The 56708-nt window shown below is 67.0% G+C and carries 52 protein-coding genes, 1 tRNA gene, 1 other RNA gene and 1 riboswitch (1 of these 55 cut by a window edge); of the genes, 26 read left to right on the top strand and 28 right to left on the bottom strand.

The genetic code is table 11. The features are described 5' to 3' along the window. Positions 1 to 3269 carry the 5' portion of an ELWxxDGT repeat protein gene (locus NGK70_RS09670; RefSeq protein WP_251973031.1) on the bottom strand. The gene continues 1687 nt to the left of window position 1, outside the view, so the window shows 3269 of its 4956 coding nt (coding positions 1-3269); its start codon is at positions 3267 to 3269; its stop codon lies off the left edge, out of view. Between the two features lie 756 nt (positions 3270 to 4025). Between NGK70_RS09670 and NGK70_RS09665 the strand changes: the two genes are divergently transcribed. The 15 genes from NGK70_RS09665 (at position 4026) to NGK70_RS09595 (ending at position 18637) form a co-directional block, all read left to right on the top strand. Then, the gene (locus NGK70_RS09665) at positions 4026 to 4529 is read left to right on the top strand and encodes an FxDxF family PEP-CTERM protein (RefSeq protein ID WP_251973030.1); all 504 of its coding nucleotides are present in this window, start codon (positions 4026 to 4028) and stop codon (positions 4527 to 4529) included. A gap of 370 nt (positions 4530 to 4899) precedes the next feature. Next, a complete protein-coding gene (gene xrtB, locus NGK70_RS09660) occupies positions 4900 to 5844 on the top strand; it encodes an exosortase B (RefSeq protein WP_251973029.1) in 945 nt (314 codons plus the stop codon). Continuing rightward, a complete protein-coding gene (epsI, locus tag NGK70_RS09655) occupies positions 5841 to 6590 on the top strand; it encodes an exosortase-associated protein EpsI, B-type (protein WP_251973028.1) in 750 nt (249 codons plus the stop codon). Before xrtB ends, epsI begins: the two co-directional genes overlap by 4 nt. Before the next feature lie 85 nt (positions 6591 to 6675). Next, positions 6676 to 7656 (top strand): GDP-L-fucose synthase family protein, encoded by a 981-nt coding sequence (locus NGK70_RS09650; protein ID WP_251973027.1) that lies wholly within the window; start codon positions 6676 to 6678, stop codon positions 7654 to 7656. A 29-nt stretch (positions 7657 to 7685) separates the two neighbouring features. Then, entirely contained in the window at positions 7686 to 8825 is a 1140-nt protein-coding gene (gmd, locus tag NGK70_RS09645) for a GDP-mannose 4,6-dehydratase (RefSeq protein ID WP_251973026.1), read from the top strand. A 26-nt stretch (positions 8826 to 8851) separates the two neighbouring features. Beyond that, positions 8852 to 10267, top strand: a complete 1416-nt coding sequence (locus NGK70_RS09640; RefSeq protein WP_251973025.1) for an O-antigen ligase family protein — start codon at positions 8852 to 8854, stop codon at positions 10265 to 10267. Then, entirely contained in the window at positions 10264 to 11004 is a 741-nt protein-coding gene (locus tag NGK70_RS09635; RefSeq protein ID WP_251973024.1) for a glycosyltransferase family 2 protein, read from the top strand. The genes NGK70_RS09640 and NGK70_RS09635 overlap by 4 nt, the downstream gene beginning before the upstream one ends. Further along, on the top strand, positions 11001 to 12161 hold the full coding sequence (locus NGK70_RS09630) for a glycosyltransferase (RefSeq protein ID WP_251973023.1): 1161 nt from the start codon (positions 11001 to 11003) through the stop codon (positions 12159 to 12161). The genes NGK70_RS09635 and NGK70_RS09630 overlap by 4 nt, the downstream gene beginning before the upstream one ends. Continuing rightward, positions 12158 to 13042, top strand: coding sequence for a glycosyltransferase family 2 protein (locus tag NGK70_RS09625; protein WP_251973022.1), 885 nt, complete (start codon positions 12158 to 12160; stop codon positions 13040 to 13042). Before NGK70_RS09630 ends, NGK70_RS09625 begins: the two co-directional genes overlap by 4 nt. A gap of 17 nt (positions 13043 to 13059) precedes the next feature. Beyond that, entirely contained in the window at positions 13060 to 14067 is a 1008-nt protein-coding gene (locus tag NGK70_RS09620; RefSeq protein WP_251973021.1) for a glycoside hydrolase family 5 protein, read from the top strand. An 85-nt stretch (positions 14068 to 14152) separates the two neighbouring features. Beyond that, entirely contained in the window at positions 14153 to 14914 is a 762-nt protein-coding gene (locus tag NGK70_RS09615; RefSeq protein ID WP_251973020.1) for a WecB/TagA/CpsF family glycosyltransferase, read from the top strand. Then, positions 14914 to 15681, top strand: a complete 768-nt coding sequence (locus NGK70_RS09610) for a glycosyltransferase family 2 protein (protein WP_251973019.1) — start codon at positions 14914 to 14916, stop codon at positions 15679 to 15681. Before NGK70_RS09615 ends, NGK70_RS09610 begins: the two co-directional genes overlap by 1 nt. 65 nt (positions 15682 to 15746) lie before the next feature. Then, the gene (locus tag NGK70_RS09605; RefSeq protein WP_251973018.1) at positions 15747 to 16397 is read left to right on the top strand and encodes a CatB-related O-acetyltransferase; all 651 of its coding nucleotides are present in this window, start codon (positions 15747 to 15749) and stop codon (positions 16395 to 16397) included. Next, entirely contained in the window at positions 16394 to 17296 is a 903-nt protein-coding gene (locus tag NGK70_RS09600) for a glycosyltransferase (RefSeq protein WP_251973017.1), read from the top strand. The genes NGK70_RS09605 and NGK70_RS09600 overlap by 4 nt, the downstream gene beginning before the upstream one ends. Positions 17297 to 17380: 84 nt before the next feature. Continuing rightward, the gene (locus NGK70_RS09595) at positions 17381 to 18637 is read left to right on the top strand and encodes a lipopolysaccharide biosynthesis protein (protein ID WP_251973016.1); all 1257 of its coding nucleotides are present in this window, start codon (positions 17381 to 17383) and stop codon (positions 18635 to 18637) included. 155 nt (positions 18638 to 18792) lie between these two features. On the opposite strand, the gene NGK70_RS09590 is transcribed toward NGK70_RS09595, so the two are convergent. From NGK70_RS09590 to NGK70_RS09555, 8 genes are all read right to left on the bottom strand, one after another. Further along, positions 18793 to 19851, bottom strand: a complete 1059-nt coding sequence (locus tag NGK70_RS09590; RefSeq protein ID WP_251973015.1) for an acyltransferase family protein — start codon at positions 19849 to 19851, stop codon at positions 18793 to 18795. A 15-nt stretch (positions 19852 to 19866) separates the two neighbouring features. Further along, positions 19867 to 20895 carry an acyltransferase family protein gene (locus tag NGK70_RS09585; protein WP_251973014.1) on the bottom strand — a complete coding sequence of 343 codons (1029 nt, stop codon included), beginning with the start codon at positions 20893 to 20895 and terminating at the stop codon, positions 19867 to 19869. 128 nt (positions 20896 to 21023) lie between these two features. Next, a complete protein-coding gene (locus NGK70_RS09580) occupies positions 21024 to 21953 on the bottom strand; it encodes a polysaccharide biosynthesis tyrosine autokinase (RefSeq protein ID WP_251973013.1) in 930 nt (309 codons plus the stop codon). A 47-nt stretch (positions 21954 to 22000) separates the two neighbouring features. Further along, positions 22001 to 23422, bottom strand: a complete 1422-nt coding sequence (gene epsF, locus NGK70_RS09575) for a chain length determinant protein EpsF (protein ID WP_251973012.1) — start codon at positions 23420 to 23422, stop codon at positions 22001 to 22003. Positions 23423 to 23437: 15 nt separating this feature from the next. Next, on the bottom strand, positions 23438 to 24280 hold the full coding sequence (gene epsE / locus NGK70_RS09570; RefSeq protein WP_251973011.1) for a polysaccharide export protein EpsE: 843 nt from the start codon (positions 24278 to 24280) through the stop codon (positions 23438 to 23440). Positions 24281 to 24362: 82 nt separating this feature from the next. Further along, on the bottom strand, positions 24363 to 25244 hold the full coding sequence (locus NGK70_RS09565) for an EpsD family peptidyl-prolyl cis-trans isomerase (protein ID WP_251973010.1): 882 nt from the start codon (positions 25242 to 25244) through the stop codon (positions 24363 to 24365). A 636-nt stretch (positions 25245 to 25880) separates the two neighbouring features. Next, positions 25881 to 25970 (bottom strand) — tRNA-Ser (locus NGK70_RS09560). Positions 25971 to 26057: 87 nt separating this feature from the next. Further along, complete coding sequence (locus NGK70_RS09555) at positions 26058 to 26879, bottom strand: symmetrical bis(5'-nucleosyl)-tetraphosphatase (protein ID WP_251973009.1); 822 nt, start codon at positions 26877 to 26879, stop codon at positions 26058 to 26060. Positions 26880 to 26944: 65 nt separating this feature from the next. Between NGK70_RS09555 and NGK70_RS09550 the strand changes: the two genes are divergently transcribed. After that, positions 26945 to 28249: a hemolysin family protein gene (locus NGK70_RS09550; protein WP_251973008.1), complete on the top strand. Its 1305-nt coding sequence runs from the start codon at positions 26945 to 26947 to the stop codon at positions 28247 to 28249. Beyond that, positions 28246 to 29046: a SapC family protein gene (locus tag NGK70_RS09545; RefSeq protein WP_251973007.1), complete on the top strand. Its 801-nt coding sequence runs from the start codon at positions 28246 to 28248 to the stop codon at positions 29044 to 29046. The genes NGK70_RS09550 and NGK70_RS09545 overlap by 4 nt, the downstream gene beginning before the upstream one ends. 91 nt (positions 29047 to 29137) lie before the next feature. Here NGK70_RS09545 and NGK70_RS09540 read toward each other — a convergent pair whose 3' ends face one another. After that, positions 29138 to 30343: an ammonium transporter gene (locus tag NGK70_RS09540; RefSeq protein WP_251973006.1), complete on the bottom strand. Its 1206-nt coding sequence runs from the start codon at positions 30341 to 30343 to the stop codon at positions 29138 to 29140. Between the two features lie 723 nt (positions 30344 to 31066). Next, entirely contained in the window at positions 31067 to 32293 is a 1227-nt protein-coding gene (locus NGK70_RS09535) for an IS110 family RNA-guided transposase (protein WP_251969229.1), read from the bottom strand. A 532-nt stretch (positions 32294 to 32825) separates the two neighbouring features. On the opposite strand from NGK70_RS09535, the gene NGK70_RS09530 reads away from it, so the two are divergent. Further along, a complete protein-coding gene (locus tag NGK70_RS09530; protein ID WP_251973005.1) occupies positions 32826 to 34379 on the top strand; it encodes a DEAD/DEAH box helicase in 1554 nt (517 codons plus the stop codon). On the opposite strand, the gene NGK70_RS09525 is transcribed toward NGK70_RS09530, so the two are convergent. Next, positions 34345 to 35037 (bottom strand): GNAT family N-acetyltransferase, encoded by a 693-nt coding sequence (locus NGK70_RS09525; RefSeq protein WP_251973004.1) that lies wholly within the window; start codon positions 35035 to 35037, stop codon positions 34345 to 34347. The genes NGK70_RS09530 and NGK70_RS09525 overlap by 35 nt on opposite strands. A 351-nt stretch (positions 35038 to 35388) precedes the next feature. Between NGK70_RS09525 and NGK70_RS09520 the strand changes: the two genes are divergently transcribed. After that, the gene (locus NGK70_RS09520) at positions 35389 to 36777 is read left to right on the top strand and encodes an MBL fold metallo-hydrolase RNA specificity domain-containing protein (protein ID WP_251973003.1); all 1389 of its coding nucleotides are present in this window, start codon (positions 35389 to 35391) and stop codon (positions 36775 to 36777) included. A gap of 12 nt (positions 36778 to 36789) precedes the next feature. Here NGK70_RS09520 and NGK70_RS09515 read toward each other — a convergent pair whose 3' ends face one another. From NGK70_RS09515 to yaaA, 3 genes are all read right to left on the bottom strand, one after another. Then, positions 36790 to 37464, bottom strand: coding sequence for a hypothetical protein (locus NGK70_RS09515; protein WP_251973002.1), 675 nt, complete (start codon positions 37462 to 37464; stop codon positions 36790 to 36792). A 92-nt stretch (positions 37465 to 37556) separates the two neighbouring features. Then, entirely contained in the window at positions 37557 to 38480 is a 924-nt protein-coding gene (locus NGK70_RS09510; RefSeq protein WP_251973001.1) for a 2OG-Fe(II) oxygenase, read from the bottom strand. 128 nt (positions 38481 to 38608) lie between these two features. Continuing rightward, a complete protein-coding gene (gene yaaA / locus NGK70_RS09505) occupies positions 38609 to 39388 on the bottom strand; it encodes a peroxide stress protein YaaA (RefSeq protein ID WP_251973000.1) in 780 nt (259 codons plus the stop codon). Positions 39389 to 39460: 72 nt separating this feature from the next. Between yaaA and NGK70_RS09500 the strand changes: the two genes are divergently transcribed. Beyond that, complete coding sequence (locus tag NGK70_RS09500) at positions 39461 to 39889, top strand: YchJ family protein (protein WP_251972999.1); 429 nt, start codon at positions 39461 to 39463, stop codon at positions 39887 to 39889. On the opposite strand, the gene NGK70_RS09495 is transcribed toward NGK70_RS09500, so the two are convergent. Beyond that, entirely contained in the window at positions 39819 to 40394 is a 576-nt protein-coding gene (locus NGK70_RS09495) for a hypothetical protein (RefSeq protein ID WP_251972998.1), read from the bottom strand. The genes NGK70_RS09500 and NGK70_RS09495 overlap by 71 nt on opposite strands. A gap of 233 nt (positions 40395 to 40627) precedes the next feature. Between NGK70_RS09495 and nth the strand changes: the two genes are divergently transcribed. Then, positions 40628 to 41266 carry an endonuclease III gene (gene nth / locus NGK70_RS09490; RefSeq protein ID WP_251972997.1) on the top strand — a complete coding sequence of 213 codons (639 nt, stop codon included), beginning with the start codon at positions 40628 to 40630 and terminating at the stop codon, positions 41264 to 41266. A 21-nt stretch (positions 41267 to 41287) separates the two neighbouring features. On the opposite strand, the gene NGK70_RS09485 is transcribed toward nth, so the two are convergent. The 10 genes from NGK70_RS09485 to NGK70_RS09440 all read right to left on the bottom strand — a co-directional run bounded on the left by NGK70_RS09485 (position 41288) and on the right by NGK70_RS09440 (position 51481). Next, positions 41288 to 42091 (bottom strand): cobalamin-binding protein, encoded by an 804-nt coding sequence (locus NGK70_RS09485; RefSeq protein ID WP_251972996.1) that lies wholly within the window; start codon positions 42089 to 42091, stop codon positions 41288 to 41290. Positions 42092 to 42094: 3 nt separating this feature from the next. Continuing rightward, positions 42095 to 42673: a histidine phosphatase family protein gene (locus NGK70_RS09480; protein WP_251972995.1), complete on the bottom strand. Its 579-nt coding sequence runs from the start codon at positions 42671 to 42673 to the stop codon at positions 42095 to 42097. Beyond that, positions 42666 to 43493, bottom strand: coding sequence for an adenosylcobinamide-GDP ribazoletransferase (cobS, locus tag NGK70_RS09475; RefSeq protein WP_251972994.1), 828 nt, complete (start codon positions 43491 to 43493; stop codon positions 42666 to 42668). The genes NGK70_RS09480 and cobS overlap by 8 nt, the downstream gene beginning before the upstream one ends. A gap of 13 nt (positions 43494 to 43506) precedes the next feature. Continuing rightward, positions 43507 to 44595, bottom strand: coding sequence for a nicotinate-nucleotide--dimethylbenzimidazole phosphoribosyltransferase (cobT, locus tag NGK70_RS09470; protein ID WP_251972993.1), 1089 nt, complete (start codon positions 44593 to 44595; stop codon positions 43507 to 43509). Positions 44596 to 44625: 30 nt separating this feature from the next. Next, positions 44626 to 46122, bottom strand: coding sequence for a cobyric acid synthase (locus NGK70_RS09465; protein WP_251972992.1), 1497 nt, complete (start codon positions 46120 to 46122; stop codon positions 44626 to 44628). A 25-nt stretch (positions 46123 to 46147) separates the two neighbouring features. Beyond that, entirely contained in the window at positions 46148 to 46933 is a 786-nt protein-coding gene (locus tag NGK70_RS09460; protein ID WP_251973728.1) for an ABC transporter ATP-binding protein, read from the bottom strand. 115 nt (positions 46934 to 47048) lie between these two features. Continuing rightward, on the bottom strand, positions 47049 to 48122 hold the full coding sequence (locus NGK70_RS09455; RefSeq protein ID WP_251972991.1) for a FecCD family ABC transporter permease: 1074 nt from the start codon (positions 48120 to 48122) through the stop codon (positions 47049 to 47051). Beyond that, on the bottom strand, positions 48122 to 49000 hold the full coding sequence (locus NGK70_RS09450) for an ABC transporter substrate-binding protein (protein WP_251972990.1): 879 nt from the start codon (positions 48998 to 49000) through the stop codon (positions 48122 to 48124). The genes NGK70_RS09455 and NGK70_RS09450 overlap by 1 nt, the downstream gene beginning before the upstream one ends. Next, positions 48997 to 49560, bottom strand: coding sequence for a bifunctional adenosylcobinamide kinase/adenosylcobinamide-phosphate guanylyltransferase (locus tag NGK70_RS09445; RefSeq protein ID WP_251972989.1), 564 nt, complete (start codon positions 49558 to 49560; stop codon positions 48997 to 48999). Before NGK70_RS09445 ends, NGK70_RS09450 begins: the two co-directional genes overlap by 4 nt. 49 nt (positions 49561 to 49609) lie before the next feature. Beyond that, the gene (locus NGK70_RS09440; RefSeq protein ID WP_251972988.1) at positions 49610 to 51481 is read right to left on the bottom strand and encodes a TonB-dependent receptor; all 1872 of its coding nucleotides are present in this window, start codon (positions 51479 to 51481) and stop codon (positions 49610 to 49612) included. 160 nt (positions 51482 to 51641) lie between these two features. Further along, positions 51642 to 51877, bottom strand: a riboswitch (cobalamin riboswitch). A gap of 73 nt (positions 51878 to 51950) precedes the next feature. On the opposite strand from NGK70_RS09440, the gene NGK70_RS09435 reads away from it, so the two are divergent. From NGK70_RS09435 to NGK70_RS09420, 5 genes are all read left to right on the top strand, one after another. Then, entirely contained in the window at positions 51951 to 52187 is a 237-nt protein-coding gene (locus NGK70_RS09435) for a cell division protein ZapB (protein WP_251972987.1), read from the top strand. Then, positions 52184 to 52507, top strand: a complete 324-nt coding sequence (locus tag NGK70_RS09430; RefSeq protein ID WP_251972986.1) for a cell division protein ZapA — start codon at positions 52184 to 52186, stop codon at positions 52505 to 52507. Before NGK70_RS09435 ends, NGK70_RS09430 begins: the two co-directional genes overlap by 4 nt. Before the next feature lie 27 nt (positions 52508 to 52534). After that, positions 52535 to 52712: non-coding RNA, 6S RNA (ssrS, locus tag NGK70_RS26620), on the top strand. 108 nt (positions 52713 to 52820) lie between these two features. Beyond that, positions 52821 to 53279 carry an EVE domain-containing protein gene (locus NGK70_RS09425; RefSeq protein ID WP_251973727.1) on the top strand — a complete coding sequence of 153 codons (459 nt, stop codon included), beginning with the start codon at positions 52821 to 52823 and terminating at the stop codon, positions 53277 to 53279. After that, a complete protein-coding gene (locus NGK70_RS09420; protein ID WP_251972985.1) occupies positions 53276 to 54091 on the top strand; it encodes a sulfite exporter TauE/SafE family protein in 816 nt (271 codons plus the stop codon). Before NGK70_RS09425 ends, NGK70_RS09420 begins: the two co-directional genes overlap by 4 nt. A 31-nt stretch (positions 54092 to 54122) precedes the next feature. Here NGK70_RS09420 and NGK70_RS09415 read toward each other — a convergent pair whose 3' ends face one another. Continuing rightward, entirely contained in the window at positions 54123 to 55130 is a 1008-nt protein-coding gene (locus NGK70_RS09415; RefSeq protein WP_251972984.1) for a GGDEF domain-containing protein, read from the bottom strand. A gap of 225 nt (positions 55131 to 55355) precedes the next feature. Then, positions 55356 to 56615, bottom strand: a complete 1260-nt coding sequence (locus NGK70_RS09410) for a type IV pili methyl-accepting chemotaxis transducer N-terminal domain-containing protein (RefSeq protein WP_251972983.1) — start codon at positions 56613 to 56615, stop codon at positions 55356 to 55358. Between the last annotated feature and the right edge of the window lie 93 nt (positions 56616 to 56708).

Below are 56708 nucleotides of genomic sequence, written 5' to 3'. Positions count from 1 at the left end.
TCGGACAACCCGTCGGAAACACGGAAGGCCATCGTGTCCAGTGCCAGCCCATGCATGTTCTCGGCAGGCCGATAGGTCAGGCGCCCTGCATCGATGGCGTCGGCTGCGACGCGCTGGCCCGCCTGCACCGGCACCGCGTCGAGCAGTACAACGCCGTGCGTGGGGAGCGTTTCCAGCAGGACGGACTGCAGCTGATCGTCAGCATCGGGATCCGAAAACCCGAAGTCAACCGCCGTAAACGCCCGTGGCACATCCTCGTCCAGAACGACTTGGCCGTCGGCGCCTTCAGGCGACTCGTTGGTCACCGCCACCAGGATGTTGGTGAGCATGCCCGGCGAAGACCCCAGGCCCAGCGCGTTGATGTCCGCAACGCGCTGCGTTCCGGCGGGGCTGCCATCCGTGATCCACAGCTCGGCACCGTGGGTGGCGTCAGACGCGACAAACACGGCCCGCCCATCGCCCAGCGCCGTGATGGAGGCGGGAGCCGAACTCGCATCGCCGGCCTCGACGTCCGCAAGGAGGGTGGTGCCACCGGGCGTGCCGTCGGTTACCCAGAGCTCCGTGCCATGCTGTGCATCGTAGGCGGTGAACAGCACCAACCCACTGGCCAACACCGTCAGCGAACTGGCCCAGGACGAGCCGCTGCCCACGTGGAGGTCGGCCAGCATGGCGGTTCCACCACTCGTGCCGTCCGATACCCACAGTTCATTGCCGTGTGTACCGTCGTCGGCGGTAAAGAGAAACCTTCCCCCCCCGATTGGCGTGACGTCCCCCGCCCAGGAACCGTCGGCACCAGCGCGAAGGTCCATCAGCTGGCGCGTGCCCGCCGCAGTTCCGTCGGTGACCCAGACCTCATTGCCGGACACCTCGTCATTGGCCGTGAACACGGCCCACCCATCTGCGAGGCGCGTGAAAGCGGATGGAAAGGAGGACCCGACGCCGACCGCCAGATCGGACAGCAGCCGGGTGCCAACGCCGGTGCCATCCGTGGCCCACAGCTCCCAGCCGTTCGCTGAATCGAAGGCTCGGAACAGGACCTCGCCATTGCCCAGGGCGAACAGGTTGTCCGGGTAGGCACTCGCATCCCCGGTTTCGATGTCCTTCAACAGCACAGTCCCGGCCGCGGTTCCGTCCGTTGCCCACAACTCGCGGCCATGTTCCACATCCTCGGCGGTGAACAGCACGAGCCCGTCACGCACCTTGATGAAACCCGCTGGCGCGCCGTCCAGCTCACCGCCCTGGATGTCGGCCAGCTGCCAGGTTCCACCTGCTGTTCCATCCGTGAACCACAACTCCTGGCCGGTCAGTCCATCGTAGGCCGCAAAGACAGCCTGGCCGGGGCGCAGCTGGACAAACTGGGAGGCCCAGGAGGAATCGGCACCGCCATTGATGTCGCTGACGAGCGAGGTCCCAGCGGTGGTTCCGTCGGTAACCCAGAGCTCCCCGCCGTGGCCCGGATCCTCTGCGCAGAAAAGCACCCGCCCGTCACCAAGCGAGAAGAACCCGCTCGGGCGCAAACCCCCCTCTTCGCCCGTCCCCTGGGTCAAGGCCGACGTACCGGCACGGGTTCCGTCTGTCACCCAGAGCTGGGGCCCGGCCACGCCGTCCAGGGCCGAAAAGAGCCAGCGGCCATCGTCCATCTTGAAAAAACCGCCCGGCGCAGAATCAATGCCACCAACGGCAAGATCGACCAGCAGCAGGGTTCCAGCGGGCGTTCCGTCACTGACCCACAGCTCTTGTCCGTGGACACCGTCATCGGCAACAAAAAGAACCCGTCCGGCCCCGAGTGGCACGAAGCCCTCCGGGTGCGAGCCGAGCGTGGCCACATTCATGTCCCGATACAGCCGGGTCCCGGCAGTCGTTCCATCCGTCACCCACAACTCGGCGCCGTGAACACCATCGTCCGCAGTGAAGAGGATCCGCCCATCGGACATCGCGTGGAACTCCCCAGGATTGGAGTCCGCGTTGCCCGGACGCACATCCTGGAGCATCCGGGTACCCGCTTCAGTCCCATCGGTCACCCACAGCTCGAAGCCATGTTCTGCGTCACCGGCCGAGAACAACAGCCGGCCATCACCGAGGCGAACGAACTGCCCAGGCGCCGATCCGCTGGTGCCCGGGTCGATGTCCATCAGCATCCGGGTGCCTGCCGCCGTCCCATCGGTCACCCAGAGCTCGGCCCCGTGGGTGCCGTCATTGGCCTGGAACACCACGCGACCATCGGACAGCGACGCGTAGCCCCAGACGTCACTGCTGCTGGTCGAGCCGCCGGGCCTGATGTCGGCCAGCAGATACGTCCCGCCCGGACTGCCGTCAGTGATCCACAGTTCATGCCCAGCCACTCCATCGGTGGCCGTGAACAGCAAGCGGCCCTCACTCAGCAAGTAGGGGTTCGCAAATCGCGATGAGCCGGTTCCTGGGAAAATGTCCTTCATAAGCGCAGTGCCTGCCTCGGTGCCATCCGTGATCCACAGCTCACCACCGATGGATCCGTCGTTGGCAACGAAAACGTGCCGACCATCGCCCAGTGCCACAAACTTGGAGGGCGATGATGGCCCAGCGCCAAGTTGGATATCCTTGACCAGCCTCGTACCTCCGGGCGTTCCATCCGTCACCCACAGTTCCAGGCTGATCCCGTCACCCAGGGCAGCAAACAACGCCCTGCCGCCTTCGATGGCATGGAAGTCGCGCGGCCATGAACTGGTACGGCCATCAAACACATCACCGGCCTGATAAGTCCCCTCGGCAGTGCCATCGGTGATCCATGGCTCGGCACCGTCGGTCTTGTCGATGGCACTCAGCAGTATATTCCCGCCCTCCAGCAGGGTAAGCCCCTCCGGATTGGCACTGGAAATACCCGGAACAATATCCTTGACCAGTTTGGTTCCGGCAGGAGTCCCGTCGGTGACCCACAATTCCCTGCCTTGGGAACCCAGCGCCACAAAAACGACCCTACCTCCCGGCAGGACCGTCAATTCAGAAGGGGCAGACGATGCTGTTCCCGGCAGTATGTCCGCGAGCAACTGGGTTCCCGTTCGAGTTCCATCGGTCACCCAGATCTCGCTGCCGACCGCCGTGGAAAATCCACACAACAGCGTCAGTCCGCTGGCGAGCGGGACCATCTGCTCAATATAGATATCCTCCAGCAACCGCTCGGTCAACGTCGTCCTCGCATCGGTCACCCAAAGCGCAGACAGGCCTGAGGCGTCCTGAGCGACAAACAGTTGGCGCTGAACCAGGAGCGCGGCGACAGGGGTGATGGTGGTCATGGCAGATATAGTCATTTGGACGGAAACGCCCGCAGATCCTTGTCAGGGAGCCTCGAACCCAGCATCCGCTTCAGACAACACGGCGCAGCCAAGCCTCGCGAGTCAGGATCGTATCGACCCACTTGGGGGGGCTTCACCCCGCGTTCAGGGTGGCGCGCACCACTGCCGCAAGCCCACGATGGAGCCGCACGAGGGCATGGACGGTTGGCAGCATTCTCAGCCGAGCGTCGGTCAGGTTCAAAAAAAGAACAACGGGCAAGACATCCACCAAAGCCTGGAGTGCAGGCCGTGGGATTCATGCTTGAGCACGCGGGCACCGAACCCCATTGGCGCCCTTCGACAGGTGATTCGCCGGCCCAGTCCTATCCTGTTGTTGGCGGTCTGCTCTCCGAGCAACCCGGTGATCCCCTTCAGGCAACGACGCCCTCCGCCGGTCTCAGACCACAGCGCAGGCCTACAACCGCTTGAAGGCACACGCCAAGCAGCTCAGACAAGAGGTCGTGCAGACGAATCGAACAAAAAGAGCCGTTTGACCACCCAATACCTCTCAAACCCCCGCGCATGAGGGGGTTTAGCACCAGTGATGTGCAGACAGCACCCCGCATCCAAGGGATTCACTCTTGGCCGGGAAATAACAGAACCCCGCAGGTCGGGGGTCGACGAATCTCGCAAGATCGACAGAATATGGTCTTGGAACGGCGCTTTGATGGCCCGCCAACCGCAAACCCTGCCATTGGCCATCTCGGGAGTACTTTCATGAATTTTCGCAACGCTCTGGCCGCCGCCGGCCTCGCCCTCGCCAGCATCACTTCTTTCGCGGCTCCGGCTCCTGAATGGAACGCTGGTACGACGAATGTCGACGGCTGGTTCAGTGGATACGAGAGCGCCAATTTCGGCTTCAACGTGACCGGCGCAACCACCGCGTCTTCGCTCGTTGTTTCCGGTTTTGACGATCTCGCTTCCGTCGCCCTCTACAGCGACCTGGGCGGCCTCGTCGGTTACTTCACCCAAACCCTGAACGGTCCGACTTTCGACAAGTTCGAATTCGGCGGCGCCTTGGCTGCCGACCACTACGCCATCGTCGTTCTGAAGAACGCAGGCTGGGGCGGCTATAGCGGCTCGCTGCACTTCAATCCGGGCACGCTGGACACCAGCTCCCTGACCGCCACCCCGGTTCCAGAACCCGAAACCTACGCCATGATGATGGCCGGCCTGGGTGCGATCGGCTTCCTGTCGCGTCGCCGCTCCAAGGCCGCCTGATTCACATCAGGTGCCCATGACCGCGGCATTGCTGCGGTCTGGCTCGTGCAACAAAGGCCCGACGATGTCGGGCCTTTGTCTTTTCCATCTCCACATTGCATTTTTCCGGCAGGTTTGAACGTCGATGCACGCCCCGAGGAATCAGAAGTGAATGGGCAGCCAAGCCACCGACACCGGATTGCGAAATGGCCTGTCCCCGGACAACGGTCTTCTTCATTGCAACCCAATGACCCATGTACGCACAACTTGAGGCGCTAGGCAGCCGGGTTGCGCATTCCTGCGCGTCATTAGTCCGCGGAACAGCAGCAAACACCTCCCGCTTCTCCAGCGACTTGTTAGGCTACTTCTTCTGCAAAAACGCCTTGCCCCGATGAGCCTGCCTGCCCTCACCGCCGGTGCACATGCCGAGTCAAAGCCTCCTCCAGGCGAGGCGACCTACGGCTGTGGACAACCCCTTGAAGGACCCGATCCCCGCTGGTCGTGGCTCCTGGCCTTTGCGGGACTGGCCTCGTTGTATGGCCCAACGCTGTGGGGCCTGTTTCATGGCGTCTGGGTGTCGGATTCCCAAGGGCACGGCCCGATCGTCTTTGCCGTGGTCATCTGGCTGTTCGCGCGTTCGGCCCCCCAGATCGGCCAGCTGCCCGTCCAGCCAGCTCCAACCCCTGGCTGGACACTCTTCGCCCTCGGCCTCCTGATGTACGTGATCGGCAGGTCCCAGGACATCCTGCTGCTGGAAGTCGGCTCCTCCATCCTCGTCGTCCTGGCCCTGCAATTGCTTTTCGTCGGCCCGGCGCTCCCGAAGCTGATGTGGTTCCCCATCTTCTTCATGCTGTTCATGGTGCCGTTGCCCAGCGCCATCGTCGACGCAGTCACCCAACCGATGAAGATGGCGGTTTCGTATTGCGCCGACATCGTGATGAGCAGCGTCGGCTACCCGATCAGCCGCACAGGCGTGATCCTTTACGTGGGTCAGTACCAGCTCCTGGTTGCTGACGCCTGCGCCGGCCTGCACACGCTCTTCACGCTGGAAGCCGTCGGCCTGCTGTACATGAACCTCATTCGGCACGAGTCGGTCTTGCGCAATGTCCTATTGGCGATATTGATCGTGCCAATCAGCTTCACCGCAAACGTCATACGGGTGATCGTGCTGTGTCTGGTCACGTATCACCTGGGCGACGAAGCAGGGCAGGGCTTCCTGCACGGCTTCGCCGGCATGGTCCTCTTCATGGCTGCACTGATGTTGATCATCGGAACCGACTCCTTGCTGCGTGTCGCCGCTCGGTGGCACGCCAGCCGCAGCGGAGCTCCGTCGTGACCTCAACCACGCCCCCCCCCCAAGGCCTGCTCGGACGCGTCGGCCTGCAGGCAGACCGATTTCCGCGAGTGCCTGTACGGTTGGCAATCTGGCTCGGTTTGGCCATGTTGGTTTGCGCCCTGGGCGCCCAACACCTGAAGCCCGGACGCTTCCTGGCTGACCAGCGCAGTGCCGCCAAGATCGAGGACCGGTTGCCCCGTGAATTCGCGGGATGGAAGATCGCCCCGGTTGCGGGCGTCTTGGTGAATCCGCAGCAGGACAAGCTCATCAACTCGCTGTACGCCGAGGTGATCAACCGCACCTACGTCAGTTCGTCTGGACAGCGGCTGATGCTCTCGATCTCCTACGGCCGCAATCAGAGCGACAACCTGCAGGTGCACAAGCCCGAGGTGTGCTATCCCGCACAAGGCTTTCAGGTGCAGAGCCTGAACCAAGGCGAGCTCCGTATTGACGACCAAGTCATCCCGGTACGTCGCCTGGAGACCACCTTCGGCCCCGCCCGGCCTGAGCCTGTGACCTACTGGACCACCGTGGGTGACCACGCCGTTGCCAGCGGCACCGATAAGAAGCTCCAGGAAATGCGGTATGCGTTCAAGGGCTTCGTCGCCGATGGCCTGCTCTTTCGCATGTCATCGATCGACCCCGACAGCAAACGCGCTTTCGAGACTCACAGCCGGTTCGCCGCGGACTTGTACGCCGCCCTCGGACCCGCCGAGCGCAGACAGCTGTTCGGATCACTCGACTGAGTCGCGGCACCGCGTGGTGATCTCATCACGATCCACCCGAACGTAGATGCCGGCTGCCTGAGCACTGACCTTCCCGACTTCAAACATGAACCTACCTTCCGGCAAGATCCTCATCACCGGCGCGCGCGGCATGGTCGGCAGCGCCCTGGCGCGCCGCCTGGCCGCCGGCGGCTACACCCAGGTGCTCACCCCCGGGCGCGCCGAGCTGGACCTGCTCGACCAGCGCGCCGTGCACGCCTACCTGGCCGAGCACCGCCCGGACTACCTCTTCATCGCCGCGGCCAAGGTCGGCGGCATCCAGGCCAACAACCAGTACCGGGCGGACTTCCTCTACCAGAACCTGCTGATCGAGGCCAACCTCATCCACGGCGCCCACCTGGCCGGCGTGCAGCGCCTGATGTTCCTGGGCTCATCGTGCATCTACCCGCGCGACTGCCCCCAGCCGATCCGGGAGGAGGACCTCCTGACCGGCCCGCTCGAGCCCACCAACGAGCCCTACGCCATCGCCAAGATCGCCGGCATCAAGCTCTGCGAGAGCTACAACCGCCAGTACGGCCGCCAGTACGTGAGCGTCATGCCCACCAACCTGTACGGCCCCAACGACAACTACGACCTCGCCAACAGCCACGTCCTGCCCGCGCTGCTGCGCAAGGCCCACGACGCGAAGCTGCGCGGCGACGCCACCTACACCGTCTGGGGCAGCGGCACCCCGATGCGCGAATTCCTCTACGTCGACGACCTGGCCGACGCCTGCGTCCACCTGATGCAAACCGGCTACGACGGCCCGCTCGTCAACATCGGCACCGGAGAAGACGTGACCATCCGCGAACTCGCCCAGACCGTCATGGACGTCGTCGGCTTTGCGGGCGACATCGTCTTCGACGCCAGCAAGCCCGACGGCACCCCGCGCAAGCTGCTCGACGTCAGCCGCCTCAAGGCCCTGGGCTGGACCGCCCGGACCGACCTCAAGACCGGCATCCGCCTGGCCTACGAGGCCGCACCCTTCTACGTCGACGCTGCCGAAGCTGCCGCTGCCGCCAGCCGCCCGGCCTACATCGAACCCTGAATACCCACAAATCCAGAGGAACCCGTCGAATGAACACCCAGACCGCCTCAGCGAAGAAAAAAGTCGCCCTCGTCACCGGCGTCACCGGCCAGGACGGCGCCTACCTGGCCGAACTGCTCTTGAAGAAGGGCTACGAAGTCCACGGCATCAAGCGCCGCAGCAGCCTGTTCAACACCGACCGCATCGACCACCTCTACCAGGACCCGCACGTCGACAACCGGGCCTTCACCCTGCACTACGGTGACCTGACCGACTCCACCAGCCTGGTGCGCATCGTCCAGCAGGTCCAGCCCGACGAGATCTACAACCTCGCCGCCCAATCCCACGTCGCCGTCAGCTTCGAAGAACCCGAATACACCGCCAACGCCGACGGCATCGGCGCACTTCGACTTCTGGAAGCCATCCGCATCTGCGGCCTGGAAAAGAAGACCCGCTTCTACCAGGCCAGCACCAGCGAGCTCTACGGCCTGGTTCAGGAGATTCCCCAGAAGGAAACCACCCCCTTCTACCCGCGCAGCCCCTACGCGGTCGCGAAGATGTACGCCTACTGGATCACGGTCAACTACCGGGAGGCCTACGGCATCTACGCCTGCAACGGCGTGCTCTTCAACCACGAGAGCCCCATCCGCGGCGAAACCTTCGTCACCCGCAAGATCACCCGCGCCATCGCCCGCATCGCGCTGGGACTTCAAGACTGCCTGTACCTGGGCAACATGAGCGCCCTGCGCGACTGGGGCCATGCGCGCGACTACGTCGAAATGCAGTGGCTGATGCTGCAGCAGGACCATGCCGAAGACTTCGTCATCGCCACCGGCGTGCAGTACAGCGTGCGCCAGTTCGTCGAGCGCGCCGCGGCCGAGCTGGGCATCACGGTGAAGTTCGAGGGCGAGGGTGAGAACGAGTTCGGCTACGTGTCCGCCGTCTCAGGCAAGAAGGCCAAGGTCAAGGTGGGCGACGTCATTGTCAAGGTCGACCCGCGCTACTACCGCCCGACCGAAGTGGAAACCCTGCTGGGCGACCCGACCAAGGCCAAGGTGAAGCTGGGCTGGACCCCGACGACGAGCTTCGAGCATCTGGTCAAGGAAATGATCGAGAGCGACTACGAGGCCGCACGCAAGGACAGCCTGGTCAAGCTCGCCGGGTTCCAGGCGTTTGATCATCACGAGTGACGCACTCTCGCCGGAGAACGCTCACCATGCGCCTCAGTGCCGAAACAGTCCGGAACGACATTGCCGTCCCGTTGGTTGTATTGCTATTTGCAATGCTGATCGGGGCGAGCCTGGCGGTCCTGCCCCCTGTTTTCCCCCTTGCGGTGCTCGTGGCGCTGGCCGTCGTCATCGTGGTCTTTCGATACCCGATTGTGGGCCTCATCCTCACCATGGGGTTCATCTATCGGGTCATCCCAGCGCAACTCGCCGTAGAGATACCCCTCGGCGGGTTCAAGGCGAAGCCCTATGAATTCCTGCTGTTGCTGACAGCCGTTTCCGTGCTGACAAAGCCGGCGGGCAGAGCCGCGGCGTACTACGGCCAGAAGACGATCACCCGGATCGATCTGTCATCGGCCATCCTCATCGCAACGATGCTCCTTGCCTTCTTGGTGAGCCGATTCATCCTTGGCAATCACGAACGTTCTGTCATCGAGGCGCGCGGCTACCTCTCATTGCTGGCACTGCCCTTGATTCCACGCCTCCTCGCGTCGGACAAGGACTGGCAACGAATGACCACCGTCATGATCCTCATGGGGGCACTCATTGCGGCCTATGTGTTGATCCAGATGGCAACAGGATTCAACATCATGGGCGGACGCCTCGAAGATCTGGACCTCTCCAAGAACTCAGGCGTCAGACGCAGCCTCCTCTTCGGTGGCGCTGTCGTCATGTTCTCGATATACCAACTGTCCGAGATGGCGAAGCCCGGCAATTTCGCCAAGACGGTCCCCCTGTTGATGCTCATCGCCGCAGGCATCATCGGCACTTTCACCCGCTCGCTCTGGGTGTCTGCCGCGATCGGCGCCACGCTGGTGGCCTACCTGAACGGAGGCGTCAAATCGGTTCTGAAGGTTTCTGCACTGGGCATTTTTGCGGTGACCACGGGACTCGCCTTGGCTGCGATCTTTGAACCGAAGGTCGTCTCAGCCGCTGTCGACCGCGCGGCTGGTATCGTCACCGAGTTCCAGTCAGGCGAATCCTATGGATGGCGTGTACGGGAGAATGAATTTGCCCGGAAGGCAATCATGGAAAAACCGTTCACTGGCGTCGGACTTGGCGGACGGTACAAGCCCATCGAGTGGAGCAAGGGAGCCTTTGAAAACGCTGACTATTTCATCCACAACGCCTACATGGGTGTCGTCTTGAAGATGGGAGTGCTCGGCATCTTGTTCCTCGGCACAACCATCCTGCTCTATCGGTTCGCCTGGCAATCTGGAAAGAAGAGCCAGGATCATGACTACCTGATGCGAAGAAACTCGTTTGCGGGGGTCATGCTCGGATTTTTTTTGGGCGGATTCGTATCGCCATCCTTCCTGACGTTTCACGGATTCCTGTTTTTATCGATTTGTATCATTGGAACATTCCCCCCCGTGATGGCGAAGATATCCAGCCCCGCTCGATGAATATCTCACCTTACTTTTCCGTTGTCATATGCTGCTGGAACAGCAAGCAGTACATACGTGACGCCGTCGAGTCCGTGCTATCGCAAACGGATCAAGACTTCGAGATCGTTTTCGTGGACGGCGGATCTACCGACGGAACCCTTGAATACATCGAGTCCTTGGCAACAGCCAAGCAACTCATCCGTGACGTTCGTGGAGGCATTGCTCATGCCATGAATGTCGGTATCAAACATGCACGAGGCAGCGTCATATCACACCTGCACTCTGATGACTACTACCTACACCCGAGGGTATTGGAAACCGTCCGCGGGCACTTCACCGCGCACCCCGAAAACCGCTGGTTGTTCGGCAGATTCCTGAACGATGTGAATGGAACGCTGCAGCCTCCGCCCTACCCTCAGCGCGGCTATTCCTATGAAAATCTGTTGCGACGCAACCTGATTCCCCACGTATCCACCTTCATCAAGTCAAGCCTGTTCAGGGAAAACGGCTTGTTCAACGAGAACTACCGACTCGCGATGGACTACGAGTTCTGGCTGAGGATCGGAAAATCGAACACACCACTGCAGCTGGACGAACCGCTGGGGGCCTTTCGCCGACATCCAGGAAGTGCGACCACCAAACATGCCATGCAGTCTTTCCGTGAGGACTTCAAGGCTCGCTTCCACCATGCGGCCATCCACCTGTGGCCGGAAATGGCACTGCGCTACCTGAAACGACGGCTGAGGGAAACATGACGCACCCTCGTCGGCTATTTCTACTGTCGAACGGATTCCAGAGCGAGTATGAGGCCGGATTCGCCAACGGCGTGGCTCGCAACGGAATTGAAGTGACACTGATCAGTTCCGACAATACGCTGTCTGACCGGCTCGACCCGGCGATTCGCACCGTCAACCTCCGTGGCTCTCAGAGCGGCCGTCGCTCTGCCCTGGCCAAGGCGCTCAACATCATTCGGTATGTCATCGCCTATGCTCACCTCGGGCTCAAGCACCGAGATGCCATCTTCCACTTCTGTGGGCTGTTCACCTTGCGTAAAGGGTTCGGCGTCGCCGTCGAAGCGGTGCTCGCCCGGCTGGTCTTCAAGACTTGGTGGCTCACCGTTCACAACCTGCTGCCACACGATGACGATCGGCGGAGCACCAGACTGATTTTTGGGCTGGTGTACAAGCTGCCGCAGCGGCTGTTCGTTCACACCAGTCAGTTGAAGCGACAGTTGATAGCCCAATTCGGTATTGCTCCCGAGAAGATCACGGTCATTGACCATGGGATCGATCGGTTCATTCCACCAGTGCCGACCGCCCGGGAGGAAGTAGCGACTGCCTTCGGACTGCCGCCACACAAGACGCTCCTGCTGGTTTTCGGCAATCTGTCTCCGTACAAGGGCGTGGAGGATCTGCTGGACGCCCTGGCAGGAATCGAACTACCGCCTGAGGTGGTGTTGCTCGTTGCCGGAAAACCAAGCTCCAACCCACTGCGCGAGTCCATCCTGAAGAAGGTAAAGGGCCATCCTCATGCGTCTCGCATCCGGCTTCATCTGGGCTATGTCGACGAGCATCTCATCGTGCCGTTGCTCAGCGCCGCCGATGCGATGATTCTCCCGTATCGGCACATTGATCAGAGTGGCGTTCTGTTTGCCGCGAAATCGGCCGGACTGCCCTGCATCCTCACAGATGTCGGGTCCTTTGCGGAGTACGCGGAACCCCAGCGAGATATCCTCATCGCCCCACGCAACGGTGCTGCGTTGGCCAATGCAGTGCTCCGCTTCTGCATGACGCCACACCGTGGCTCACGCGACCAAGCAGTGCAGGCAGCCGAAGATCGCTTCGCCTGGCGACACACCCTTGTTCCGTATGCCGAAGAAGTCACAGGCCAGCACATCACGACGAAATCATGACAGGCAACCGATACATCCTCATCTCCCCCGTCAGGAACGAGCAAGACTACATTGTTCGCACCGTAGAGTCGGTCGTGTCGCAGACGCGGCTTCCCCACAAGTGGGTGATTGTGGATGACGGGTCTACCGATCAAACTGCCGAGATCGTCAGGAACTTCCAGGCCACCTACCCGTGGATTCACCTGGTTTCATTGACCGATCGTGGCTACTACTTCCCAGGGACCGGCGTGGTGACTGTCTTCAACGCCGGATTGGAGACGATTCGCAACGAAGAATGGGACTACGTTGTCAAACTTGACGTCGACCTGTCCTTCGAGCCGGACTACTTTGAAGAATTACTCAAGCGCTTCGAGGCCGATCCAAAGCTCGGTATCGCCAGCGGCATCACGTACCTGCCAGCAGAGGGTGCATCGTGGAAGATGGAAGCTGTGCTCGACGATCATCCCGTTGGACCGTCCAAGATGTATCGGCGCACCTGTTTCGAAGCCATCGGCGGGCTGCTCCCGGTCCCCGGCTGGGATCTGGCTGATCTCCTGGCGGCACAGATGAAGGGTTGGCAAACCCGCTGCTGGAAGGACTTGATGATCAAGCACTATCGCCCCACGGGAACCCGCCGCCAAGGCAGGTGGGCCCGGGGCGTGCTGCAAGGTCGCTTTGAATACCGGCATGGCTATGCACCGCTCTACACCTTGGTCAAGGCGGTCTACAACCTGATCGGTGGTGCAAATCCAGTGTGGACAGCAGGAAAGATTGCCGGTTACACCCTCGCGGTGTTCAAGCAAGATCCATTCATCTTTGACGCGCCCATGCGCAGTTTTCTGCGTCAGAAACAGCATGAACACCTGAAACAGCAGCTGTTTCGGAATACTCATCCAACTTGAAACATACAGGGCCCCACATGTCCAGACTCTTTCAGCTTTTCTCAAATGGAATTCGAGTGGCTGCCGTTTGCGCAGCCCTCGTTCCTCTCGGCAGCCAAGCCGCTTGCCAGGAGCCATTTGTTCGCGGCGTAAACCTGGCTGGCCCGGGTTTTGGTTCCGCCCTGCCGGGCAAGCTGAACGTGGACTACAGGTTTCCGACGCTGGCCCAGATGCAGTATTACAAGGCAGCCGGGTTCAACAGCATCCGGCTGTCCATCAAATGGGAGCGGCTGCAACCGAAGGCCCTGGGTCCTCTGGCGACGGTTTACCTCGCCGAAATCAAGAAGATCATGAACCATGCAGCGTCGACGGGCCTGTCGGTCGTCATCGATCTGCACAACTACGACCGCTACTACGGCGTGCTCATCGGGTCAGGGGTGCCTGTGACCGCACTGGCGGACGTGTGGCGCCGCTTGGCCACGGAGTTGAGAGCGTATCCGTCCCTCCTCGGCTACGGCTTGATGAATGAACCGTACAACACAGGGGGAACCTGGGAAGCCACCGCCCAGGCGGCGGTGACAGCGATCCGCGGCGTGGACATGATGCACTACGTCTTTGTGGCGGGGGATGCGTACAGCAACGCCATGAAATGGAACGTATCGCATCCTGCACCCTTCATCAACGACCCGGCCGGCAAGGAAGTCTACGAAGCGCACACCTATTTCGACGCAGACAGCAGTGGCAAGTACACCTCTCAGGCGCCCTATGAGGCCGCCAAGTGGGCAGTCGACAAGCGCTTGAATCCCTTCATCCTGTGGCTGAAGAAATACCGGAAGTTGGGCGTGGTCGGTGAATGGGGTGTCCCCACCGCCTCGTCAGACTGGAACGACACCGTCACGGCCTTCATGAGCAAGACCGAGGCCCATTGCGTGAGCACCTACGTCTGGGCTGGTGGCCCGTGGTCGCCCACCTACCTGCTGTCGCTGGAACCCATTGCAGGCGTGGACAGGCCCGTCTTGTCGCACCTTCGCAGCCTGCAGCAGTGACTAGCGAGCGGCATCAACATGCGCAAGCACGCACCTGCCCGGCCTGCGCCGGTATCGGCACTGCCCTCTGACGGCCCGTAAAACCATGATTCGCACGAACCGGACCATCCTGGGTGTCGATATCGCTGTGCGGCAGTCTGCTGCCTTGGTGCAGGAGTTGCTTGATCGCACCTCGACCGGCGAGACTGTGCGTGTCGCCTTTGCGAATGCCAATCTCTTGAATGTGTCCGCAACTTCTCCGCCCTTGCGCGTGGCGCTGCGCCGCTTTCTGGTCGTCAACGACGGGTCAGGGATCAACCTGGCTTCTCGCCTGCTGGGGTACGGTGCATTTCCCGACAACCTGAACGGCACGGACTTCATCCCATACTTCCTGACCAGCGCGCACCGAACCCTGAAGATCTATCTGCTGGGCGCGAGTGCCGAGGTGGTCAGCCAAGCTGCTGCGGTCATCCGGCAACGCTGGCCAGAACACCGGGTGGTGGGTTTGCGGGACGGCTACTTCCACAGCGAGCAAGAACCCGAGATCCGGCGCGAGATCGCCGAAACCGGAGCCGACGTCGTGCTGGTGGCCTTGGGCAACGGCAAACAGGAGCACTTCGCAGCGACGCTCGACCAGACCGGAGCAGCGGTGTTCTGTGTGGGGGCGCTGTTCGATTTCCTGAGCGGGCGGGTGGGACGGGCGCCAACATGGATGCGGGGTTTGGGCATCGAGTGGGTATATCGCCTGCTGCTCGAACCCGGGCGCCTGTGGCGCCGCTATGTCCTCGGCAACCCCTTGTTCGTGTGGCGCGTACTGTGGTCCAGGGGCCGCTCCGGCACCGGGCATCTGCAGGAGGGCCAACGGTGATGCGGCCGAATCCCTTGTTTTCGGTGATCACGGTCTGCTACAACGATCTGGCGAACTTGAAGCGTACGGCGGCTTCCGTGCTGGAGCAGTCGTGCAAGGACTTCGAGTGGCTGGTTGTGGATGGCGGATCCAGGGACGGCACGCCCGACTGGCTTGCCCAATTGCCACCAGGACAGTGCGTCTGGTCGTCGGAACGGGACGCTGGCATCTTCGACGCCATGAACAAAGGTTGCGACCAAGCACGGGGTCAGTACCTCGTGTTCATGAACAGCGGCGACCTGTTTTTCAACCCTCGGGTGCTGGAGCTGGTTTCCGAAGCGATCCGCAGCCAACCCGGTGCGCAACTCCTGTACGGCGACTCCGTCGATGAAACGGCTGACGGCCACGGCACCTTGCGCCATGCCCGCCACCATGACGGCTACCAACTCGGCATGTTTGCCCAACATCAGGCGATGTTCTTCCGCGCCTCACCGCTGCGCTATCGCACGGACCGTCCCATCACGGCCGACTACGCGTACATCGGGGAGCACATCCAGGCGGCTCAGGATCCCGTGCGCATCGTGAAACTCGACTTCGCGGTTTGCCGCTTCCTGCTCGGGGGACTCAACGAAAAGGCGCGGTTTGCTGCACTGCGCGAAGACTACCGGACCCGCATCGACGTCTTCGGCATGAACCGCCCAAAAGCGGCTGTGCTGTATGCCGCGCATTACGCCCACACTTGGCTGAAGCGGCACAGCCCCGGCATCGCGACAGCGCTGCGCCGCTGAGAATCAGGGCTTCACGCACCGCCCGCGCGCGGGACGTGCCCAAGACACTCCGCCACGCCATAGCGATGACCCGGCTACTCTGGAATCACTGGCACCGCAAGGTGCTCATGCGCCGCTTCCCCGGCATACGCATTGACAAAAACACCTACATCGATGCGGCCAGCAGCCTGGGTGCGTATTGCCGCCTCTATGAAGGAGCCTCGGTCAAGGGGTCGTCGCTGGGGCGTTGCACCTACGTATCGGATGCCAAGGTCAGCCATTGCGACGTGGGGGCGTTCTGCTCGATTGGCCCGCGGACCTTGGTCGGCGGGCTGGGCGTGCACCCGACCCAATGGGTATCCACGCATCCGCTGTTCTATTCAAACCGGGGCCAGGTGGGCATTTCGTTCTGCGACCGTTCGCACCTCGACGAAGTGCCACGCACGCGGGTGGGCCATGACGTCTGGATCGGCGCGGGCGCCGTGGTGCTCGATGGCGTGGAGATCGGACACGGCGCCATCGTAGCCGCCGGCGCCGTCGTGAAAGAGGACGTGCCGGCCTATGCCATCGTGGGTGGCGTCCCCGCTCGGGTCATCCGGTTTCGACACCCACCAGAGGTCGTCCAGCGACTCCTGAACGCGGCCTGGTGGGACCTGCCACTGGAAACACTCAAGACCCACGCGGCCCTGTTTCGCAGCGCCGACGTCTCTGCGTTGTTGGAGCAACTGAACGCATGACCGCACCCATCGTCCTGTTTGTCTACAACCGGCCGCAACACACGGCAGCCACCCTGGAAGCCCTGAAGGCCAACCACCAGGCCGAGAACAGTGACCTTTACATCTATTCAGACGGTCCGAAGAAGCCTGCCGACGCGGCATTGGTGGAAGAGGTTCGGGACGTCTGTCGCACGGTGGAAGGATTCCGGTCGGTGCAATTGCTCTGCTCGTCGGAGAACCGGGGTCTGGCCGAATCCATCATCAAAGGGGTATCCGAGGTCGTTGCCCGTCACGGCCGCGTGATCGTGCTGGAGGACGACCTGGTCACTTCGCCCCATTTCCTGCAGTTCATGAACGATGCGCTGGAAGCCTACCAGCACACGGACCGGGTGATGCACGTATCGGGTGCGACCTACCCGGTTTCCTGGCCGGGCAACGACACCTGTTATTTCCAGACCATCCCTTTGTGCTGGGGCTGGGCAACCTGGGATCGGGCATGGCGATACTTTGCCCGCGACATCGCCGTGATGGACCGGTTCTCCCGGCTACAGCGCTGGCGGTTCAACTACAACGGCGCTCATCGCTATTGGGACCAGCTGGTGGGCAACCAGCAGGGTCGCATCAAGACCTGGTTCATCTTCTGGTACGCGCAGGTGTTCCTCAGGGGGGGGCTGAGCCTGTTTCCACCCCGCTCCCTGGTGCGAAACATCGGGTTCGACGGGTCCGGCATCCACTGCGGCACTTCAGGCGTCTACACCGCCGAAGCAGCCGACAAGGCGGTCTTGGTCGAGACGAACCTCCCCCTCGTGGTCAGTCGGCAGGCCTTCAAAGCCCATGTGGTGTTCTTCAACCTCGTCGGTCATTCGCGTTGGCGCAGGCGCTTCGAGAAGCTCCGCCGCATGCTGCTCGGCCCGACCTGAGCGCTGCAGATAGTCGGCACAGACCGGCGTGCCATCCACTGGGCACTTGATTTGGCCTCCTTCCTGCGCTCATCCAGCCTCACCGTGCTCAGCACGGTCGGGGTGACCGTGTGTGGACTCTTCACCTCCGTGCTGACGGCCAGGCTGCTCGGGCCGGAGGGCCGAGGCCTGCTCGCTGCCGTGATCTTGATCGCCACGCTGGCGGCCAGATCCGCGCAGCTCGGGCTCGGCTCCGCCTTCGTCTACTTCGTGAAATCGCGCAGGGCAGGACCGATGGCCGTGCTGCTCCCCGCGGCCGCGAGCCTGGTCACGTTGGCCGCCGCCGCCCTGGCGCTGCTTGGCACGCACCTGAGTTCAGGGCGGGGCGTGGAGAACCTGTCGTGGCTGACGCTCCTGCTGTCGGCCCTGATGGCGCTGAACACATTCGTCATCGCGGTGTCGCCGCTCAGGAGCGACCTCGTCTTCCACAACGCGGCCCGGCTGCTGCCCAACCTCGGCTATGCCCTCGCACTGCTGCCCGTGCTGGCACTGGGCCTGCATGTCGAGCTGCCCTGGCTGCTGGGCGTGCAAGTCCTGGCCTATGCTGGCGTGAACGTGGCCTCGATCGTGTGGATGGCACGCGCGAGGATCTGGTCCGCCGAAGCCTCCGGCGCGGCCCTGGGTGTGGTCGAGTTCGTGCGCTACGGCCTGCTGCAGCACGGCACCGTGCTGGTCGGGTTGCTCGTGCTCAACTTCGACAAACTGATCGCGCTCGGGGCGAGTTCACTCGCCAACTTCGGCTTCTACGCCCTGGCCTTCAGCGTTTCACGGATGATCGGTTCGATACAGGACGCGTTGTCGACGGCACTATTCTCCCGCTACGCCGGCGGCAGCACCCAGGTCCTGTCGGAGAAGGTCAACTTCGTGTTCCGGCTGACCTTCGTGCCCATGCTCCTGGTGGCAGCGCTGGGTGCACTCCTGAGCCCGTGGGTCATTCCACTGCTGTTCGGTACGGCGTTTCGACCCGTGGTCACGCCCTTCTGCGTCCTGCTGTTCGAGTGCGTCGTCGGGGGGGCCAGCTGGACCTTGGCTCAGCGCTTCGTCGGCGCCGGCCGACCGGGCCTCGTGTTCTTCCGCCAGGCCATCGCGGCGGTGCCGGTCCTTTGCGCAATCCCGTTCGTGCAGGGAGAAAACCTGTTCGTGACCTTGTCGTACCTGATGCTCGCTGGCGCGGCCCTGCGACTGGCCATCTCATGGGCCATGTACCCGACGGTTCTTGGCGAGCCGCTGCCAACGCCCTGGCCCACCCGAGCGGACCTGGCCTACCTGGGCCGGCTGATCAAACGCCAGCGTTCGGCGTAGGACTGCACGCCGGCCACGTTGGTCGCCCGCGGCAATCGGGCCTGCAAGCTGCCCGGCAACCTGCAACCAGCCGCCGCTCCGCCCAGTCAACTGGCGCCGCTCGACAGCGCACAAGCGATCCGAGGCCTGGGCGGGAAACTCGGCGGATCAGCCGTTCAGCGGTCCACGGTGTAGCGTTCCTTCAGCTTCAGGAAATACGACTCGTAGTGCTTGAAGCTCAGCCTGGCCAGCACCGTGGTCAACACCACCGTGGCAGCGAACAACGCCGCGCTGTCGGGATCCACGCCCACGGCGCCCAGGGATTTGGCTGCCAGGTTCTTGCACAGCATGTGCAGCAAATACATGCCGTAGCTGATTTCCCCGATGTACCGCGCCCAGCGATTCGTCAGCAGCGTGGACAGCAGGTGATCTTCCCTGACGACACAGGCACCGACGAACATCGCCAATGCCGTGTGCAAACACGCAGGCGGCAGGCTGGACGATGAGGCGCAGGCCACCACCAACACGAGGGCGGCCGGCGCAGCCCAGCGCCCGCCCAGCACAGCGGCCACCAGGCGGAACGTGCCCTCACGATCCAGCAAGATGGCCAACAGCGACCCGATGACGATGGCGACCGGCACCTTGTGTGCAAAATACGCGCCCATGACCTGCCCGACCGTCGCCAGAATGGCCACAGCCACGAGTACCCAGGCGGCCCGAGCCGGCGCGCGGCACAGGAGCAGCACGGCCGGCCAGATCAGATAGAACTGTTCTTCGGCCGCCAGCGACCAGGCGAAGTAGAAGATCGTCCGCCCATCCAGGGCAACGAACAAGTTGGACGTATAACTCAGGAAGTAGGGCAGGTTGACGAAGAAGGCCTGCCCCGCCGCCGAGTGCCGCTCCAGCGCATACACCAGCACCACGTAGATCAGGATCACCGTGTAATAAAGCGGAAAGATCCTGAGTGTGCGTCGCAGGTAAAAGGCCTTCAGGTCAATGGCCCCGCCTTTGCGCCACTCCCGCAGCAGCAGGGTGGTGATGAGAAATCCACTGATGGAAAAAAACAACGTCACACCGTGACCGCCCAAGTGCGCCAACAACGACGGGGTCCCCGTGGGAGCGGTGTGATGCCAAATTACCGCAATGATGCTGATTGCGCGCAATCCATCCAATGAGCCAAAAAATCGTCTCGCCGCATACCCATTGAAATTCAGAGAGAGGTCAAATGATTTCATGCCAACCATCAAAACTCATGCAGCAGAAGCTGCGCAAGGGCGGACACAGCGACCCAACCGGGATCCAATAAATTTTGCCGCCCTCGCGTCATAAAGATAATGCATCACTCCACCAATGGCAACCGCAGCAGCGGCTGAAGCCAATGTACCCAAAAAACCCTTGTTCACATAAACCAACTGCTGCCATATATATATTGAATAAGACGTTTCACCCAAGAACACAAAAATAGGCAACGAAAACCAACGCAACAATAAATTATTACAGGATATTGCAAGCAACGCCACACTCAACCCCATAAACAGGGATCCAAGCGTATATTTAATCGCATCCGGGAACAGACCAAACTGAAGACCGATGCTTACACAGAAGACCACTGGAAAGACAGGAGCACGAGTCAGGATATGAAACTTATCTAGCGACAAGACACCGAAAAGAGCTCCAGACAGCATCGCCACCAACCGACCATCAGGTCTAAAGAATATTTTTTGATAATTAAGAGAAAATGGATCAGCTTCGAATTTTACGTTCAGCAAGACCCAGGCAACAGAAACAGCAATTGCCATGGACAGAACGACTAATGCCTGTCCCCGCCAAAAGCGCACAATTGCAGCCAACCCCGCCAACACCAGATAACCCTGCAACTCCAAGTAAACAGACCACAAGTGGCCGACAGGCCTCGGCAAACCCATATCAAGCGCTGTTGGGTACCAGTTTGCAGCCACACCCACAAACAACAGGTGTTCGAACGACAGCCAGCCTTTGTAGGCGTAGTAAACCCCGACCGTCAACAGGAATAGCAAGAGTGACGGGAGAATTCTTGATAGACGCCTAACCGCAAACCGATCAAGTGGCAAGTTTTCCTTAAATAGTATCCCACCAATTAAATAACCAGACAATGCGAAGAACAGTTCCACCCCGAGACGACCAGCATTGACGGAACCGCCCCCCTCAGATTCCAGACCGAGTCCCGGCAGAAAATGCCCAACAAGAACTGAGAGAATCGCAAATCCCCGCCATCCTGTCAGAGAATCATTTTTTTTCATTTATCACTACCAAACAGACTCGAACAAATCAATTTCCAAACAAGAAGAGCCGGAAAACCGGCTCTTCTTGTTTCGATATCAAACCAACCAAGCAGGGATTGGTTTAAAGAGGAAACACCGACTCGCCATCAAGAAGACTTCTCGTTCAGGATGACACCCGCGATCCGCGCAGTTGACGTCCCCACGGCGGCCACGACCTCCTGCAGATTTTTCGTCTTCGTTTTGTCCTTGCTGGCGACGATCAACGCTGAACCGCATTTGGCTGCGATCACGATGGCATCGCTGCCGGCCACAGCGGCAGGGGTGTCCACCACCACGTGATCGAACTTGCGCATGAGTTCGCCGATCAGCAGGCGGAAGGCTGGCCGCTCCAGCAGTTCCAGCGGATTCGGCGGCGTGACACCCACCGGCATCACATAGAGACCGGCGATATCGGGGGCCTGGTAGATGACGTTGTCTTCCTGGCGACCGCTCAGGATGCCGCTCAGCCCACTGGTGTTCGGGACATCGAACACCTGGTGAAGCCGCGGCCGGCGAAAATCGGCATCCACAACCAGGGTCCGCCCGCCCATTTGGGCCAGCGCGATCCCGAGATTGGCGACGAAAAACGTCTTGCCATCGCCGTGGTCTGCGCTGACCACGGCCAAGGCTCGTTTGGGTTCGGCCGGGCTGAAGGCGCGAATCATCAACTGGCTGCGAATGGCGCGGAACGCCTCCGCTTGGCGACCGAAGGGCTGAGACGCAACCACCAGTTCCTGGCGGAACTCGCGGACATGCTCCGGCGCATAGGGATAGTGAAACTGCTGGCTCAGCGCGAAGATCACGTCCGAGTCGCTGGCCAGCCCCAGCGCCACGGCGGCCTCACCAAAGCGCACACCGTGTTCCTTCTGGTGGGCAACGATGGCCTCGATCTGCTCATCCGTCAGATTCTTGGTCGTCCGGATGATGTCCCCGATGCTTCGGTCATCGGAAAAGGTGGAGTGGACATCGTCGCTGCTGTGAACCAATGTCGGCCCAGACGATTTCGACCCGATCTGCTGGCGTGCGCCCAAGCTCATTCAGCGCTCCTGGAAAGATACTTGCACAAAGCGATATCCATCGCTGATCACGACTGCGGGCGAGGCAGGCGCCCCAACACCTGACCCGGCAGGACGAGCGCAGAGCGCCCGCCAATCAGGCTGGTCGATGGCTTGGGCAGGGTGCCCAGGACCGGCAGGTCCAGCAAGGCGGTCACGTCCACCGCGGTGCGCACACGCCGATCCAGCAATTCACGAAGGAAGACGAACGCCAGGGCCAGCACGCTGCCGGCAAAGATGCTCACCAAGGTGTTCAGCGTGACCCTCGGCGACGACGCAAAGGCCGGCACCGTTGCAGGCGACAGCACCGAGATGTTGGTCAGGGTGCTCTGGCTTTCGAGGTTGGTCTGGTTCTGGCGCTGCACGACGGAGTCGTAGGTACGCTGCGCCGTCTCGACTTCCCGCAAGAGCACATTCGCCGTGTCACGTTGCTCGCGCATCTTCATGACCTTGGCGCGCTGCGCTTCCAGGGAGGCCTTGACCTCGGCCTCCCGCAGGCGGTTGATGTTGCTGGTCACGCCAACACCCCCCGTGACACGGCGGGTTTCGGCCTCGACCCGTGAATTGAGCTCCTGGATGTTGGCCCGCAGTTCCAGCACTTGCGGGTGGGCCTCACCCAGGCGCGCGCTGAGCTCCTTCATCTTGGCCTCCAGCCGAGAGACGTCAGCCTTCAAGCTGGAAACGAGCGGGTTGTTCAGCACATCCTGCAGTTGGTCCCCGGCAATCTTGGCTTGGCTGTTTCTGCTGTTGGATTCAGCCGAGATGGCCTGAAGCGCCACCAGCTGTGAATTGAGTTCATTCAGTCGCTGGGTCTCGACGTCCACCCGCTCGTCCGTGGCCAGCAGACCATGGTCCTTCTGAAAGACGGAGAGCTTGGCCTGGGCCTTTTCCAGCGCCTCCCGCAGGTCTTTTGCGCGGGCATCGAAGAACTCGGTGTATTGCTTGGCCGGCGAGGACTTCAGGCCGACGCTGACAGCCAGGTATGCCTGCACGAAGGCGTTCGCAATACTCGCGGCAGCCCGCGGATCAGGATTGGTGTAGACCACCGTGATGACGTTTCCCTCGCGAGAGGGCCTGACCTCCAGCCGTTTCTGAACGGCATCCGCGAGCCAGGCGATGTAGTCACCCCGGCCTTCGGTATCTTCGATCCATTTCGCCCGCGCTTCCGGGTTCTCATTGAGCCGCAGTTCCCGAACCACGCGCTGAGCCACCAGATCGCTCTGGATGATGTCGACCTGCGTGGCCATGTAGGACGGCGCAGCCATGGCCCCCATCACGATGCCGGCGATCGGGTCGGGTGACCGCACATCTACCACAACCGTCGCTTCTGCACTGTAGTTCTTGGGCAGCATCAGACTGATGCCGATGGTCGTGCCGACCGTCACGACGAGCACGATCAGCGCGGAAAGCCACCGAGCCCGGAGAATGGACATGAACTGCGAGAGATTCATCACTCGACCCCTTGTTCAGAACAGGCTCTCGCGCACGTAGATCACGTCGCCATCCTTGAGCTCTTCCGTCATCGCTGGCTCCAGTTCAAGGACCGCACTCCCCGCGCCGGTCCGGCGGTGGACCTTGAGGCCCTTGATCGTTCCGCGTTGAGTGGTGCCACCACCAATGGCCAGGGCCTGGATCACGGTCATTCCCCGCTCCAATCTCATCACCCCCGGCCGTTGCACCTCACCATAGATATAGACGACCGGCATCCGGTCCACATACAACGTGTCGCCGTTCTGGACCAGTGGATCCGCACCTGAACCGTCCGTGAACAGCGTGGCAATGTTGATTTGCTGCCGGATCAGCTTGCCGTTGCGCACCCCGTTGAGGATGACGACGTCGCTGCCACCGGTGGTGATGCCGCCTGCAACGGCAAGCATTTCGCTGACCCGCACGCTACCGACTTCCAAGGGGAATCGGCCCGGCCGGTTCACCGCACCCAACACACTCACCTGGCTACCACGGATCTGAAGCAGGAGGATGCTCACCTGGGGCTGGCGCAGGAAGTTTCCCTTCAGCAATCCGTTGGCAACCACCTTTTCAGCTTCGGGAATGGACAGGCCACCGAGCTGAACGGTACCCAGCAAGGGATAACTGATGGTGCCCGATTCGCTGACCCGAGTTTCCAGGGTCAGGTCCTGATTCTGATAAACGTTGATACGCACCACATCGCCGGCACCCAACACGTAGTCCCGCCGCGCGTCTGCCGTCTCGGCAGAAGAATGGCCTGCAAAGAAGAAGGTCAGCACCGACGCGATGACGAGAAGCCACCAGTTGCGACGCCACGGGAGTACACGGGAAAGGTTGTGCATGCGATTCATCACCTTGAGACAGCCCGGGCCGAGACCACGGGCATACGGAAAGAGGCCAGCCCCGCGAAGGGCTGACCCACCCTCACTGGCTGGCAGCACCCGTGGGCGCCACCACGGGGGCCTCGACACCACTGGCCGCAGCGGCAGGCGCAGCGAACTGGCCCTTGTATTCGATCTTGGCGGCGTCACGCAGGCGCTTGACCTCGTCGGCCACCAGCTTGCGCTTGCGGTCGTTGAGCAGGAACTGCTCGATGGCAGGGCGGGCCGTTTCTTCGGTCACCGGCGCCGGCTTGGCCCCGGTGAGGAAGACCACGGTCAGTCCGGCGGGCACGGCCACGCTGAAGGACTGGCCTTCACCCATGGCTGCGATCTTGTCCACCATGGCCAGGGACAGGTTCTCGGGCGCCTGAGTGACGTTGCGGCTGGCGAACTTGATATTGGCCGCGCGCAGTGCATTGGACAGCTCGTCTGCGCTCTTGACGCTTTGCAGCTTGCCGGCCAGGGCTTGGCTCTGGTCGGCAGGCACCTCGATGGCGAACTCGCTGAAGGAATAGATGCGACGCTGGGCAAACAGGGCCGGCTTGCTGGCGTAGTAGGCCTTGACGTCATCGGGCGTCGGCTTGGTGGCGCTTTCAGCGACACGATCCGCGTACGCACGGGCAACGATGTCACGGCGAGCAGCCTCGATGGCGGACACGACCTTGGGATCCCGGTCGATCTTCATCTCCGCGGCCTGCTGGATGGCGAGTTCCTGGTCGATCAGGCCTTCGAGGATGCGCTTGCTGGCGGCGGGCACCATCTCGGGCTTGATGCCGGGTTGGCGCTGCAGCACGTAGTTGATCTGGTGGACGGAGACTTCTTCCTTGTTGACCTTGGCGGCCACCTGCGTGGCCCCTTCCTTGCCGCCACCGCCACAGGCGGCCAGCATTACGGTCACGCCCAGCGCGGCAGCGGTCAATGCCAAGCGCGCTCCCCGGTGGTTCAGACAGTGGATCGAAGAGGACAACGTAGTCGACGAACTTGACATGGTGGTTGTGTGCTTGCTCCCTGGGCCGTATACACGCGGGCGACCCGCGCCCCAAGCGCCAGAGGTGGAGGTAAGAGATGCGGGGAAAAGCGAAGGAAACCGAGGTCATCTTAGCGGCGCCCCCTCCCCGCCCACTCCCCGGTTTGAAGGGGAGAAATCTCCCCTGTGCACAAGCGCCGTTAAGTTCGCACGGAAGGTGTCACCACATGTACCGACCGCCTCAAGTCCACTCGCAAGCCCTGGGCAGAGCCGGCTGCGGTGGGTCACGCGTTGATCCTGCGCGGCCAGGGCTGATGCAGGCGATCGTCAAGACGGCGCGTGCTCCCACTGCCAAGCCGCGGGGGGAGATCCCGCTTGACAGGCGGCTGAAGATGCCCTCGCGTTGGGCCCCTGCGCCGCCGATAACGTCTGCGCGGCGAGCCAGCACGCGCAACCCGACAGCAGGCCGACACAGCCATGTACCGAGCCAAGGCACAAGGGTGCAACCGCGTCTCGAACCTGAAGGCCGTAGGCTGAACGCCTAGACCGGCGGTGTGGGCGGAATTGACCAAAGCCGGACATCGACCTTGGTGATGGCGGAAGCGGTGAGATTCGAACTCACGGAAGGGTTCCCCCTTCGCTGGTTTTCAAGACCAGTGCCTTAAACCGCTCGGCCACGCTTCCTTTGGGAGGACCCGGATTGTGGCAGATCTGCTTGCCGCGTTCCGCCATTCCCCGCTCGCCGCTCGCCGGTCCCCGTTCCCGTTCCCGTCAGCCTGGCCGCTGCGCCTGCTCGCAGGCCACGCTGACGAGTTCGCGCCGGCCGCCGTCGATGCGCGCGGCCGTCAGGCGCCCGCCCCAGACGCAGCCGGTGTCCAGCGCTAGCAGGTCGGGGCGGTCAAGCAGCCCGAGGGTGGACCAGTGACCGAAGGCGATCGGCTGGCCCGCGGTGCGGCGGCCCGGCACATCGAACCAGGGCATCAGGTGCGATGGGGCCGCATCGGCACCTTCCTTGACCTGGAAGTCGAGTGTCCCGTCGGCAGCGCAGAAGCGCATGCGCGTGAACACGTTGATGGCCAGGCGCCAGCGGTCCGCGCCCTGCAGGTCGCCGCTCCAGCGGGCCGGCTCGTTGCCGTACATCACGCGCAGGAAGGCGGGCAGGTCGTCGCTGTCGAACAGGCGGTGCAGTTCGTCGGCCAGCGACAACGCCTGCTCGGCATCCCACTGGGGCGCCACGCCGGCGTGCACCATCAGCCAGCCGTGGGCCTGCACGGCCAGGCGCTGTGCACGCAGCCAGCGCAGCCAGTGCGCGCGGCGCGGGCTGGCCAGGATGGCGTCCAGCGTGTCGCTGCGGTGGGCCCGGCGCACGCCGTGCGCCACCGCCAGCAGGTGCAGGTCGTGGTTGCCGAGCAGACAGGTGGCGGCATCGCCGAACTGCGCCAGGCGCTCCAGCACCTGCAGCGAGCAGGGCCCGCGGTTCACCAAGTCCCCCAGCAGGTACAGCCGGTCACGCGAGGGCGAGAAGGCGATGTGCGCCAGCAGCCGCTCGAAGGCATCGCAACAGCCCTGCAGGTCTCCGATAAGGTAGATCATGGCGGCGATTCTGCTACGCTCCCCGCCCACTTCGACTCTGGTGCGGATCCTGCTCCGTGCCTGCCATGGACGTTGCCCTTCTGATCTTCCTCATCCTGCTCAATGGCGCCTTCGCGATGTCGGAAATGGCGCTCACCGCCAGCCGCAAGGCCCGGTTGCAGGTCCTGGCCGAGAGTGGCGACGTTGGCGCCGTGGCAGCGATGACGCTGCATGACAACCCGACCCAGTTCCTCTCGACGGTGCAGATCGGCATCACCTCCATCGGCGTGCTCAACGGCATCGTCGGCGAGGCCGCGTTCTCCGCGCCGCTGGCTGCCTGGCTGAAGGCCAGCTTCGTGCTGATGCCCGAGCGCGCAGCCGACATCGGCGCCACCGCCATGGTGGTGGTGGCGATCACCTTCCTGACCATCATCTTCGGCGAGCTGGTGCCCAAGCGCGTGGGCCAGATGCACCCGGAGGCGGTGGCCCGGCTGGTGGCAAGGCCGATGACCTGGCTGTCGGTGGTCGCCAGCCCCTTCGTGCGCATGCTGTCGGGCAGCACCCAGGCCACGCTGCGCCTGCTCGGCCTGCGTGACAGCGGCAGCCGCGGCGTGACCGAGGAGGAGATCGCCGCCAGCCTGGAAGAGGGCCTGGACGCCGGCGTCATCGAGGCGCACGAGCACCTGATGGTGCGCAACGTGTTCCGGCTCGACGACCGCCAGATCGGCTCGATGATGATCCCGCGCGGCGACATCGCCTGGCTGGACGTCGCCGCCCCGCGCGACGCGATCCTCGCCGTGCTGACCGAGCACGGCCACTCGCGCTACCCGGTCTGCCGTGGCGGGCTGGACGACGTGCTGGGCGTCATCACCGCCCAGCAGCTGCTGATGCAGCTGGCCGCCAGCCGCGAACTGGTGCTGGTGGATGCCATGCAGCCCGCCGTGTTCGTGCCCGAAACGCTCTCTGGCATGGAGCTGCTGGAGCACTTCCGCGCCTCGGTGGTGCAGATGGTGTTCGTGGTCGACGAGTACGGCGTGGTGCAGGGCGTCATCACCCTGCGCGACGTGCTGGAGGCCATCACCGGCGAGTTCACCCCGCCGCAGGCCGAGGACGCCTGGGCGGTGCAGCGCGAGGACGGCTCCTGGCTGATCGACGGCCTGATTCCCGTGCCCGAACTGAAGGACCGCCTCGGCCTCAAGCAGCTGCCCGACGAGGATCGCGGCCGCTACAACACCCTGGCCGGCATGACCATGCTGCTGCTGGGCCGGCTGCCACAGACCGCCGACGCGGTCGAGTGGGACGGCTGGCGCTTCGAGGTGGTCGACCTCGACGGCAAGCGCGTGGACAAGCTGCTGGCCAGCCGCATCACCCCTCAAGGAGAAGACGATTGACCAACCCATCCCCTGCTGACACGACCCCATCGCCGACCCCGCCCCAGGCCACGGCCGGCCCTGCCGCGGCTTCTGCGCTCTACCGCGACGTCGTGCTGGTGGACCGCAAGGCCCACGCCGGCAAGCGCGTGCAGCCGGTGCAGGACTGGCGCATTGCGGCCGAGATGAACGCCGTCTTCGTCACCGGCTCCGAGTTTGCCGCCGCGGCACGCGAGTTCCCGATCGCCTTCGTCCCTGTGGGCACCCAGGCCGACGGCAAGCCGGAGGTCTCGCCGGTGGTGCTGCTGGGCCTGCGCGAGCGCGAGAACCTCACCGTGACGCCCAGCGGCCGCTGGGATGCGCGCTTCCTGCCCGCGTTCCTGCGCCGCTACCCCTTCGCCTACGTGCGCACCGACGGGGAGCGCTTCAGCCTCGCCGTCGACAGCGCCTGGCCCGGCTTCAACGACCGCGAGGGCCAGCCGCTGATGGACGGCCAGGGCGAGCCCAGCCCCTTCCTCACCGAGCTGCTGAAGTTCCTCGACGCCTTCGAGGACGAAGCGGCCCGCACCCGCCGCTTCGCCAGCCGCCTGGTCGAGCTCGACCTGCTGCGCGGCGGCGAGATCAACGGCAAGCTGGCTGACGGCACGCCCGTGCAGGCCCAGGGCTTCTTCATGGTCGACGAGGCCAAGCTGCGCGATCTGCCCGACGCCACCGTGCTGGACCTGCACCGCAGCGGCGCGCTGGGGCTGATCCATGCGCACCTGGTGTCGATGGGGCAGGTGGAGAGCCTGGCCGCGCGGTTGGCCCGCCGCAGTTGAGCCACCTTGGACACCTGCCGGGCATCCACCCCACAGGTGTTTCGGCAGCCCAGCGGGTGGTGGGCTCATCGGCCCGTTTGGGAGGGCCCCCTCACCAGCTCACTTCCCGGTCGGGCGTGGCGCCGATCTTGTGGATGGAGAGGTCGGCGCCCTCGTACTCCTCTTCCTGGCTCAGGCGCAGGCCAACGAAGGCCTTGATGCCGCCATAGACCAGGAAGCCCCCCGCCAGGGCCCAGCCGACGGCCAGCGCGGTGCCGATGAGCTGGCTGGCGAAGCTGACGCCGCCGAGGCCACCCAGCGCCTGCTGGCCGAAAATGCCGCAGGCGATGCCACCCCAGGCACCGCACAGGCCGTGCAGGGGCCAGACCCCGAGCACGTCGTCGATCTTCCAGCGGTTTTGCGTCAGGGTGAACAGGCTGACGAAGATCGCACCGGCTGCACCGCCGGTCACCAGGGCGCCCGCCGGGTGCATCAGGTCCGACCCCGCACAGACCGCCACCAGGCCGGCGAGCGGGCCGTTGTAGGCGAAGCCGGGGTCATTGCGGCCCATCAGCGCGGCCACCAGGGTGCCGCCGACCATGGCCATCAGCGAGTTGACGGCGACGAGGCCGGAGATCTTGTCCAGCGTCTGTGCGCTCATGACGTTGAAGCCGAACCAGCCCACCGCCAGGATCCAGGCACCCAGCGCGAGGAAGGGGATGCTGGACGGCGGGTGCGCGCTCATCAGGCCGTCCTTGCGGTAGCGGCCGGCGCGCGCGCCGAGCAGCAGGACGGCCGCCAGGGCGATCCAGCCGCCCACGGCGTGCACGACGACGCTGCCGGCAAAGTCATGGAACTCAGCGCCAAAGGCCGACTTCAGCCAGGCCTGCAGGCCGAAGCGCTGGTTCCACGCCACGCCCTCGGACAACGGGTAGACGAGACCAACGATCACCGCCGTGGCCAGCAGCTGCGGGCCGAAGCGGGCGCGCTCGGCAATGCCCCCGGAGACGATGGCGGGAATCGCCGCCGCGAAGGTCAGCAGGAAGAAGAACTTGACCAGCTCGTAGCCATTCTTGGCCGCCAGCGTCTCGGCGCCGGTGAAGAAGCTGGTGCCATAGGCCACCGCGTAGCCGACGAAGAAATAGGCGATGGTGGAGACGGCGAAGTCCACCAAGATCTTGACCAGGGCATTGACCTGGTTCTTCTTGCGCACCGTGCCGAGCTCGAGGAAGGCGAATCCGGCATGCATGGCCAACACCATGATGGCGCCAAGCAGGATGAACAGCGCATTGGCGCCGTGCTGGAAGGAGGAGTCCATGGGTGGAAGCAGCAGGCCTGGGAGGTTGTGGGGCGAAGCGGCGGATCAAGGCTGCGGAAACACCAGGTTCGGGCAGCGCGCACCGTGTTAGCAAACTTCATTCCACAAGTGGTGCACAAGCGCCCCACCAATGAGCAGGAGGCACCGACAGCGGGAAAAACCCTCGTTGAGCCTCATATCGGTGCGCGATCAACCTCCCGGATCGGTGCATCGGCGTGGCTCTGCACGGTTGAGGTGCAGTCCTGATTGTCAATGGCACCAATGTCAATGGGGTCAGGTCTTGTCTTTTGTCTAACTCCTGGAATCCAAACCACCTGCCTGCCCCCTCTGTGTGCTGTACACCGCCTGAGGCACAGAGATCCAGTATTCATCAGCAAAAAAATGCATAAATGGGGTCAGGTCTTGTCTTTTGTCATTCTTCGGAAGCAATGCATAAATGGGGTCAGGTCTTGTCTTTTGTCATTCTTCGGAAGCAATGCATAAATGGGGTCAGGTCTTGTCTTTTGTCATTCTTCGGAAGCAATAGCACCTGCCTGCCCCGCTGTTTGCTGGACACCGCCTGAGACGCAGCGACTTGGCGTTTGTTAGCAAAAAGCAAGACCTGACCCCATAAGATGACCCCATAAGACCATAGAGCCTTAATGTGGAAGACACCCAAGCGCGGACGTGTGGCTGCCTGACCTGAGGCTGGTCGGGGCCGCAAGGTCAGCAGGCAAGCGAGTCTCAGGTGGCGGTGGGGGTGGCGATGAAGCCGTGCTTGCGCAGCATTTTGAGCCAGCGCGGGGCGTTGCGCTGGACGTTCAGGGCCTCGTAGTCGACCTCCTTGTCTTGGTAGTGGGTGCCGTTGGCCAACATGGCGTAGACGGTACGCAGCATCTTGTGGGCCAGCGCCACGATGGACTTCTTGTGTCCCTTGCGAATGGCCAGCGCGTCGAACTTGGCCTTGAGCGCGCAGCGGGTACGCGCTGCAGCCTGGGCGAACTCGCACAGCAGCCTTCTGACCCAGGCGTTGCCCTTGCGGATGCGCCCGGTCTTGCGCTTGCCCGCGCTCTCGTTGTTGCCCGGGCAGATGCCCACCCAGCTGGCCAGCCGCTCGGCACTGCCGAAGACGTCCATGTCCGCGCCGATCTCCACCAGCAGCATCGCCGCGCCCTGGATGTCGATACCCGGCAAGGTCTGCAGCAGCTTGAGCTGCGGCTGCCAGGCGCGCAGTCCGTCCAGCAGGTATTGGTCCATGCGGGCGATGCGGGTCTCGATGTGCTCGATGTGCTGCATGATCTCCTGGGCCACGAAGCGGTGCGCGGCGCTGAACTGCTCGGTGCTCAGGGCCTCGAACAACTCGTCCCGGCTGGCCCGAAGGCGCCCCTTTTGATCCAGCACCTCGTACATGGCTTGGCCCGCAATGAGCGCCTTGACCATGGCGCGTGCACTGGCACCGTGGATGTCGCTGACCACCACGTTGATGCGCATGCCCGCATCTACCAGCACCTTGTGCAGCCGGTTCTTCTCGGCGCTGCACATGCCCACGAGCTTCTGCCGCTGACGCGCCACCAGACGAAGCTGGCGCAAGTCCACCGGTGGAATGAACGAGGCGCGCAACAGGCCCGCACGCGCCAGCGTGGCCAGCCACTGCGCATCGGCCATGTCGGTCTTGCGCCCGGGCACAGCTTTGACATGGCGCGCGTTGACCACCCACGCGATGATGCCCACCGCCTCCAGCGCCGCAAACGGGCTCTTCCAGTACACCCCCGTGCTCTCCATCACCACCACCTCGGGCCGAATCTCCAGCGACCATTGCGCCAAGGCACGGCGGTCGCGTCTGAAGGCTCCGAAGTCGCGCTTGGTGACCTCCACTCGGCCATCGTCATGCTCGACCACCGCACAGGCGGTGATCTTGGCCTGGTGTACGTCCAGCGCGATCACGCGTTTGTGCATCGGGGTCAGATCCATTGCCGGGCTCCTGCAGCTTGAACAACAATCACAAGCGTGCGGGCCCGCGCAGGTGCCGCCGACCAACGGCCTGCCGGGACAAAGCCTGGCGGCTCTCTTTAATGTGGGCTGTCGGGCGCCCGGGCTCCGCAAGGAACTCAGCAGCGCCCGCAGGCAATCCTGGGTACGAGTGGTCGGCAGCGGGTCAAGTTAGCGATCGCGGTCGAGTGCCATCAAAATATTGACCGACCTCTACCCGCTCAGGCCCGCACACCCTCAGTGTCTTCCATCATCCAGGGTGACCCGCCCGGGCCATGACAGTTAGATCAGGCGCCGAATCCGGCAATCTGCCGCCTGTGGAAGGGGTACCTCGGTCGCCACGACGGCATGGCGGGAGCGGGCCGCTACAATCCGCCCGCGCTGACCGCACCAGTCCGGGTGGCGCAGTCAATCCGACCCCCTTCGCTACCGCTTCAGCTGTTCCGACTGGCGCCCTCGCAATGAGTGGCTGCGAGCTGAAGACGTCCCGCACGCTGCGGGAAACACCCCATCCATGACTTTTGATGACCTGGGCCTGGCCCAGCCGATTCTTCGTGCCGTGCACGAGGAAGGCTACGAGATTCCCACGCCCATCCAGCAGCAGGCGATCCCCGCCGTGCTGGCCGGTGGCGACCTACTGGCCGGCGCACAGACCGGCACCGGCAAGACGGCCGGTTTCACCCTGCCGATGCTGCACCGCCTGAGTGCCACGCCGGCGCAGCGCGATGCGCGCGGCCGCCTGCCCATCCGGGCCCTGATCCTGACGCCCACCCGTGAGCTCGCCGCGCAGGTGGAAGAGAGCGTGCGCACCTACGGCAAGTACCTGAAGCTCGCCAGCATGGTGATGTTCGGCGGCGTGGGCATGGGCCCGCAGATCGACAAGCTGCGCCGCGGCGTGGACATCCTGGTGGCCACACCCGGCCGGTTGTTGGACCACCACCAGCAAGGCACGCTGGACCTGAGCCATGTGGAGGTGTTCGTGCTCGACGAGGCCGACCGCATGCTGGACATGGGCTTCATCCACGACATCAAGAAGGTGCTGGCCATCGTGCCGGCGAAGAAGCAGAGCCTGCTGTTCTCGGCCACCTTCAGCGACGAGATCAAGACCCTGGCCGACCGGCTGCTGAACAAGCCGCAGGTGATCGAGGTCGCGCGGCGCAACACCACCGCCGAGACGATCGCGCAGAAGGTGATCCCGGTGGGCCGCGAGCGCAAGAAGGAGCTGCTGGCGCACCTGATCCAGAGCCAGGACTGGCACCAGGTGCTGGTGTTCACGCGCATGAAGCACGGGGCCAACCGCCTGTGCGAGTACCTGAACAAGGCCGGCATCACCGCGATGGCGATCCACGGCAACAAGAGCCAGGGCGCGCGCACCAAGGCGCTGGCCGAGTTCAAGACCGGTGACCTGGCCGTGCTGGTGGCCACCGACATCGCGGCGCGCGGCATCGATATCGACCAGTTGCCGCACGTGATCAACTTCGAGCTGCCCAACGTGCCGGAGGACTACGTGCACCGAATCGGCCGCACCGGCCGGGCCGGCGCGCAGGGCGAGGCGCTGTCGCTGGTGTGCGTGGACGAGGAAGGCTTCCTGGCCGACATCGAGAAGCTGATCAAGCGCAGCATCCCGCGCGAGGTGGTGCGCGGCTACGAGCCGGACCCGAGCGAGAAGCCCGAGCCGATCCAGCTGGGCCGGCGCACGCTCAATGGTTCGCCCAGCCCGCGTGGCGGCCGGCGCGACGGCGGCGGCGGTGGCAGCCACCACCCGGGCGCAGGCCGTGGCGGCTCGGGGCCGGGCCGTTCGTCAGGGGGCCAGGGTCGCCCAGGTGGGCAGGGCCAGGGGGATCGCCCGCGCGCGGCAGCGCCGTCGGGCGCCCGTGCACCAGCAGGCCAGGCACCAACTGGACGCCCGGCCGGTTCGCCGGCCGGCGCCAAGCCGGGCTCTGCCGGGCGGCCGGCCCACGCTGCATCGGGCCACGGCGGCCGCGATTCGGCAGGGGGTCAGCAGCGCCCGGCACGTCCGGCCGGCGGTGCGCTCACGCGCCCGCCGACCCGCTCGCGACAGGGCTGAACAGGCGCCAGGGCTGGCCCGCTGCCGGGGAGGCATCGGGCCGCTGCCGCAGACTGCGGCCTAGCCAGGCGTCGAACAGCATGCGTGTCGCGGCACGCTCCAGCGCCGCCGGCGGCACGCGCGGGGCGTGCAGGCGGCGCAGATCCCACATCGGCCCCAGGCGGGCAGGCACCCTTCGGCTCACGCCCAGGTGCCCCACCGACACCGCGCCACCGGCCGCAGCCGGCCTGCGCGCCTCGATGAAGCCGTGATGGGCACAGAAGGCCCGCAGCACCGGGTCGTTGGCCGGGACATGGGCCTCCATCCGCGGAGCACCACAGGCGCAGGCCACCTCGTCGCAGTAGTTCAGCAGCGCCGTGCCCACGCCCTGGCCACGCGCAGCGTCATGGACCAGCAGGCACTCCAGCTGGCTGACCTGCCGAGCCGGCAGCACCGCCAGCCGCGCCAGGCCGACCAAGCCCTGGGAGGTGATGGCCACAACGAGGCTGTGGCGCTCATCGCGCAGCCAGCGCCCCAGCGTCGCCTCGTCCAACTCGGGCAGGTGGCGCTGCGCCAGCGACAGCATCCGGGACCAGTCCCGGATGCGCGCCGGCCGCAACCGCACGGGCTCTCCGGGAGCGGGAGGAAGGGTGTCACTGACTTCGGGCATCGGGACCATGGCGGAACTGTCTCCGGGGCGGCGTAGGCGTGTGAATTTGAGAAATTGATCACATTTTGTAGCTTGCTAGCATGACACGTCACCACATGTAACGCCAGCAAACGTTTACCCCAAACTGCACATGGCTTCGTTCTCAGTCGACGCCGTCTCCCTTGCGCAACGACAGGAACGACGGCCTCGCCTCGATCCACCCGGATTCGCTTTTGGCCCAGCGTCTGCGCTTTACGCCAAGTTGACCGAGGTCATGACCGACGGCCCGGCCCACGCCGATGCGGCGCGGCACTGGCATGCTTGAGCGTGACGGTTCGCACGTTCGTGCAGCGACGACCGGACCGGCAGAAAGGCATTGCGATGCAAATCGAGTTCCTCGGCGCGGCCGATTGCGTCACCGGTTCCCGACACCTGGTGCAGAGCAACGGCACGCGCGTGCTGCTGGATTGCGGCATGTTCCAGGGCTGGAAGGCGCTGCGCGAACGCAACTGGGCACCGCTGACGGTGCCCTCGCACGAGGTCGACGCGGTGATCCTCAGCCACGCGCACCTGGACCACAGCGGCTGGCTGCCGGCGCTGGTGCGGCAGGGTTTTCGCGGGCCGATCTGGTGCAGCCAGGCCACACACGATCTGGCGCAGGTGATCCTGCTGGACGCCGCCCACCTGCAGGAAGAGGACGCCCGGCGTGCCAACCGCGGCGGCTGGAGCCGCCACGCCCCGGCCCTGCCGCTGTACACCGTGCGCGATGCCCAGCGGGCGCTGGACCAGTTCAGGCCGGTGAGCACCGGCAAGGCCTTCAAGCCCACCCCCGGGTGGCAGGCCCGGCTCACCCCGGTGGGGCACCTGCTGGGCGCCTGCGCGGTCAGCCTGGGCGACGGCCAGCACCAGGTGCTTTTCTCCGGCGACCTGGGCCGCTCGGACGACCTGCTGATGCCCGCCCCGCAGACCCTGCCTTCCGCCGCGGACGTGCTGCTGGTGGAGAGCACCTACGGCGACCGCCTGCACCCCGGCGACGACGCGCAGGCCCGCCTGGGCGAGATCGTCCGCCGCACCGCACGGCGTGGCGGCACGGTGCTGGTGCCGACCTTCGCGGTCGGGCGCGCCCAGGCGCTGATGCTGGTGCTGCAGCGCCTGAAGCATGCCGGCGAGATCCCGGCAGACCTGCCGATCTACCTGGACAGCCCGATGGCGCAGGAGGCCACGCTGATCTACCACCAGCACCGCCGGCTGCTCAAGCTCTCGGCGGCCGAGGAGCGTGCGCTGTGCGAAGGGGTGCGGGTGGTGGCGACGCCGGCCGAGTCGCAGCGGCTGTCACGCCGCAAGGGGCCGGCGCTGATCCTCTCGTCCAGTGGCATGGCCACCGGTGGACGGGTGCTGCAGCACCTGGCAGCGCTCGCCCCGAACCCGCGCAACGCGGTGGTCTTCCCCGGCTACCAGGTGCCGGGCAGCCGCGGCAGCAAGATGGTGACGGGCGCTCGCGAGGTGAAGATCGCCGGCCAGTACGTGGCGGTGAAGGCCGAGGTGCACCACTTGGCCTCGTTCTCCTCGCATGCCGATGCCAACGGCATCCTCGACTGGCTGCGCAGCCTGCCGCAGCCCCCCGGGCAGGTGATGGTGGTGCACGGTGATCCGGGCGCAGCCGACAGCCTGCGCCTGCGCATCAAGGATGAACTGGGCTGGCCGGTGCGCGTGCCGCAGCACGGCGAGGTGCTCAGGCTGGCCACCGCGCCTGCGGCGGCCTCGGCCTGAACGGGGCACCGTTCAGGGCATTGAGCCGTCGTTGCGGCTGCCCGCCGGGGTCGGCTTGGCGGCCGCGGCCGCGCCGTTCTTGGCGCGGCGTTCTGCGCGCACCTTCTCGGCAGCAGCCCGGCGCTCGGCGCGGTCGGCGGCCTGTGCACCCTTGCGCGCGCTGGCACCTTCGGCCGCAGCGGCCTTGTGCTTCTTGGCACCCGCCTCCTTCGCCACCGCTGCCTTGGCGGCCTTCTTGCCCTCACCGGCTGCGGCAGCGGCCTTGCCCTTGTGGGGGCCGGCCTTGTGCGCACCGGCCTTGGCGGGCGCTGCCTTGCGCTCGGCCGCATGGGCTGCACGGCGCTCGGCGCGCTTCTTGGCCGCGTCGGCACGGGCCTGCTTGCGGGCCTCGGCGCGATCGGCCGTTGCCTTGGCACGCGAGGCCTCGGGCGCCGCTGCGGCTGCGGCCTTGGGGGCGGCGCGCTGGGGCAGCTCACCCAGCGCCGGTGCCGGCGCGGTGGGCGCCGGGCTCACCGCGATGGGGGCCTGGGGTGCCGCAGCGGGCAGGGCCGGCACGGCGCCGGGCTGTGGCGCCACCGGGCTGGTCTGGATCGGACGCGGCGTGGGCGCGGAAGCCGCCTGCTGAGCCTGCACGTGCACGCCGGTGGCCAGCGCAAGGGCCGCAAAGGCGGCGTGGATGGTTTTCATGGAGTCTCCAGGGTCTCTCGGGTCTTTCGGGTCTCTCGGTGACGCATCAGGGCGCGCCTGCTGCGTCGCAGCAGGGGCGCGCCATTATCAATTCAGTCGAAGCGGCCCTGGCGCATCCACTTGGTGGCGACCCACTTCTCACCCGCCACCACCGGAGAGCCGCCGTGCAGCGAGCGGCTCGACGGGTGCGCGCGGTCATAGGCGAAGAAGACGGCGTTGCCCTTGACCGGGGCGACTTCCAGCTGCACGTCCGGGAAGGAGGTGCCGCCACCGGCCTCGACGGCATTCAGGTACATCACCAGCGTGCCGACGCGCTGGCCACCGCGCTTGAGGATGGTGGCGGTGCCAGGCTGGGCGGGGTCGAAGTAGTCGTAGTGCGCCTTGTACTCGGCACCGGGCTTGTAGTTCAGCACCTGCACGCCCTCGCCGTTTTCGACCGGCCAGTTCACCAGCGCAGCGATGCGCGCCTCGATGCGCCGCAGCAGCTCGGACTCGCCGCGCTGGAAGAACATGCCATGGCTGGTGCGGGCCTCATTGACCTCGCTGCCGCCGGTTTCGTTGTGAACCGTTTCAGAGCGGGCCAGGCGCGGGCGGGCCAGTTCGATCAGGGCGTCGCACTCCTCGTGCGACATGAAGCCGCCGAACACCACCACCCGGGGGTCGCGCATGCTCAGCAGCACCTGCACCTCGCGGTCGTGCGCAAACACGCTCGACGGCGAGCCACGCAGGTCCGGCTCGGGCACCGGCGACGGCGGGGGCAGGGCATCCTGCTCCCGCTGCCTGGCCAGGTGCCCCGCGAGCGTGTCCTCCAGCGTCGCAACGGCCACCGCCTCGTGCCAGCCGGCATCGGTCATGGCCTTGAGGACCGACTCGGGACTGTGGCCGGCCTGGGCCTGCTCGATGATCCACTGGCGCAGCTCGGGGCTGGCAGCCTGGGCGGAGCTGGCCTGAGCAGCCTGGGTAGGCTGGGTGGAAGCCTTGGCGGAAGCCTTTGACGAAACGGTCTGCGTGCTCATGGGCGCAATTCTGGCAGCCCGGCGCGGCGCATTTGGCTGAGACACCTCAATGAGCTTGGCAAGCCCAGGTTCCAGCTGCAACCACCCGTTGCGGGGCGGTCGGCCAAGCCCGGCTCGCCTCGCTGTACTCAGTCCGTGCGGCGGCGGAACACCAGCCGGTCGGGCCCGGAGGCAGCCTCGTCCCAGGCGTAGCCGGCGCGGTCGAAACCGCTGAGCTGCTCGGGCGCGCTGCAGCGCTGCTCGATGGCCCAGCGCGCCATCCTCCCGCGCGCCCGCTTGGCGTGGAAGCTGACGATGCGCCAGGCATCGCGCTGCCAGTCCTCGAAGACGCACTCCACCACCCGGGCCTTCAGCGCGCGGCGGTCCACCGCCTTGAAATACTCCTGCGACGCGAGGTTGACCACCACCGGCACCGGCCCGCTGCGCACGCCCTTCTGGCGCTGGTTGAGGTAGCGCGAGATCGTGTCGCCCCACCAGGCGTAGAGGTCGCGGCCACGCGGGTTGGCCAGGCGCGTGCCCATCTCCAGCCGGTAGGGCTGCAGGGCGTCCAGCGGGCGCAGCGCACCATACAGGCCGGAGAGGATCACCAAGTGCTCCTGCGCCCAGGCCAGGTCCTCGCGGCCCAGGCTGCGCGCATCCAGCCCGTCGTACACATCGCCGTTGAAGGCCAGCAGCGCCGGCTTGCTGTTGGCCGGCGTGGCGCGGCGGCGCCAGGCGGCATAGCGGCCGACGTTGAGCTGCGCCAGCGCGTCCGACAGGTCCATCAACCCGGCCACGTGGGCCGGCGTGAGCGGGCGCAGCAGCTCGATCAGCTGCGCCGCCTCGGCCATGAACTTCGGCGTGGTGGCAGCGATGTCGGTGGGGGTGTCGTAGTCGAGCGACTTGGCGGGCGAGAGCAGCAGGAGCATGGCGATGCGGTGGCGGGATCACGGGTCGGCCGCAAGCGTAGCAGCGGCAGGCGGCTCTGGCAGGATGCCGGCATGAGCCGCACTGCCCCGCCCGATGCCCCGCCCGCTCACCTGCCCTGCCCTTGCGGCTCCGGCCAACCGCTGGCGAAATGCTGCGGCCGCTGGCACGAAGGGGCGCAGCGGCTGCTGGCGCCCACCGCCGAGGCGCTCATGCGCTCGCGCTACAGCGCCTTCGTGCTGGACCGGCGCGAGTACCTGCTCGCCACCTGGCACCCGAGCACCCGGCCCTCGGAACTGGAAGCGCCGGAACCCGGCCTGAAGTGGCTGGGCCTGCAGGTGCGTGCTCACGTTCCGCAGGACGCCGACCACGCCACGGTGGAATTCGTGGCGCGCAGCAAACTCAGCGGCCGGGCGCACCGGCTGCAGGAGCTCAGCCGTTTCGTGCGGGAGGGCGGGCGCTGGTATTACGTGGATGGGGACGTGGATGGGGAGGTGGGCTGACGAAAGGCGCCGCGCTCAGCTGGGCGTGCCACAGCGGCAGCGACAGGCGCAGCAGGTACCAGCCGCAGGCGCCGCACAGTGCCACGCTCCAGGCTGGCCCGAGACCGTCCGCGAAGGCGCCCAGGGCGATGAAGGCGTGGGGCGACTGCCCGCTGATCGCCTCCAGCCAGGCTGCCAGCACATCGTCCTGCAGCCAGCCCTGGGTCAGCTGGGCCACGGCGCCGTAGGCCAGCATGCCGAGCACCGCGCTGCACGCCCAGCGCCAGCGTGCCAGCAGGCCCGCACCCACGCCGCTGAAGAGCAGCCCCAGTCCCAGCACCCGCAGCAGCAGCGCCGGCCGCGCCTGGAGCCCGGGCGCGACCAGCGCACCGGCAAGCGCCAGCAGGCCGACCAGCAGGCAGGCCACCGCCAGTGCGGCCACGTCGGGCGCCAGGCCCTCGCTGGGCAGGCGCCGCGGGGGGATGGCCGTCTCGGCGGACGAAGGTGGCGGGGAATCGAACAACATGCACACTCCTGGGTGTCCACCCCGGTGCACGGATGCCGGCACATCGCAGGCAGCGGTGCCATCCAGACCCAGGGCGGGCAGACGGAGAGATTCTCGGCAGCCCGCCGGGGCCCGCCCATCCCGGGCCCGCAGGTCCGCCCCCCCTGCTTCGCCGGGGGACACCCCGGACGCAGGCGGCAGAACCGGCAATCCCTTCCCCCGAAACCGCAACCCCCAACGACGCCCCAGGCCCCATGCACACCCGCCAGATCCAGCAGATGTTCACCACCCTGCGCGCGGCCAACCCGCAGCCCGCTTCGGAGCTGGAATACAGCTCGGTGTTCGAGCTGCTCGCCGCCGTGCTGCTGTCGGCCCAGGCCACCGACGTGAGCGTCAACAAGGCGACGCGCCGGCTCTTCCCGGTCGCCAACACGCCCGCCAAGCTGCTGGCGCTGGGCGAGGCCGGGCTGGCCGAGCACATCCGCACCATCGGCCTGTACCGCACCAAGGCGAAGAACCTGCTCGCCACCTGCCGCATCCTGCTGGAACAGCACGGTGGCCAGGTGCCGCGCAGCCGCGAGGCGCTCGAAGCCCTGCCCGGCGTGGGCCGCAAGACCGCCAACGTGGTGCTCAACGTCGCCTTTGGCGAGCCCACCTGCGCGGTGGACACGCACATCTTCCGCGTCGGCAACCGCACCGGGCTGGCGCCCGGAAAGACCCCGCTGGCGGTGGAGCAGCAGCTGATGCGCCGCGTGCCGAAGGAGTTCCTCGCCGACGCGCACCACTGGCTGATCCTGCACGGGCGCTACGTCTGCGTGGCACGCACGCCGAAGTGCTGGCAGTGCGCGATCGCGGCGCAGTGCGGCTTCAAGGACAAGACGCCGGCGCCCTGACTCAGCGGCACTCAGCTCCGTTCAGCCCCGTTCAACCCAGGCCTGGATGCGCGCCTGGATCTGCCGCAGCCCATCGGTCAGCGCCGCCGGGCCGGGCTGGAGGATCTCGCTGGACTTGATCTCGTAGACCTGGCCATCACGCACCGCCGGCACCGCCTCCCAGCCGGGGCGGGCCCCCACCTGATCGGGGCGGAACTTGCGGCCGCACCAGGAGCCCAGGATCAGGTCCGGCGCGCGGCGGGCCACCTCCAGCGGGTCGGCAATGATGCGGTCCTTCCCGTGCGAGCGGCCGGCCAGCTCGGGGAAGCACTCCTCACCGCCGGCCAGCGTGATCAGCTCGCTGACCCAGCCGTTGCCGGAAATCAGCGGCTCCATCCACTCCTCGAAGTAGACCTTGGGCCGGCACGGCAGCGCCTTGACGCGCGCGGCGGCGGCGTCCAGGCCGGCCTGCAGCTCGGCCAGCAGCGCAGCGGCGCGGTCCTGTGCCCCCACCATCGCCCCCACCATCGCGATCATGCGCAGGATGCCCGCCACGTCGCGGTGGTTGAAGACGTGCACCGCCACCCCGGCGCGTACCAACTGGCTGGCGATGTCGGCCTGCAGGTCGGAGAAGCCGAGCACGAGGTCCGGCTCCAGGTCGAGGATCTTGTCGATCTTCGCGCTCAGGTAGGCGCTGACCTTTGGCTTTTCCTGGCGGGCCCGCGCCGGGCGCACGGTGTAGCCGGAGATGCCGACGATGCGCGCCTCCTCGCCCAGGCGGTAGAGCGTCTCGGTGGTTTCCTCGGTGAGGCAGACGATGCGGCGGGGGAGCAGGTCAGCGGTCATGGTTCAGCGGGCGTCGGGCGGTGTCGGGTTGAGCGCATCGGAAGCGGCCGGCTCGCGCCAGCATTGGCCGTAACGCAGCGGGCGCGGCCAGTTGGCGGCGGTGAGCTGCGGGTGGTGGCGGGTGCGCAGCGCGTTGATCCAGCCGGCGTGGCCGACCACCAGGCGCGCCGGGAGGTCGCCGGCTTCATCGAGCCACTCGGCCTGGCGCTGGCGCAGCGCGGCCAGGCTCTCGCCCCCACCGGGCGCGTGGCCCAGGAAGTCGGCCTCCCAGGCGGCGAAGGCTTCGCGGGAGATCGCCGACCAGGGCTGACCGTCCCAGGCACCAAAGTGCAGCTCCGCCAGCCGGGCATCGACCCCATGCCGCCAGCCCCAGCGCCGCAGCCAGCGGCCCACGGCGGCACCGCGGCGCAGGGGCGACGTGGCGATCACCCGCGGCAGCCCGGCGCGACGGGCCTGCTGGCGGATGCGGTGCGCCAGCCGCTTGGCGCGGCGCGGGTCCACCGGCAGGTCGCTGCCCGCGCCGATGCAGCGCCCGGCGGCGCCGTCCGGGCGCGGGTGGCGCCAGATCCAGAGCTCAGCCATGGGCACCACCCATCGGTGGCATCAGCGGCAGCAACGCCAGCGCGCCGAGGTAGGCCGCCAGCTCGCCGAGCTGCTGCGCCGCGCCCAGCGTGTCGCCGGTGAAGCCGCCCAGCCGGCGCCGGTACCAGCGTGCACACCACGCGCCCATCCCGATCAGGCCCACCAGCGCCGCCAGCGGTAGCCCCCAGGCGCCGAGCACGACGACCAGCGCACCCGTCGCCAGCGCCACCCAGCCCAGCGCGACGGCCAGGCCGGCACCGGAGATCTGCTGCGCCATCGGCTTGGCCTTGGCGTGCTCGACATCCCCCGCGTAGGGCAGCAGCCAGAGCAGCGCCACCGGCAGCGCACGGGAGGCGGCGTGCGCCCAGACCAGCAGCGCGGCGGCCAGCGGCAGGCTCTGCACCGCCAGCCCGTGCAGCGCGGCGGCCTTCAGGCCCAGCACAAAGACCAGCCCGAGCGCGCCGTAGCTGCCCAGGCGGGAGTCCTTCATGATGGTGAGTGCCCGCTCACGCGAGACGGCGCCGCCCAGGCCGTCGCAGGTGTCGGCCAGGCCGTCCTCGTGGAAGCCGCCGGTGAGCCAGACCGAGCCGGCCATCGCCAGCCCCACCGCCACCGGCAGCGGCCAGAGCTGCGCCGCCGCCAGCAGCAGCGCGCTGAAGGCGCCCACCAGCAGCCCCACCGCCGGGTAGTGGCGGGCGCTGGCGTGCATCGCCTCGGGCGACCAGCCGACCCAGTCGGCCAGCCGGCCCGTCACCGGCACGCGGGTGAAGAACTGCAGCGCGATGAGGAAGAGCCGCAGCTCGCGGGCGAGGTGACCCATGGCGCCCCCGACCTCAGGCGTCCTTGTCCGTGGCTTTGTCGGATACGCCGGCCGACTCGAAGCTGGCCATCTCGGCCAGGATGCGGCAGGCCGATTCGAGCAGCGGCCAGGCCAGCGCGGCGCCCGAGCCCTCGCCCAGGCGCAGGCCGAGCTGCAGCAGCGGCTGGGCGTTGAGCAGGTCGAGCAGCAGGCGGTGGCCGGACTCGTCGCTCTGGTGCGCGAAGACGCAGCGCTGCAGCACGGCCGGGCGCAGGCGCGCGGCCACCAGCACCGCGGCGCTGACGATGAAGCCGTCCACCAGGATCACGCGGCGCTCGGCGGCGGCCTGCAGCAGCGCGCCGACCATCATCGCGATCTCGAAGCCGCCGAAGGTGGCCAGCACGTCCAGCGGTTCGCTGACACCGGATTGGCCGGGGTGGCCGGGATGACGCGCCAGCACGCCGCGCAGCAGCTCCAGCTTGCGCTGCAGCGCCGCGTCGTCCAGCCCGGTGCCGCGCCCGGCGCAGCGCTCGATCGGCTGGCCGCTCAGGCGCGCCAGGATCAGCGCCGCCGCCGAGGTGTTGCCGATGCCCATCTCGCCGAAGATCAGCGCGTTGCCCGGCAGCAAGCGCACGACATCCGCACCCGCCGCCAGCGCGGCCTGGCACTGCGCGGCGCTCATCGCCGGGCCGGCCAGCATGTCGGCGGTGCCGGGGGCGATCTTGCGAATCTGCAGGCCGGGCCGGGGCGCGAGGTCGTGCCGCACGCCGGCGTCCACCACCGTCAGCGCCAGGCCGTGCTGGCGCGCCAGCACGCTGACCGCCGCGCCGCCGGCCAGGAAGTTCTCGACCATCTGCCAGGTCACGTCGCTGGGGTAGGCGGACACGCCGCGAGCGGCCAGACCGTGGTCGCCCGCGAACACCACCACCTGCGGCGCCTCCAGGCGCGGCTGCTCGCGGCCCTGGATGCGGCCGAGCTGGACCGCCAGGGCCTCCAGCCGGCCGAGCGAGCCCAGCGGCTTGGTCTTGCCGTCGATCAGGGCCTGCAGGCGCGCCGGCAACGCAGCGTCGTTCAGGGTGGCGAGGTCGGCGACCTCAGGCAGGAGGTAGGGCGTGTGTGACATGTCGGGGAGCGCAAAAGGAGCAGCCAGGCATCAGCGCAACACGGCGGGGCGCAGCAACCCCTCCAGCGCACCGGGCTCGAAATGGCGGTCGATGAAGTCGGCCAGGCCGTCGAACACCTGGTCGAGCGTGCGGCCGGGGTGGCCCAGCAGGGCCTGCAGCACCGCGGGCGACTCGAACAGGCCGTGGGCGTAGAGCCCCAGCACGTTGCCCTGCTGCCAGCCCAGCACCTCGCCGGCGGGGTTGCGCAGCACCTCGGCGCAGCGCTCCAGCGAGGGGTGGAAGACGGTGCGGCCCTGGTGGATCTCGTAGCCGTCGAAGCCCACGCCAGACAGCGCGCACCAGGCACCTTCCAGCGGACCGAAGCGCGCCGACACCGGGGCGACGCGCTTGTCGCGCTCGAAGCGGGTGACCAGCGGCAGCAGGCCCAGGCCGGGGGCATCGCCGCCGAAGGGAGCGGCCTGGCTGGCCTCGACCCCATCCGGGTCGGTGAGCGTTTCGCCCAGCACCTGGAGGCCGCCGCAGATGCCCAGCAGCGCGCCGCCGCGGGCCGCGTGGGCGGCAATCGCCGCATCCAGCCGCTGCGCGCGCAGCCAGGCCAGGTCCGCGCTGGTGTGCTTGCTGCCGGGCAGGATGACCCAGTCGGCGCCGTCCAGGTCGGCCGGCTGGCGTGCCCAGGTCAACCGCACGCCGGGCTGGTGGCGCAGCGGCTGGAACTCGTCGAGGTTGCTGATGCGCGGCCAGGCCACCACGGCCACCCGCAGCGCGCCCTCGTCCCCCCCGCCGGCGCGGTGATCGAAGACGCCATCCTCCTCGGGCAGGCCGTGCTCGTGCCACATCGGCAGGGTGGCGACGGTGGGCACGCCGGTGAGCGCCCGGATCTGCGCCGGGCCGGGCGCGAGCAGCGCTGCGTCGCCACGGAAGCGGTTGAGCACGAAACCGCGGATCAGTGCCGCCTCGCCAGGCGGCAGCAGCGCCCAGGTGCCGTAGAGGTGGGCGAAGGCGCCGCCGCGGTCGATGTCCGTCACCAGCAGGCAGGCCGCGTCGGCAGCCAGCGCGGTGCGCATGTTGACGTAGTCGCTGGCGTGCAGGTTGATCTCGGCCGGCGAGCCGGCGCCCTCGATCACCACCACATCGTTCTCCGCCATCAGTTCGGCCAGCGCCTGGCGCGCAGGGGGCCAAAGCGCCTCGCTGCGCTCGCGCCAGGGCACGGCGCCCAGGTCACGCCGCACCTCGCCCAGCACCACCACCTGGCTGGCGGTGTCGTGCTCGGGCTTGAGCAGCACCGGGTTGTGGCGCACCTCGGGCGCGGCGCGCGCGGCCAGGGCCTGGAAGTACTGCGCACTGCCGATCTCGCCCATGCGACCGCCCGGGCCGGGCACGACGCGGGCGTTGTTGCTCATGTTCTGCGCCTTGAAGGGCGCCACACGCAGCCCCTGGCGGGCATACCAGCGGCACAGCGCGGTGGCCAGCCAGCTCTTGCCGGCCCCGCTGGTGGTGCCCAGCACCATGATGGCGCGTGCGGTCATCGATGAATGGAGGAAGGGGGAGGGTTCAAGGAGGTGCCGGCGGGGCGGCCAGGCGGGGCAGCGCCACCCACTGGCCGTCCTGCTCGACGATGCGGATGGCGTGGCGGAACACCGCCTCCAGGGCATCACGCAGGGCGGGGTCGGACGGTGCGCCGGCACAGCTCACCTGGCCGGCCTGCAACAGCAGCAGCCGGTCGGCCGCCAGCGCCAGCGACAGGTCGTGCATCACCGTGACCACGGTGCGGGCGCGCGCCAGCTGCTGCGCCAGGCGCACCAGCGCCACCTGGTGCGGCGGGTCGAGGTGGGTGGTGGGCTCGTCCAGCAGCAGCACCGGGGCATCGGTGGCCAGGGCGCGGGCCAGCAGCACACGCTGGCGCTCGCCGCCGGAGAGGGCGTTGAGGCGCCGGTCCTGCCAGTCGGCGCACTCGGCCTCGGCCATCGCACGGTCCACCGCGGCCTCGTCGGCTGACCCCGGTGTGCCGAACAGGCCGAGGTGCGGCAGGCGGCCCAGCGCCACCGTCTCGCGCACGGTCAGCTCGCCGGTGACCTCGCCCTGCTGCGCCAGCCAGGCGATGCGCTGCCCACGCTCGCGCGGGCTCAGGTCCTTCAGGCGGCGCCCATCCACCCGCACCTCGCCGGCCTGCGGCGGCAGCAGCCCGGCCAGCACCCGCAGCAGGGTGCTCTTGCCAGCGCCGTTGGGGCCGACGATGGCCGTCCAGCCCGCCTCGAAGCGGCAGTCCACCGACTTCAGCACCGGGCGGTCGCCATAGCCGACCTGCAGGCCGGTGGCCTCCAGCACGGGCGGGGGCATCCTCATGACAGCCCCTCGTCCCATGGGTACATGGTCCGATCCCCCGAGGGGATGGCGGGCCGGCTTGGGAGCGGCCCGGCGCTCGGCCCGCTTGCGGGGGTTGACACAGGGGGTCTCATCCGCCCCGCACCCGGCGGTTCAACAGCAAGCACAGGTAGAGCCCGCCAAGCACCGCGGTCACCACGCCCACCGGCAGCTCCTGCGGCGCGATCAGCGCGCGCGAGATCACGTCGGCCACCAGCAGCAGCACCGCGCCCATCAGCGCACTGGCCGCCAGCAGCCAGGCGTGTGCGCCAGGGGCGTGACGGCGCACCAGGTGCGGTGCGACCAGGCCGACAAAGGCCACCAGGCCGGCCTGCGACACCGCCAGCGCGGTGGCCCCGGAGAGCAGCAGCACCAGCAGCAGCCGCACGCGGCCCAGGTCCAGGCCCAGGCTGGCGGCGCTGTCCTCGCCCAGCGTGAGGGCGTCCAGCGCGCGGGCGTGGCGCAGCGCCAGGCCGAGCAGCATCGTCAGCCCGGCGGCCATCAGCGCCACCGAGGACCAGCCGAGGAAGCTGGTGCTGCCGAGCATGAAGGCCTGCTTGCCCCGCAGCGCGTCCGGCGAGACCACCGTGACCAGGTCGCTCAGCGCGCCCAGCAGCACCGCCAGCACCACGCCGGACAGCAGCAGCCGGGTGGTGTGCAGCGCCCCACGCGCCAGCAGCAGCGTCAGCGTGACACCTCCAACCGCGCCAATGAAGGCGGCCATCACCAGCCCGACCCGCTCCAGCCACAGCGCGGCCGTCAGGCTGAGCTGCAGCCCGCCGAGGGTGGCCCCGGCCAGCACCAGCACCACCGCCAAGCCTGCGCCGGCAGCCGCACCGAGCAGGTAGGGATCCGCCAGCGGGTTGCGGAACAGCCCCTGAGCCAGCGCCCCGCCCAGGCCGAGCAGGGCCCCCACCAGGGCTGCGCCCAGGGTGCGCGGCGCGCGGATCTCGCCCAGGATCAGCCAGGCCTGCTCACCCGCGAGGTCCGACTGCAGGGTCTCCAGGGAGAAACCGGCGCTGCCGGTGACCAGCCCGGCCAGCAGGCCGACCAGCAGGCCCAGCCCCAGCCAGCCCAGCAGGCGGCGGCGCTGCCGAAGGTGGTCGGCCGCGCCTGGCGCTGGCCGGGACGCGGTGGCCGGTGACGCGGCCTGCGGGAGCGCCATCACCGCCCTGCTCCCGCCATCGTGCCCACGCGCTGCAGGCAGTCGGCCAGGAGGCCGGCGGCCTCGCCCAGGCGCGGGCCAGGTCGGCCCATTATCTCGTACTGCGCGGTGGGCAGGTCGCAGCGGCGGCCCTGCTGCAGCGCCGGCAGCTGCGCCCAGCCGGGGCGCTGCGCCATCGCGGCGGCCTCGTGCTGCACGCCCATCACCACATCGGGGCGCGCACGCAGCACGAACTCCGGGTTCAGCTTCGGGAACGGCCCCAGCTCTGCCGGCACGATGTTGACCAGGCCCAGCCGGGTCATCGTCTCGCCGATGAAGGAGCTGCGCCCGGCCGCGTAGGGCCCGCCGCCGATCTCGAAATAGACCTTGGCGCCGCGCAGGGCCGGTGGCACACGCGCCGCGGCGGCAGCCAGGTCACGCTCGACCGCCGCCCAGACCTGCGCCGCCTGCTCCGGGCTGCCCAGCAGCTCGGCCAGCAGGCCCAGGGTGCGGCGGGTGTCGGCGTGGCTGTCGGACTTCAGGCGCAGCACCTTCAGGCCCAGGGCGTCGAGCCGGTCGAGCGACTGCGCCGAGGTGGAGGCCAGCACCACCTCCGGGCGCAGCGCGGCGATGCCTTCGATCAGCGCATCGTCCAGCCCGCCCAGCCGGGGCAGTTTCTCCACCGACGCAGGCCAGTTGGAATAGCGGTCGACGCCGACCAGCCGGGCGCAGCCGCCCAGCGCGCAGACGCTCTCGGTGAGCGAGGGCAGCATCGAGACGATGCGCTGCGGCGGCGCGGCAAAGCGGTGCGTCACGCCCCGGTCGTCGGTGACCTGGATGCCCGCGGCCAGGGTGGGCTGGGCGATCAGGAGCAGCCACCACAGGAGGAATCGGGTCATGGCAAGGCGCCTTTCACGGCCAAGGGCAGGCCGGCCACCAGCAGGGTGACGCGGTCGCAAGCGGCGGCCAGCCGCTGGTGCAGCAGCCCGAGCGCATCGACACAGCGCCGCGCCTCGGGCGACATCGGCATCACGCCCAGGCCGATCTCGTTGGAGACGAACACCAGCGGGCTGCGAGCGGCCTGCACCGCCTGCAACAGGGCCTGCTCCAGGGCGGCCCAGTCCTGCGGGGCGGCCCCGGGTGGCGGCAGCAGGCACTGCGTCAGCCAGAGCGTCAGGCAGTCGACCAGCAGCAGGCGCTGCGGGTCGTCCTGGGCCTGCAGCGCGGCAGGCAGGTCGACCGGCACCTCGACCGTGGCCAAGTCCGGCACACGCTCGGCACGGTCACGCCGATGGCGCGCGATGCGCGCGGCCATCTCGTCGTCCCCCGCCAGCGCGGTGGCCAGCAGGACGGCCGAGCGGCCGCCCGCACCGGCCAGCCAGTGCGCGGCGAGGTCCTCGGCACGGCGCGACTTGCCGCTCTTGGCCCCGCCGAGGATCAGCTCGTGTGTCGGCTTCATCCAACCACCCCCGCCTTGCGGCCCGTGCCCCGTGTCAATCCGTGGCGGATCAGAAGTTCAGCCGCGCCGCGGCCGTCACGCTGCGCCCGGGCTCCGGGTAGATCGACGTGGGCAGGCCGTTCGCACAGGCGTAGGCCTGGGTGTAGAACTTGCGATCGGTGGCATTGCCCACCGCCACGCTCAGCTCGACCACCGGCAGCTCCCAGGCCCAGCGCAGATCCAGCGTGGTGACCGAGGGCATGCTGCAGCTGTTGGCCAGGTCCGGGTGGCGCGACGAGGCGTACACCAGGGTCGCCCCCAGCCGGTGCCCCGGCAGCGCCTGCCACTGCGCCCCCAGCGAGGCGCTGCCGGCGTTGACCAGCGGAACGTCCTTGCCGTCATAGGCGCCCCCGACAAAGGTCGCCTGGCGCCACGCGGCCGTGGCGCGCAGCTCCAGCGCCGGCGTGAGCGCGTGGCTGCCCTCCAGCTCGATGCCCTGGCGGCGCGTCGGGTCGTAGTTCACGTTGGCACCCCAGCCGCCGTTGGCCGACGGGTCGTAGCCGATCTCGTCGCGCAGGCTGTTGCGGTACAGGCGCAGGTCGGCCCGGTCGCGTTCGGCCCTCCAGCGCGCCCCGAGTTCGACGTCGCGCGACATCTGCGGCCGCAGCGGCGTGCCGGAGGTGTAGCTGAACTCGTCGGCGTTGGCCAGGCGGAAGCTGCGGCCCAGGCGACCATAGGCCTGCCACTGGGCGGCCAGGGGCTGCACCAGACCCAGCTCCCAGGCCTGCAGGGTGTCTTCAAGCGCGGCCGTGACGCCGCTGTGGGTCTTCTGGATGGCCTCGCGGCGCAGGCCGGCGCTCAGGCGGGTGCCGCCTTCGAGCGTCAGGTCATCGCGCAGGTAGACGGCCCGGTTGGTCTGCCGCGCGCTCGACCCGTAGGTGCCGGCCACGTCCCGGTCCCAGTGGCTCAGGTCCACGCCACCGGCCAGGCTGTTGCGCAGGCCGCCCAGGGTAGCGCTGTAGCGCGCCCGGGCGCCAACCTGGTCGGCCGCCACGTCGTAGTCGTAGCTCGACGCCGAGCCGAAGTAGGTGCTCAGGCTGCGCACCTGCTTGGCGCGCTGCCCGGCGTCGAAGCCGAACTCCCAGTCGCCCAGGCGCCAGTCGGCCTGCAGGCTGTTGCGCCGGTTGATGATGCGCACCCAGTCGTTCGGGTGTTCCGTCTGGCTCGGGTCGCTGTCGTACTGCGCGGTGGACAGCGCGCCCGGCAGGCCGGCGTTGAGGCGGTCCTCGCCATGGCGCAGGACGATGCGCAGGCCGTCGGTTGCCCACTGGGCGGCCACCGAGCCGCCCCGCGTGGCCGACTCGCCGTTGTCGCGGTGGCCGTCGGACAGGCGGCGGTTGCCGGCCACGTCCACCGAGAAGTCGCCGGCCACCAGGGTGGCACCGGCACGCAGTTCGCGGGTCGCGTGGCTGCCAGCGGCGGCATAGACCTGCGCGGTGTTGCGCCGCTGCGCCCCCCGGCCGGCCTTGGTGGTGATGATCACGACGCCGCCGGTGGCGCCCTCGCCGTACAGCACGGCACCGCTGCCGCGCAGCACCTCGATGCGCTCGACGGTGTCGATCGGGATACCCGCCAGGCGGGTACCGCCCAGGTCGCCTTCGCTCAGGCGCAGGCCGTCGACCACGATGACCATGTTGCTGTCGGAGGTGCTGCCAAAGCCGCGCAGGTCCAGCGCGTACTCGCCGCCGCCGTAGAGGTCGAGCCGCCCGGGCACGCCCAGCAGCTTCATCACGGCCTCGTTGACGGTGCCCGCACCGGAGCGGCGGATGTCCTGCGCGGTGATGACGCTGACGCCGAAGGGCAGGCCGCGCGGGTCATCGCTGAAGCGCGAACCGGTGACGACCACCTGGTCCAGGGAGGCGGCTGCCTGGGCGGCAACCATCGGGGAGGCCGCGCAACCGGCCACGCACAGGGACACCGCGGCGAGGCGCCGCGGGGGGAACGCAGCCAGCGTTCGAGAGGGGAATTTCATCGGGAGCCAAGGGACATGGTGCGCGCCACCCGCTTCCCCGCAGGTCGACGCGAAACGGCCGCTGCACAACGGCAGCGGCCTCCTGTCGGCCGGTATCCGGGCTGACGGACGAACCCCTGTGACCTTCCCGGTTCGCGATGCGACCCAGTGGTTTGTGCACAGTGGCAGGGAGCGTGAACTCCCGTCCGCTTACCGTTGCGGGGGCAGCGCAGGTTGAGCGTTCTCCGGAGGAGTCGGCTTTCCTGCTTCCCGTTTAACCGTGCCGACGTGAACGCCGGCACGAGCACCAACAGCGTGAATTGTAATCACCTCGGACCCCGCCCACTACAATCATCCCGCTCGGGGCGACCTGCCCTGCACACGCCCCCCTACCTGCGCAATGTCCACACTCGAAGACCTCGCCGACCGGGTTGAACGGCTGCTGCTGCGGCATGAAGAACTCAAGCGCACCAACGCCCTGCTCGAACAGCAACTCGCCACGGTCGCGGCCGAACGCGACAACCTGCGCTCTCGCCTGGCCGCGGCGCGCAGCCGCATCGACGCCCTGATCGAACGCCTGCCGGTGGGCGAGGTGGATGCGCACGAGCGCAACACGACATCCGGAGGTGGCCTGTGAAGCAGCTCGAAGTGGCCATCATGGGCCAGACCTACATCCTGGCCTGCCCGGACGGGCGGGAAACCGATCTGCTCGAAGCCGTGGGCAGTGTGGACCGCGAGATGAGCGCCATCCGCGACGCCGGCAAGGTCAAGGCGCGCGAGCGCATCGCCGTGCTGGCCGCACTCAACCTGGCCTACGCGCTGGCCGAACGCGGCAGCGCCGCGCCCGCCGCAGCGCCAGCGGCAGCGGCCTCGCAGGGCACGCCCTGCAGCATCGACGTGGAAGGCCTGGTGCGCCGTGTGGATGCCGCACTCGGCGGAGACGGACAGTTGCTCTGAGGGCTTTGGGGACGTCTAGAATGGCCTCGTCCACTGCGTCCGCGGAGGTTTTTAGTTCCTTGAACCGATGCTCTCGCGAGCCTGGGCTTGGAACATCACCTGGCTGGTGTGATCGTCTCGCGTCAGATGAACCCGAAGTCAGGTTGACCTTGCCCCCCTGAATCCCCTGGGTTCAGGAATGCGGCCTTCGGTTCGCGGTGGACACCTTTTCCTTTGCCACAATCCACCGCCTGTGGCATCCCCCTCTCCCTTCCCCTCCCCCCTTCCCTGCGACGGCGACGATGACCGCGTCGTCGAGCCGCGGCACTGGCTGATGAAGATCGAGCCGGACGAGTGCTCGATCGACGAGCTCGCCCGCCTGCCCGGCCAGACGGTGGCCTGGACCGGCGTGCGCAACTACCAGGCACGCAACTTCATGCGCGACGCGATGCGCATCGGCGACGGGGTGCTGTACTACCACTCCTCCTGCCCCGAGCCGGGCATCGCCGGCCTGGCCGAGGTGGCCTCGCCGGCCTACCCGGATGCCACGCAGTTTGACGCAGCCAGCCCGTACTTTGACCCCAAGGCCTCGCCAGCCGCCCCGCGCTGGCTGCATGTGGACGTGCGCTTCGTCCGCCGGACCCGCCAGCTCGGCCTGGCCGAGCTGCGCAGCCACCCCGAGCTGGCCGGCATGGCACTGCTGCGCCCCGGCAACCGCCTGTCCATCACCCCCGTGACCCTCGCCGAGTGGCAGGCCGTGCTGGCGCTGCTGGGCGTGACTGAACCCGCATGAATTTCGACCTCACCCTGATCGCCGAACTGCTGCTGCTGGGCAGCTGCACCGGCTTCCTTGCTGGCCTGCTGGGCATCGGCGGGGGCATGCTGATGGTGCCCTTCATCACGCTGATCCTCGATACGCGCGGCATCGGCGCCGGGCTGGGCGTGAAGATGGCGATCGCCACCTCGATGTCGACCATCCTCTTCACCTCGCTGTCGAGCGTGCGGGCACACCACCGCCGCGGCGCGGTGCGCTGGGACCTGGTGCGCACGCTGGCGCCGGGCATCGTGATCGGCAGCCTGGTCGCCGGGGCCGGCGTCTTCGCGCTGCTCAAGGGCCAGGCGCTGGCGCTGGTGTTCGGTCTGTTCGTGGCCTTCTCGGCCACCCAGATGCTGCTGGACAAGAAGCCCAAGCCGACCCGGCAGATGCCCGGTGCGGCCGGCCGCGTGGCCGCGGGCAGCGTGATCGGCTTCATCTCCGGGCTGGTCGGCGCGGGCGGCGGCTTCATCTCCGTGCCCTTCATGACCTGGTGCAACGTCGCGATCCACAATGCGGTGGCCACCTCGGCGGCGCTGGGCTTCCCGATCGCGCTGGCCAGCACGGTCGGCTACGTGATCGGCGGCTGGTCGCTCGACACCGGCCTGCCCGGCGCGCTCGGCTACCTCTGGCTGCCCGCACTCGGCGTGATCGCCAGCGCCAGCGTGCTCACCGCCCCGCTGGGCGCGCACACCGCGCACGCGATGAACGTGGCGCAGCTCAAGCGCGTCTTCGCGCTGGTGCTCTACGGCCTGGCGGCCTACATGCTGAACAAGGCCCTGCGGGGCTGAACAACCACCCGCAGCCCGGTCCGCGGCCGGTTCAGGCCGCCTGGCCCGTCATGCTGCCGTCGCCCAGGCGGATTGGCGCCAGCGTCACCCGGCTGCCACCGCGCTTGCGGGCATCCTGCAGCGCGCGGATCGCGGCCTGGCTGAGGTCGTCGAGCGTCTCTGCGGTGTGCGGGAAGCCGGCCAGGCCCACCGACATCTCGAAGTTGAAGCTGCGCCCCTCCACCACCACCAGCTGGCTGGTGCAGGCACGGCGCAGCTGCTCCATGCGGTTGTAGGCGGTGGCCAGGCCCACGCCGGACAACAGGATCGCGAAGCGGTCCTCGCCCAGCTGCGCCAGCACGTCCATCGCCCGGGTGTTGCTGCGCATGAGCTGGGCGATGCTCTCGGCCACCCGCTTCACCGCCGCATCGCCCTGGCGGCTGCGCAACTCCTCGAAGCGGTCCACCGCCATCAGTACCAGCGCGAACTCACGCTGCTCGCGCAGGGACAGTGCCACCTCGCGCCGCAGATGCTCCTCGAAGTGCTCGCGGCGGAACAGCTCGCTCGGCCGGTCGATGCCCTCGGCCTGCTGTCGGCGCATCTGCTCCATCGCCCCGTGCTGGCGCTCGATCTGGGCCAGCGCCTGCTGCAGCTGCTGGGCACTCTGGCGGGCGGGTGTGTCGTTCCACCACAGGCTGAGCAGGTGCCCGGGGCCCTGGCCACCGGCTGCCGGCAGCACGCAGCGCCAGGTGCGGTAGTCCTGCCGCTGGCCCTGGCGCTCGAAGCGCTGCTCACCCGTGACCACCCCACCGCCGCCCAGGGCACGCTGGTCGGCTGCGCGCACCGAGCTGGCATCGGCCAGCGGCAGCACCTCCAGGTCGGTATGGCCGACGAGCCGGTCCACCGGCACGCCCAGCACCTGCAGCATCGGGTCATTGGCCCAGAGGTAGCGGCCACTGGCTGCCTCCTTGACCGACACCATGCCGCCATGCGCCTGCACGAGCTGCAGCAGGCCCTGCAGGACGACATCGGGCACGAGGGGATTGGTGGGTTCGGACATGCTGGTCACCGGCTGGGTCGCGGGAGCCCCGTGCCCGCGTCGCCGAAGACGCACCGGAACGAGGCAAAAGCCTCGGCATGATACGCAGCCCGCCCGGCCCGCCTCGGGCACGTCCGTGCACCCTGTCACACACCGCTGTCACGGCCCGACCCCGCGGATGCGGTGGCGCCCGCCAGCACCAAGTCACCCCAGTCGCCCCAGCGGCTGCCGTGCGGCCGGTTCAGATCAGCCGGTGAGCAGCTGCATGCTGCGCTCGTAGGCGCCGGTGAGGCGGTCGAAGCGTTCCAGCAGCTCCTCGCTCGCCCCGGCCAGGGCGACCCATCCCTCGGCCTGGTCCGCGTGGACCGCACCGGCGCGCATGCGCTCCCAGGCCTGCTGTGCTGCGGCCAGGTCGTCGCGGATCGCGGCCGTGCTCAGCGGCAGCCCGTTCAGGTAGGCCAGCCCGCGCTCGAAGTCCTGCGCCACCTCCTCCCGCCCCGGTGCCGGACCGGGCAGCAACTGGCCCAGCAGGACCTGCTGGGCGTAGCGCTGGGCCAGCATGCGCTGGCGCCCGGCGACGTTGATGACCTGCAGCCCCGGCCCGTGCCCGGTGGCCGCCACCGCGGCGGTGAGCCGCTCGGCCTGCACCAGCAGCGCCTCGCCCAGGCGATGCACCTGCGCCAGCGTCTCGGCCAGCACCGGCGCGTCGAGCAGGCCCCGCAGCGCCGACCAGCTGCCGGCCGCGGCATCGAGCAGGTCCCCGAAGGTCGGGCGCGACAGGCCCTTGTCCAGCGCCAGGAAGATCGCCTCGCCCTGCTGGCGCGAATCGGCCAGCAGCGCCCGCGAGGCGGCCTGCTCCACCCCGGCCACCAGCAACGCGTAGAGCTTGACGATGCGCTGCGACAGCATGCGCAGCCGCCCGGCGCGGTTGATGGCCTCGGCGTACTGCGCCGCGTCGATGAGCTGCTGCGACACCTGGCCGATGCGCTGCTTGGCGTGCATCGAGGCCGAGCGCAGCAGGCGGAAGGCCTCTTCCTCGCCGACCTGGCGCGACGCCATCAGAATGCCCTTGGCGCGGTCGACCAGCTTGCGCTCCTCGAAACGCCGCCGCAGCGTCTGCAACTCCTCCTGCAGGCGCCGGGTGTGGCGCGAGCGGGCCAGCGTGTACTGCAGCAGCGCGCGCAGGCGCGACGCCGCATAGCCATTGACCTCCCAGGCATCGACGCCCACCGCCAGGCTGCGCTCCATCGACTCGGCGCGCACGTCGCTGGTGAACACCAGCACCGGCAGCGGCGCCGCGGCGGCCAACCACGCCAGCGCCTGGAACAGGGCCTCGTCGGGCTGGGGCTCCCAGACCAGCACCACATCCGGTGCATGGCGCACCGCCTCGCGAACCATCTCGGTGCATGGGCAGCGGGCACAGACGCCGTAGCCCATCGCTTCAAGGTCGTCGACCAGGCTGGGCACATCCGGGGACGAGGGGGCGACGACGAGGACCTGGATCATGGTGGGAGCGCTTTCCTGCTGCGCGGCATCGGAGGGATTTCCCCAGACAAGCACAGGGCGGGCCAACCCGGTGCAGCACACGCCCCCGGACGG

Origin of the sequence: Sphaerotilus microaerophilus (assembly GCF_023734135.1) — a bacterium.
Classification (GTDB): domain Bacteria; phylum Pseudomonadota; class Gammaproteobacteria; order Burkholderiales; family Burkholderiaceae_C; genus Sphaerotilus; species Sphaerotilus microaerophilus.
Note: the sequence above shows the minus strand (reverse complement) of the source record. Positions and strands in the feature narration are given on the sequence as shown.

Bases quoted from the DNA above. Each gene is read 5' to 3' on its own strand.
- NGK70_RS09665 (WP_251973030.1), top strand. From the start codon at position 4,026: ATGAATTTTCGCAACGCTCTGGCCGCCGCCGGCCTCGCCCTCGCCAGC.
- xrtB (WP_251973029.1), top strand. From the start codon at position 4,900: ATGAGCCTGCCTGCCCTCACCGCCGGTGCACATGCCGAGTCAAAGCCT.
- NGK70_RS09650 (WP_251973027.1), top strand. From the start codon at position 6,676: ATGAACCTACCTTCCGGCAAGATCCTCATCACCGGCGCGCGCGGCATG.
- gmd (WP_251973026.1), top strand. From the start codon at position 7,686: ATGAACACCCAGACCGCCTCAGCGAAGAAAAAAGTCGCCCTCGTCACC.
- NGK70_RS09640 (WP_251973025.1), top strand. From the start codon at position 8,852: ATGCGCCTCAGTGCCGAAACAGTCCGGAACGACATTGCCGTCCCGTTG.
- NGK70_RS09635 (WP_251973024.1), top strand. From the start codon at position 10,264: ATGAATATCTCACCTTACTTTTCCGTTGTCATATGCTGCTGGAACAGC.
- NGK70_RS09630 (WP_251973023.1), top strand. From the start codon at position 11,001: ATGACGCACCCTCGTCGGCTATTTCTACTGTCGAACGGATTCCAGAGC.
- NGK70_RS09625 (WP_251973022.1), top strand. From the start codon at position 12,158: ATGACAGGCAACCGATACATCCTCATCTCCCCCGTCAGGAACGAGCAA.
- NGK70_RS09620 (WP_251973021.1), top strand. From the start codon at position 13,060: ATGTCCAGACTCTTTCAGCTTTTCTCAAATGGAATTCGAGTGGCTGCC.
- NGK70_RS09615 (WP_251973020.1), top strand. From the start codon at position 14,153: ATGATTCGCACGAACCGGACCATCCTGGGTGTCGATATCGCTGTGCGG.
- NGK70_RS09610 (WP_251973019.1), top strand. From the start codon at position 14,914: ATGCGGCCGAATCCCTTGTTTTCGGTGATCACGGTCTGCTACAACGAT.
- NGK70_RS09605 (WP_251973018.1), top strand. From the start codon at position 15,747: ATGACCCGGCTACTCTGGAATCACTGGCACCGCAAGGTGCTCATGCGC.
- NGK70_RS09600 (WP_251973017.1), top strand. From the start codon at position 16,394: ATGACCGCACCCATCGTCCTGTTTGTCTACAACCGGCCGCAACACACG.
- NGK70_RS09590 (WP_251973015.1), bottom strand. From the start codon at position 19,851: ATGAAATCATTTGACCTCTCTCTGAATTTCAATGGGTATGCGGCGAGA.
- NGK70_RS09585 (WP_251973014.1), bottom strand. From the start codon at position 20,895: ATGAAAAAAAATGATTCTCTGACAGGATGGCGGGGATTTGCGATTCTC.
- NGK70_RS09580 (WP_251973013.1), bottom strand. From the start codon at position 21,953: ATGAGCTTGGGCGCACGCCAGCAGATCGGGTCGAAATCGTCTGGGCCG.
- epsF (WP_251973012.1), bottom strand. From the start codon at position 23,422: ATGAATCTCTCGCAGTTCATGTCCATTCTCCGGGCTCGGTGGCTTTCC.
- epsE (WP_251973011.1), bottom strand. From the start codon at position 24,280: ATGCACAACCTTTCCCGTGTACTCCCGTGGCGTCGCAACTGGTGGCTT.
- NGK70_RS09555 (WP_251973009.1), bottom strand. From the start codon at position 26,879: ATGATCTACCTTATCGGAGACCTGCAGGGCTGTTGCGATGCCTTCGAG.
- NGK70_RS09550 (WP_251973008.1), top strand. From the start codon at position 26,945: ATGGACGTTGCCCTTCTGATCTTCCTCATCCTGCTCAATGGCGCCTTC.
- NGK70_RS09540 (WP_251973006.1), bottom strand. From the start codon at position 30,343: ATGGACTCCTCCTTCCAGCACGGCGCCAATGCGCTGTTCATCCTGCTT.
- NGK70_RS09535 (WP_251969229.1), bottom strand. From the start codon at position 32,293: ATGGATCTGACCCCGATGCACAAACGCGTGATCGCGCTGGACGTACAC.
- NGK70_RS09530 (WP_251973005.1), top strand. From the start codon at position 32,826: ATGACTTTTGATGACCTGGGCCTGGCCCAGCCGATTCTTCGTGCCGTG.
- NGK70_RS09525 (WP_251973004.1), bottom strand. From the start codon at position 35,037: ATGGTCCCGATGCCCGAAGTCAGTGACACCCTTCCTCCCGCTCCCGGA.
- NGK70_RS09520 (WP_251973003.1), top strand. From the start codon at position 35,389: ATGCAAATCGAGTTCCTCGGCGCGGCCGATTGCGTCACCGGTTCCCGA.
- NGK70_RS09515 (WP_251973002.1), bottom strand. From the start codon at position 37,464: ATGAAAACCATCCACGCCGCCTTTGCGGCCCTTGCGCTGGCCACCGGC.
- NGK70_RS09510 (WP_251973001.1), bottom strand. From the start codon at position 38,480: ATGAGCACGCAGACCGTTTCGTCAAAGGCTTCCGCCAAGGCTTCCACC.
- yaaA (WP_251973000.1), bottom strand. From the start codon at position 39,388: ATGCTCCTGCTGCTCTCGCCCGCCAAGTCGCTCGACTACGACACCCCC.
- NGK70_RS09500 (WP_251972999.1), top strand. From the start codon at position 39,461: ATGAGCCGCACTGCCCCGCCCGATGCCCCGCCCGCTCACCTGCCCTGC.
- NGK70_RS09495 (WP_251972998.1), bottom strand. From the start codon at position 40,394: ATGTTGTTCGATTCCCCGCCACCTTCGTCCGCCGAGACGGCCATCCCC.
- nth (WP_251972997.1), top strand. From the start codon at position 40,628: ATGCACACCCGCCAGATCCAGCAGATGTTCACCACCCTGCGCGCGGCC.
- NGK70_RS09485 (WP_251972996.1), bottom strand. From the start codon at position 42,091: ATGACCGCTGACCTGCTCCCCCGCCGCATCGTCTGCCTCACCGAGGAA.
- NGK70_RS09480 (WP_251972995.1), bottom strand. From the start codon at position 42,673: ATGGCTGAGCTCTGGATCTGGCGCCACCCGCGCCCGGACGGCGCCGCC.
- cobS (WP_251972994.1), bottom strand. From the start codon at position 43,493: ATGGGTCACCTCGCCCGCGAGCTGCGGCTCTTCCTCATCGCGCTGCAG.
- cobT (WP_251972993.1), bottom strand. From the start codon at position 44,595: ATGTCACACACGCCCTACCTCCTGCCTGAGGTCGCCGACCTCGCCACC.
- NGK70_RS09465 (WP_251972992.1), bottom strand. From the start codon at position 46,122: ATGACCGCACGCGCCATCATGGTGCTGGGCACCACCAGCGGGGCCGGC.
- NGK70_RS09460 (WP_251973728.1), bottom strand. From the start codon at position 46,933: ATGCCCCCGCCCGTGCTGGAGGCCACCGGCCTGCAGGTCGGCTATGGC.
- NGK70_RS09455 (WP_251972991.1), bottom strand. From the start codon at position 48,122: ATGGCGCTCCCGCAGGCCGCGTCACCGGCCACCGCGTCCCGGCCAGCG.
- NGK70_RS09450 (WP_251972990.1), bottom strand. From the start codon at position 49,000: ATGACCCGATTCCTCCTGTGGTGGCTGCTCCTGATCGCCCAGCCCACC.
- NGK70_RS09445 (WP_251972989.1), bottom strand. From the start codon at position 49,560: ATGAAGCCGACACACGAGCTGATCCTCGGCGGGGCCAAGAGCGGCAAG.
- NGK70_RS09440 (WP_251972988.1), bottom strand. From the start codon at position 51,481: ATGGTTGCCGCCCAGGCAGCCGCCTCCCTGGACCAGGTGGTCGTCACC.
- NGK70_RS09435 (WP_251972987.1), top strand. From the start codon at position 51,951: ATGTCCACACTCGAAGACCTCGCCGACCGGGTTGAACGGCTGCTGCTG.
- NGK70_RS09425 (WP_251973727.1), top strand. From the start codon at position 52,821: ATGAAGATCGAGCCGGACGAGTGCTCGATCGACGAGCTCGCCCGCCTG.
- NGK70_RS09420 (WP_251972985.1), top strand. From the start codon at position 53,276: ATGAATTTCGACCTCACCCTGATCGCCGAACTGCTGCTGCTGGGCAGC.
- NGK70_RS09415 (WP_251972984.1), bottom strand. From the start codon at position 55,130: ATGTCCGAACCCACCAATCCCCTCGTGCCCGATGTCGTCCTGCAGGGC.
- NGK70_RS09410 (WP_251972983.1), bottom strand. From the start codon at position 56,615: ATGATCCAGGTCCTCGTCGTCGCCCCCTCGTCCCCGGATGTGCCCAGC.